This is a genomic window from Variovorax sp. OAS795 (assembly GCF_040546685.1).
Lineage (GTDB): Bacteria > Pseudomonadota > Gammaproteobacteria > Burkholderiales > Burkholderiaceae_C > Variovorax.
In genome coordinates, this window is sequence record NZ_JBEPOH010000002.1 from 500188 (window position 1) to 554859 (window position 54672).

57 protein-coding genes (2 of these 57 cut by a window edge) are annotated in these 54672 nt (G+C 68.4%); 23 read left to right on the plus strand and 34 right to left on the minus strand.

The window, feature by feature from the left end:
- Positions 1 to 115, plus strand: the 3' portion of a protein-coding gene (locus tag ABID97_RS27890) for an AMP-binding protein (protein ID WP_354402613.1). It extends 1550 nt beyond the left edge of the window; only the last 115 of its 1665 coding nucleotides appear in the window; the start codon falls outside the window, past its left edge; the stop codon is at positions 113 to 115.
- On the opposite strand, the gene ABID97_RS27895 is transcribed toward ABID97_RS27890, so the two are convergent.
- Positions 112 to 1065, minus strand: coding sequence for an AraC family transcriptional regulator (locus ABID97_RS27895; RefSeq protein WP_354402615.1), 954 nt, complete (start codon positions 1063 to 1065; stop codon positions 112 to 114). The genes ABID97_RS27890 and ABID97_RS27895 overlap by 4 nt on opposite strands.
- A gap of 133 nt (positions 1066 to 1198) precedes the next feature.
- On the opposite strand from ABID97_RS27895, the gene ABID97_RS27900 reads away from it, so the two are divergent.
- The 4 genes from ABID97_RS27900 to ABID97_RS27915 all read left to right on the plus strand — a co-directional run bounded on the left by ABID97_RS27900 (position 1199) and on the right by ABID97_RS27915 (position 3612).
- On the plus strand, positions 1199 to 1471 hold the full coding sequence (locus ABID97_RS27900) for a DUF4242 domain-containing protein (RefSeq protein WP_354402617.1): 273 nt from the start codon (positions 1199 to 1201) through the stop codon (positions 1469 to 1471).
- A gap of 123 nt (positions 1472 to 1594) precedes the next feature.
- On the plus strand, positions 1595 to 1936 hold the full coding sequence (locus tag ABID97_RS27905; RefSeq protein ID WP_354402619.1) for a hypothetical protein: 342 nt from the start codon (positions 1595 to 1597) through the stop codon (positions 1934 to 1936).
- A 50-nt stretch (positions 1937 to 1986) separates the two neighbouring features.
- Complete coding sequence (locus ABID97_RS27910; RefSeq protein WP_354402621.1) at positions 1987 to 3267, plus strand: DUF3422 family protein; 1281 nt, start codon at positions 1987 to 1989, stop codon at positions 3265 to 3267.
- Positions 3268 to 3381: 114 nt separating this feature from the next.
- A complete protein-coding gene (locus ABID97_RS27915; protein ID WP_354402623.1) occupies positions 3382 to 3612 on the plus strand; it encodes a hypothetical protein in 231 nt (76 codons plus the stop codon).
- A 16-nt stretch (positions 3613 to 3628) separates the two neighbouring features.
- Here ABID97_RS27915 and dmpG read toward each other — a convergent pair whose 3' ends face one another.
- The 7 genes from dmpG to ABID97_RS27950 all read right to left on the minus strand — a co-directional run bounded on the left by dmpG (position 3629) and on the right by ABID97_RS27950 (position 8966).
- Positions 3629 to 4669, minus strand: coding sequence for a 4-hydroxy-2-oxovalerate aldolase (gene dmpG, locus ABID97_RS27920; protein ID WP_354402625.1), 1041 nt, complete (start codon positions 4667 to 4669; stop codon positions 3629 to 3631).
- Positions 4666 to 5625, minus strand: coding sequence for an acetaldehyde dehydrogenase (acetylating) (locus ABID97_RS27925; protein WP_354402627.1), 960 nt, complete (start codon positions 5623 to 5625; stop codon positions 4666 to 4668). Before ABID97_RS27925 ends, dmpG begins: the two co-directional genes overlap by 4 nt.
- On the minus strand, positions 5622 to 5762 hold the full coding sequence (locus tag ABID97_RS27930; RefSeq protein WP_354402629.1) for a hypothetical protein: 141 nt from the start codon (positions 5760 to 5762) through the stop codon (positions 5622 to 5624). Before ABID97_RS27930 ends, ABID97_RS27925 begins: the two co-directional genes overlap by 4 nt.
- Positions 5763 to 5765: 3 nt before the next feature.
- Positions 5766 to 6533: a 2-keto-4-pentenoate hydratase gene (locus ABID97_RS27935; protein WP_354402631.1), complete on the minus strand. Its 768-nt coding sequence runs from the start codon at positions 6531 to 6533 to the stop codon at positions 5766 to 5768.
- Entirely contained in the window at positions 6530 to 7342 is an 813-nt protein-coding gene (gene mhpD / locus ABID97_RS27940; protein ID WP_354402633.1) for a 2-keto-4-pentenoate hydratase, read from the minus strand. Before mhpD ends, ABID97_RS27935 begins: the two co-directional genes overlap by 4 nt.
- Before the next feature lie 92 nt (positions 7343 to 7434).
- A complete protein-coding gene (locus ABID97_RS27945; protein ID WP_354402635.1) occupies positions 7435 to 7959 on the minus strand; it encodes a GlcG/HbpS family heme-binding protein in 525 nt (174 codons plus the stop codon).
- Positions 7960 to 7991: 32 nt separating this feature from the next.
- A complete protein-coding gene (locus tag ABID97_RS27950; RefSeq protein ID WP_354402637.1) occupies positions 7992 to 8966 on the minus strand; it encodes a tripartite tricarboxylate transporter substrate binding protein in 975 nt (324 codons plus the stop codon).
- Positions 8967 to 9055: 89 nt separating this feature from the next.
- On the opposite strand from ABID97_RS27950, the gene ABID97_RS27955 reads away from it, so the two are divergent.
- The gene (locus tag ABID97_RS27955; protein WP_354402639.1) at positions 9056 to 9958 is read left to right on the plus strand and encodes a LysR family transcriptional regulator; all 903 of its coding nucleotides are present in this window, start codon (positions 9056 to 9058) and stop codon (positions 9956 to 9958) included.
- Here ABID97_RS27955 and ABID97_RS27960 read toward each other — a convergent pair.
- Positions 9955 to 11211 carry a porin gene (locus ABID97_RS27960; protein WP_503012836.1) on the minus strand — a complete coding sequence of 419 codons (1257 nt, stop codon included), beginning with the start codon at positions 11209 to 11211 and terminating at the stop codon, positions 9955 to 9957. The genes ABID97_RS27955 and ABID97_RS27960 overlap by 4 nt on opposite strands.
- 252 nt (positions 11212 to 11463) lie before the next feature.
- On the opposite strand from ABID97_RS27960, the gene ABID97_RS27965 reads away from it, so the two are divergent.
- A complete protein-coding gene (locus ABID97_RS27965; RefSeq protein ID WP_354402643.1) occupies positions 11464 to 12534 on the plus strand; it encodes a LacI family DNA-binding transcriptional regulator in 1071 nt (356 codons plus the stop codon).
- Positions 12531 to 13496: a C-terminal binding protein gene (locus ABID97_RS27970; protein WP_354402645.1), complete on the plus strand. Its 966-nt coding sequence runs from the start codon at positions 12531 to 12533 to the stop codon at positions 13494 to 13496. The genes ABID97_RS27965 and ABID97_RS27970 overlap by 4 nt, the downstream gene beginning before the upstream one ends.
- Positions 13497 to 13521: 25 nt before the next feature.
- On the opposite strand, the gene ABID97_RS27975 is transcribed toward ABID97_RS27970, so the two are convergent.
- The 12 genes from ABID97_RS27975 to ABID97_RS28030 form a co-directional block, all read right to left on the minus strand.
- On the minus strand, positions 13522 to 14526 hold the full coding sequence (locus ABID97_RS27975; protein ID WP_354402646.1) for a phosphotransferase family protein: 1005 nt from the start codon (positions 14524 to 14526) through the stop codon (positions 13522 to 13524).
- Positions 14523 to 15650, minus strand: coding sequence for an alcohol dehydrogenase catalytic domain-containing protein (locus tag ABID97_RS27980; protein WP_354402647.1), 1128 nt, complete (start codon positions 15648 to 15650; stop codon positions 14523 to 14525). The genes ABID97_RS27975 and ABID97_RS27980 overlap by 4 nt, the downstream gene beginning before the upstream one ends.
- A 22-nt stretch (positions 15651 to 15672) precedes the next feature.
- Positions 15673 to 16896: an amino acid ABC transporter substrate-binding protein gene (locus tag ABID97_RS27985; RefSeq protein WP_354402649.1), complete on the minus strand. Its 1224-nt coding sequence runs from the start codon at positions 16894 to 16896 to the stop codon at positions 15673 to 15675.
- 65 nt (positions 16897 to 16961) lie between these two features.
- A complete protein-coding gene (locus tag ABID97_RS27990) occupies positions 16962 to 17492 on the minus strand; it encodes a carboxymuconolactone decarboxylase family protein (RefSeq protein WP_354402651.1) in 531 nt (176 codons plus the stop codon).
- A gap of 20 nt (positions 17493 to 17512) precedes the next feature.
- Positions 17513 to 18520, minus strand: a complete 1008-nt coding sequence (locus ABID97_RS27995) for a VOC family protein (protein WP_354402653.1) — start codon at positions 18518 to 18520, stop codon at positions 17513 to 17515.
- Between the two features lie 47 nt (positions 18521 to 18567).
- Positions 18568 to 19155, minus strand: a complete 588-nt coding sequence (locus ABID97_RS28000) for an NADPH-dependent FMN reductase (protein ID WP_354402655.1) — start codon at positions 19153 to 19155, stop codon at positions 18568 to 18570.
- A 40-nt stretch (positions 19156 to 19195) separates the two neighbouring features.
- Positions 19196 to 20275: a phosphopyruvate hydratase gene (eno, locus tag ABID97_RS28005; RefSeq protein ID WP_354402657.1), complete on the minus strand. Its 1080-nt coding sequence runs from the start codon at positions 20273 to 20275 to the stop codon at positions 19196 to 19198.
- Positions 20268 to 20489: a hypothetical protein gene (locus tag ABID97_RS28010; protein WP_354402659.1), complete on the minus strand. Its 222-nt coding sequence runs from the start codon at positions 20487 to 20489 to the stop codon at positions 20268 to 20270. Before ABID97_RS28010 ends, eno begins: the two co-directional genes overlap by 8 nt.
- Positions 20482 to 21093, minus strand: a complete 612-nt coding sequence (locus tag ABID97_RS28015) for a cupin domain-containing protein (protein WP_354402661.1) — start codon at positions 21091 to 21093, stop codon at positions 20482 to 20484. The genes ABID97_RS28010 and ABID97_RS28015 overlap by 8 nt, the downstream gene beginning before the upstream one ends.
- Complete coding sequence (locus ABID97_RS28020; RefSeq protein WP_354402663.1) at positions 21083 to 21790, minus strand: ABC transporter ATP-binding protein; 708 nt, start codon at positions 21788 to 21790, stop codon at positions 21083 to 21085. The genes ABID97_RS28015 and ABID97_RS28020 overlap by 11 nt, the downstream gene beginning before the upstream one ends.
- A complete protein-coding gene (locus ABID97_RS28025) occupies positions 21780 to 23549 on the minus strand; it encodes a branched-chain amino acid ABC transporter ATP-binding protein/permease (RefSeq protein ID WP_354402665.1) in 1770 nt (589 codons plus the stop codon). The genes ABID97_RS28020 and ABID97_RS28025 overlap by 11 nt, the downstream gene beginning before the upstream one ends.
- Positions 23540 to 24388: a branched-chain amino acid ABC transporter permease gene (locus tag ABID97_RS28030; RefSeq protein WP_354402667.1), complete on the minus strand. Its 849-nt coding sequence runs from the start codon at positions 24386 to 24388 to the stop codon at positions 23540 to 23542. Before ABID97_RS28030 ends, ABID97_RS28025 begins: the two co-directional genes overlap by 10 nt.
- Positions 24389 to 24607: 219 nt before the next feature.
- Between ABID97_RS28030 and ABID97_RS28035 the strand changes: the two genes are divergently transcribed.
- A complete protein-coding gene (locus ABID97_RS28035) occupies positions 24608 to 25402 on the plus strand; it encodes a fumarylacetoacetate hydrolase family protein (RefSeq protein WP_354402669.1) in 795 nt (264 codons plus the stop codon).
- Positions 25403 to 25484: 82 nt separating this feature from the next.
- Here ABID97_RS28035 and ABID97_RS28040 read toward each other — a convergent pair whose 3' ends face one another.
- Entirely contained in the window at positions 25485 to 26540 is a 1056-nt protein-coding gene (locus tag ABID97_RS28040) for an alpha/beta hydrolase family protein (RefSeq protein WP_354402671.1), read from the minus strand.
- A gap of 263 nt (positions 26541 to 26803) precedes the next feature.
- Here ABID97_RS28040 and ABID97_RS28045 point away from each other — a divergent pair, with 263 nt between their 5' ends.
- A complete protein-coding gene (locus tag ABID97_RS28045) occupies positions 26804 to 27079 on the plus strand; it encodes a hypothetical protein (protein WP_354402673.1) in 276 nt (91 codons plus the stop codon).
- Between the two features lie 31 nt (positions 27080 to 27110).
- On the opposite strand, the gene ABID97_RS28050 is transcribed toward ABID97_RS28045, so the two are convergent.
- The 4 genes from ABID97_RS28050 to ABID97_RS28065 are packed head-to-tail and all read right to left on the minus strand — an operon-like array spanning position 27111 to position 32303.
- Complete coding sequence (locus ABID97_RS28050) at positions 27111 to 27548, minus strand: CBS domain-containing protein (RefSeq protein ID WP_354402675.1); 438 nt, start codon at positions 27546 to 27548, stop codon at positions 27111 to 27113.
- A 47-nt stretch (positions 27549 to 27595) separates the two neighbouring features.
- Positions 27596 to 28651, minus strand: coding sequence for a 2-oxoacid:ferredoxin oxidoreductase subunit beta (locus tag ABID97_RS28055; protein ID WP_354402677.1), 1056 nt, complete (start codon positions 28649 to 28651; stop codon positions 27596 to 27598).
- Positions 28648 to 30504: a 2-oxoacid:acceptor oxidoreductase subunit alpha gene (locus ABID97_RS28060; RefSeq protein WP_354402679.1), complete on the minus strand. Its 1857-nt coding sequence runs from the start codon at positions 30502 to 30504 to the stop codon at positions 28648 to 28650. The genes ABID97_RS28055 and ABID97_RS28060 overlap by 4 nt, the downstream gene beginning before the upstream one ends.
- Complete coding sequence (locus ABID97_RS28065) at positions 30501 to 32303, minus strand: FAD-dependent oxidoreductase (RefSeq protein WP_354402681.1); 1803 nt, start codon at positions 32301 to 32303, stop codon at positions 30501 to 30503. The genes ABID97_RS28060 and ABID97_RS28065 overlap by 4 nt, the downstream gene beginning before the upstream one ends.
- A 212-nt stretch (positions 32304 to 32515) precedes the next feature.
- On the opposite strand from ABID97_RS28065, the gene ABID97_RS28070 reads away from it, so the two are divergent.
- On the plus strand, positions 32516 to 32785 hold the full coding sequence (locus ABID97_RS28070) for an SRPBCC family protein (RefSeq protein ID WP_354402683.1): 270 nt from the start codon (positions 32516 to 32518) through the stop codon (positions 32783 to 32785).
- Positions 32786 to 32881: 96 nt separating this feature from the next.
- Complete coding sequence (locus ABID97_RS28075) at positions 32882 to 33895, plus strand: tyrosine-type recombinase/integrase (protein WP_354402685.1); 1014 nt, start codon at positions 32882 to 32884, stop codon at positions 33893 to 33895.
- 12 nt (positions 33896 to 33907) lie between these two features.
- Here ABID97_RS28075 and ABID97_RS28080 read toward each other — a convergent pair whose 3' ends face one another.
- Entirely contained in the window at positions 33908 to 34282 is a 375-nt protein-coding gene (locus ABID97_RS28080) for a YbaN family protein (protein WP_354402687.1), read from the minus strand.
- Between the two features lie 311 nt (positions 34283 to 34593).
- Here ABID97_RS28080 and ABID97_RS28085 point away from each other — a divergent pair, with 311 nt between their 5' ends.
- The 6 genes from ABID97_RS28085 to ABID97_RS28110 all read left to right on the plus strand — a co-directional run bounded on the left by ABID97_RS28085 (position 34594) and on the right by ABID97_RS28110 (position 39838).
- Positions 34594 to 35244 (plus strand): hypothetical protein, encoded by a 651-nt coding sequence (locus ABID97_RS28085; RefSeq protein WP_354402689.1) that lies wholly within the window; start codon positions 34594 to 34596, stop codon positions 35242 to 35244.
- 35 nt (positions 35245 to 35279) lie between these two features.
- A complete protein-coding gene (locus ABID97_RS28090; protein WP_354402691.1) occupies positions 35280 to 36002 on the plus strand; it encodes a hypothetical protein in 723 nt (240 codons plus the stop codon).
- The gene (locus ABID97_RS28095) at positions 35999 to 36469 is read left to right on the plus strand and encodes a hypothetical protein (RefSeq protein WP_354402693.1); all 471 of its coding nucleotides are present in this window, start codon (positions 35999 to 36001) and stop codon (positions 36467 to 36469) included. The genes ABID97_RS28090 and ABID97_RS28095 overlap by 4 nt, the downstream gene beginning before the upstream one ends.
- A 65-nt stretch (positions 36470 to 36534) precedes the next feature.
- Positions 36535 to 37284, plus strand: a complete 750-nt coding sequence (locus tag ABID97_RS28100) for a hypothetical protein (protein ID WP_354402695.1) — start codon at positions 36535 to 36537, stop codon at positions 37282 to 37284.
- Positions 37281 to 39371 carry an SdrD B-like domain-containing protein gene (locus ABID97_RS28105; RefSeq protein ID WP_354402697.1) on the plus strand — a complete coding sequence of 697 codons (2091 nt, stop codon included), beginning with the start codon at positions 37281 to 37283 and terminating at the stop codon, positions 39369 to 39371. The genes ABID97_RS28100 and ABID97_RS28105 overlap by 4 nt, the downstream gene beginning before the upstream one ends.
- A 200-nt stretch (positions 39372 to 39571) precedes the next feature.
- Positions 39572 to 39838: a hypothetical protein gene (locus tag ABID97_RS28110; RefSeq protein ID WP_354402699.1), complete on the plus strand. Its 267-nt coding sequence runs from the start codon at positions 39572 to 39574 to the stop codon at positions 39836 to 39838.
- On the opposite strand, the gene ABID97_RS28115 is transcribed toward ABID97_RS28110, so the two are convergent.
- Complete coding sequence (locus ABID97_RS28115; protein ID WP_354402700.1) at positions 39803 to 41803, minus strand: sensor histidine kinase; 2001 nt, start codon at positions 41801 to 41803, stop codon at positions 39803 to 39805. The two genes, ABID97_RS28110 and ABID97_RS28115, sit on opposite strands and share 36 nt — an antisense overlap.
- 206 nt (positions 41804 to 42009) lie before the next feature.
- Here ABID97_RS28115 and ABID97_RS28120 point away from each other — a divergent pair, with 206 nt between their 5' ends.
- The 3 genes from ABID97_RS28120 to ABID97_RS28130 all read left to right on the plus strand — a co-directional run bounded on the left by ABID97_RS28120 (position 42010) and on the right by ABID97_RS28130 (position 45708).
- Complete coding sequence (locus ABID97_RS28120) at positions 42010 to 43131, plus strand: hypothetical protein (protein ID WP_354402702.1); 1122 nt, start codon at positions 42010 to 42012, stop codon at positions 43129 to 43131.
- 102 nt (positions 43132 to 43233) lie between these two features.
- A complete protein-coding gene (locus ABID97_RS28125) occupies positions 43234 to 43914 on the plus strand; it encodes a Crp/Fnr family transcriptional regulator (protein ID WP_354402704.1) in 681 nt (226 codons plus the stop codon).
- 408 nt (positions 43915 to 44322) lie between these two features.
- Positions 44323 to 45708: a DUF6351 family protein gene (locus ABID97_RS28130; RefSeq protein WP_354402706.1), complete on the plus strand. Its 1386-nt coding sequence runs from the start codon at positions 44323 to 44325 to the stop codon at positions 45706 to 45708.
- A gap of 22 nt (positions 45709 to 45730) precedes the next feature.
- Here the strand turns inward: ABID97_RS28130 and ABID97_RS28135 are convergent, their stop codons facing one another.
- Both ABID97_RS28135 and ABID97_RS28140 read right to left on the minus strand, forming a co-directional pair.
- Positions 45731 to 46753, minus strand: a complete 1023-nt coding sequence (locus tag ABID97_RS28135) for an alpha/beta fold hydrolase (RefSeq protein ID WP_354402708.1) — start codon at positions 46751 to 46753, stop codon at positions 45731 to 45733.
- Positions 46754 to 46943: 190 nt separating this feature from the next.
- Positions 46944 to 47363, minus strand: coding sequence for a hypothetical protein (locus tag ABID97_RS28140; protein ID WP_354402710.1), 420 nt, complete (start codon positions 47361 to 47363; stop codon positions 46944 to 46946).
- Between the two features lie 170 nt (positions 47364 to 47533).
- Here ABID97_RS28140 and ABID97_RS28145 point away from each other — a divergent pair, with 170 nt between their 5' ends.
- Positions 47534 to 48346 (plus strand): class I SAM-dependent methyltransferase, encoded by an 813-nt coding sequence (locus tag ABID97_RS28145; protein ID WP_354402712.1) that lies wholly within the window; start codon positions 47534 to 47536, stop codon positions 48344 to 48346.
- 18 nt (positions 48347 to 48364) lie between these two features.
- On the opposite strand, the gene ABID97_RS28150 is transcribed toward ABID97_RS28145, so the two are convergent.
- The 3 genes from ABID97_RS28150 to ABID97_RS28160 form a co-directional block, all read right to left on the minus strand.
- Positions 48365 to 49492 (minus strand): 3-deoxy-7-phosphoheptulonate synthase, encoded by a 1128-nt coding sequence (locus ABID97_RS28150; RefSeq protein WP_354402714.1) that lies wholly within the window; start codon positions 49490 to 49492, stop codon positions 48365 to 48367.
- A gap of 117 nt (positions 49493 to 49609) precedes the next feature.
- Positions 49610 to 50746, minus strand: coding sequence for a YihY/virulence factor BrkB family protein (locus ABID97_RS28155; RefSeq protein ID WP_354402716.1), 1137 nt, complete (start codon positions 50744 to 50746; stop codon positions 49610 to 49612).
- Positions 50747 to 50843: 97 nt separating this feature from the next.
- The gene (locus ABID97_RS28160) at positions 50844 to 52376 is read right to left on the minus strand and encodes a diguanylate cyclase (protein ID WP_354402718.1); all 1533 of its coding nucleotides are present in this window, start codon (positions 52374 to 52376) and stop codon (positions 50844 to 50846) included.
- Between the two features lie 201 nt (positions 52377 to 52577).
- Here ABID97_RS28160 and ABID97_RS28165 point away from each other — a divergent pair, with 201 nt between their 5' ends.
- Positions 52578 to 54353, plus strand: coding sequence for a tannase/feruloyl esterase family alpha/beta hydrolase (locus ABID97_RS28165; RefSeq protein WP_354402720.1), 1776 nt, complete (start codon positions 52578 to 52580; stop codon positions 54351 to 54353).
- A gap of 70 nt (positions 54354 to 54423) precedes the next feature.
- On the opposite strand, the gene ABID97_RS28170 is transcribed toward ABID97_RS28165, so the two are convergent.
- Positions 54424 to 54672, minus strand: the 3' portion of a protein-coding gene (locus ABID97_RS28170; protein WP_354402722.1) for a hypothetical protein. 21 nt of this gene lie beyond the right edge of the window; the window shows 249 of its 270 coding nt (coding positions 22–270); its start codon lies off the right edge, out of view — the gene reads right to left on this strand; it ends in the stop codon at positions 54424 to 54426.

The window sequence follows — 54672 nt, forward strand, 5'->3', positions numbered from 1 at the left end:
GCCGCGCCACATCACGTTCATCGATGCGTTGCCCAAGTCGGCGGTGGGAAAGATCCTGCGCAAGGAGTTGCGGCCGGTGGCCGGCGCGGCGCACGCGGCCACGGTCGCCGGCTAGGCCCCGTTCCTGCGCCAGGCGCCGGGCGACACCCCGCACTCGCGCTTGAAGGCCCGGTTGAAAGCGGCTTCCGACTCGTAGCCGACGCCTTCGGCAATGCGCGCGAGGCTGCCCTGCTCCTTGCGCAGCATCCCGCGGGCCAGGACCATGCGCCAGTGCGTCAGGTACTGCATGGGCGGCATGCCCACCAGCTCGGCAAAGCGTTCTGCCAGCACGCTGCGGGAGATGTGGGTTTCCTGCGCCAGCGCATCGACCGTCCAGTTGCGCGCGGGCTCGGCATGCATCAATGCGAGGCAGCGGCTCACGTGCGGGTCGCGCAACCCGGCCAGCCAGCCCGCGTTGCCGGCGGGCAGGGATTCGACGTAGCCGCGCAGCACTTCGGCGAACAGCACCTCGGCCACCTTGGCGGCAACCATTTCCGAACCCGGCGTGCGCGATGCCGCATCGCCCAGCACGAAGTTGACGGACTGCTCGATCCACGGGCCCGCCGGCCTGCTGCGCAGCGGCGTGGTGAAAAGGGACGGAATGTTCGCCATGAGCGGGTTGGGCGCATCGCCTTCATAGGCGAACCAGCTGCACACCAGAACGGTCCGATCGCCGTCGCCGCCATAGCGGATGCGTTCCAGCTCGGGCGCGCGAGGCCTCACCACATGTTCCACGTCCACCGCCGCGTGCTGCAGGCCGCTGCCCAGCACATGCGAATCGCCGTGCGGCACCGCGATCACGTCGCCCGCATGGACGCGGAGCGGCTCCCCGCCTTCGACCTGTGCCCAGCATTCGCCTTGCAGCACCAGGTGGCAGATGGCCAGCCGCTGTGCGCCGGGCCTGAGAAGCTGCGCCATGTCCCTGCCCTTGGGCACCTTGAAGCACCACGGCGCATGCATGTCTCCATTCAGGAACAGCGCGCCCTCCAGGCGAATGGTCCGCAGCACGTCCGACAAGACATCCATGGTCACCTCCCAGGCAAGCGAGGGCGGGGTTTGGGTCAACAAGTCCGGAGTGGCGGGCAATACGCGGGTGCTTCGCGCCGGCACCATGGGTCCTGGTCGCCTTTGACCGATTCTAGACAGACAGGAGTCCACCATGCCCAATTTCCTCATCGAACGGCACATCCCCGGCGCCGGCAAATTCACCCCGTCGGACCTGAAGGCCATCTCGCAGAAGTCCTGCGGCGTGCTGGGCAGCATGGGCCCCGACATCCAGTGGGTCCACAGCTACGTGACCGAGGACCGCATCTACTGCGTCTACCAGTCGGCGGACGAAGCCCTGGTGCGCCGGCACGCGGAACTCGGGGGCTTTCCGGCCGACCGGATCGACCGGGTGTACAGCGTGATCGATCCCGCCACTGCTGAGTAAAGGAGCGCGGCGGCGCGTAGGAGAGCGACTGTCAACTGAAAGCGCCAAACGCCATGGCCGCGCGCCGTCGATGCATGCCATGTTGGCCACACGCGTCCTTCCGCGTGGCCCATGGAGAACGAGTTGGCAGGTGTCCTGCATAAATCAGCGGCGTCCGGCGGCCAGCCCGGCGGGCTGGCCGAGCCTCGTGAAACTCCGCCGCCCTGCCAGGAAGCGCTCATCAGCCATGTCCGGCGCATCGCCGTCCACGTCGACGAGCCGCATCCGGGCCACTTCTTCTGGGTGCTCACGGAAGAATGCGATGACGCGAACCTCTGGAGGGAGCTCGAGTCGGCCCCCCTGTCCCACGACAGCTGGCGCGATGCACTGCATGCCGGCGTGAGGGCGCTCGAGGGCTACGCGCCGGATCCGCGCACCGGCCCCCGCCAGCCCGGCGAAGACGAAGACGCCGATCCCGTCGGGTAGCCGGCCTCCGCGGGTGCGGGCATGGACAATGCCCCCTCCGGAGCCCCGAAATGAAACTACCGACCGAAGTCGAAGGACGCCAGCAGCTGGCCGACGAAATCCATGCGCGCCCGTTCGAGCCACTCTCGACGCCGGGCGCCGCATTGGCCGTTGCCATGCTGCGCGAAGGACCGCAGGACGACGCACTTTGCATCGCGCACCTGGCGCGGCTGGGCGGCGATGCGTCCGGCGCGGGCGCAGCGACCCAGTGCCAGGTGCGCTGCGGCGCGCTGCGCGTGCGCTGGGAGCGCCACACCGAATTCCACACCTTCACCGTGTTCACCGATCTGGGCGAACTCGCGATGGACCGGGCTTTCGACACCGGCTGGCTCGATGCGCTGCCGTCCGGCTGGCTTGCCTCGCTGCCCGGCCGCATGATTTCCGCGACGCAGCTGGCCGTGCTGCCCTGCCCCGGCGATCCGCCCCATGCGCGGCGGGTGGCGCCGCTTTTCGGCAGCGATCCGCTGGTGGGCAACCGGGTGGCCGAAGGCGCAGCGACCGTGGTGTCGGACTTTCGCTCGAGCGCCGGCGTGACGCGCTTCCTCGTGTTCGACCACGCGATGAACCGGCGGCGCGCGGGCCGCACCGCCCAGCGGCTGATCGAGCTCGACACCTACCGCATGATGGCCCTGCTCAGCCTGCCCCTGGCGACGCGCCGGATGGGCCAGCTTGCGGCCGAAGAGACCCAGCTGGCATCGCTGATGGCCCGCTTCCACGATGCGTCGGATGGCGACGAAGTGCTGCTGCACGAACTCGTCACGCTGGCCGCCCAGGTCGAGCATGCGATGGCCGAGAACGGGGCGCGCTTTGCGGCCACGCGCGCCTACAGCGGCATCGTGAACCAGCGCCTCGCCGACCTGCGCGAGACGCCGGTGCAGGGCCTGCAGCCGCTGTCCGAGTTCATGGCGCGCCGGTTTCGGCCGGCCACCGACAGTTGCGCCGCCACCGCGGGACGGCAGACGCAGCTGTCGGAGCGCATCGCACGGGCCGCGCAGCTGCTGCAGACGCGCTCCGAGGTGGAGCGCGAACGCCAGAACCAGGCGCTGCTCAGCTCGCTCGACCGGCGCCAGGGCCTGCAGCTGCGCCTGCAGGAGACCGTCGAGGGCCTGTCGGTGATCGCCATGACCTACTACGGCGTGGGCCTGAGCAACTACCTGCTGAAGCCCCTGGCCAAGGCCATGGGCTGGCACGAAACCGCGGTGACGCTGGTCGCCGTGCCGGTGATCGCCCTGCTCGTGCTGCTCAACGTGCGCCGGTTGCGCCGGCATCTGCACCAGTCGGCGGACAGCTAGCGTCTACGTCCCAGTGGATCTTGTCCGACGTGCGGATGCGCGGGCCGCGCGCCCACGCCGCCGGCAAGGCGCCCAAAGGTAGAGGCCTCCGCCCAGCACCCCAAGGAGCACACGATGAAGAAATCGCCCACCCCCGATCCCGCGTCGGGCGGCCAGCGCGTGAAGGCGCCCGATGCAGTGAACGGCGAGGAGCCCGCGATCGCGAACCGCGACGTCCAGAGCCTCGAGCGCGACATGAAGAAAGCCGCCGACCGCGATGCCGCGGCGCCCGAAGCGGACAGCCAGGACACGATGAAGCGCCGCGCGGCCCGCGGCACGCCGCGCGAGAACGACGCCGGCGCCTGAACCGCCGGGCCGCCCGCTAGCCTTGTGCGGCCTGGCCCGGCCCGGACCGGCGAAGGAGGTCGAGCGCCACGTCCACGATCATGTCTTCCTGGCCGCCCACCATCTTGCGCGCGCCGAGCTCGACCAGGATGTCGACGGTTTTCAGACCGTACTTCCCGGCGGCCGCTTCCGCATGGCGCAGGAAGCTCGAATAGACCCCCGCATAGCCCAGGGCCAGCGTCTCGCGGTCCACCCGGACCGGGCGGTCCTGCAGCGGGCGCACCAGGTCGTCGGCCGCGTCCATCAGCTTGTACAGATCGGTGCCGTGGCGCCAGCCCTGGCGTTCGGCCGCCGCGATGAACACTTCGAGCGGCGCGTTGCCGGCACCGGCGCCCATGCCGGCCAGGCTCGCATCGATGCGGTCGCAGCCCTCTTCCACCGCAACGATGGAGTTGGCAACGCCCAGGCTCAGGTTGTGGTGCGCATGGATGCCGGTCTGCGTTCCGGCGTGCAGCACGTCCTTGAAGGCGCGGAAGCGGTCCCGCACGTCGTCCATGCCGAGCGCGCCGCCAGAGTCGACCACGTAGACGCAGCTTGCCCCGTAGCTTTCCATCAGGAGCGCCTGCTCGGCCAGCTTTCTCGGCGTGGTCATGTGGCTCATCATGAGGAAGCCCACCGGGTCCATGCCGAGTTCGCGCGCGTATTCCAGGTGCTGGCGCGACACATCCGCCTCGGTGCAGTGGGTTGCAACGCGCACGATGCGCGCGCCAGCGTCGTAGGCGTTGCGCAGGTCGTGCGTGGTGCCGATGCCGGGCAACAGCAAGGTCGCGACCTTGGCGGTCTTCACCGTTTCGACGACGGCCGCGATCCATTCGACATCGGTGTGCGCCCCGAAGCCGTAGTTGAAGCTGGAGCCTTCGAGCCCGTCGCCGTGCGCGACCTCGATGCTGTCGACGCCCGCGGCATCGAGCGCTGCGGAAATCGCCTTGACGTCGGCAATGCTGTATTGGTGCCGAACGGCATGGCTGCCGTCGCGCAAGGTGACGTCGCTGATGTAGAGCTTCTTGCCGCCGGTCATGCGAATTCCTTCAGCCCGCGGGCGATGCCGCTCGCGATGCGTCGCTCGGCCATGAGGTCGGCGCACGCGAGCGCGGCCGAGGTCATGATGTCGAGGTTGCCGGCATAGGTCGGCAGGTAGTGAGCGGCGCCTTCGACCTCCAGGTACACCGAGGTCTTGAGCCCGTGGCGCAGGCCGAGCCGGGGCACCTTGAGCGGCCGGCCGGCGGGAACCAGGTCGAACTGCACGCGCTGCTTGAGGCGGTAGCCCGGCACGTAGGACTGCACGCTTGCCACCATCTTTGCGATGCTGTCTTCCACGGCCGCTTCGTCCGCGGCTTCGGACAGCACGAACACCGTGTCGCGCATGATGAGCGGCGGCTCCGCCGGGTTCAGCACGATGATCGCCTTGCCGCGCTCCGCGCCGCCGAGCTTCTCGATCGCGGCCCGGGTGGTCTCGGTGAACTCGTCGATGTTGGCGCGCGTGCCGGGGCCGGCGCTTCGGCTCGAGATCGATGCCACGATCTCGGCATAGTGCACCTTGGCGACGCGCGAGACGGCGGCCACCATGGGGATGGTCGCCTGCCCGCCGCAGGTCACCATGTTCATGTTGCTCGCGTTCTCGGCTTCGAGGTTGATTGCGGGGATCACATAGGGCCCGATGGCCGCGGGCGTCAGGTCGATGACCTGGACGCCATGGGCCTGCAGCACGTCGTTGTGGTGCGCATGGGCGCCGGCCGAGGTGGCATCGAACACGATGTCGATCTCCGGGAACACGCCGAGCCGCAACAGCCCTTCGATGCCTTCGGCCGTGGTCGCGATGCCCAGGCGCGCGGCGCGCGCCAGGCCATCGGATGTCGGATCGACGCCGACCATCGCACCCATCTCCAGGTGCTTGCTGCTGCGCATGACCTTGATCATCAGGTCGGTGCCGATGTTGCCCGGACCGATGATCGCGACCTTCAATTTCTTTGTCACGTGGGTTGTTCCTTCAGTTGGCGAGCAGCTTGCCGTTGCGTCGGCGAGTTGTGTGTTGGGAATTCCGGAGGCGGCTTCCGCGGGGATGTCTTGTCGGGGCTGCGTCCCTCGATGATCTTGATCAGGGCGATGGGCATGGTTCACTCCTCGACGTGGAAGCCGGCGGTTCCAAGCCGCTGCATCTCGATCGAGATGTACTGGCCCGGCTTGATCCACTCGGCGGGCGTGGCGCCGCCCGCCATCACCACCCAGCCAGCCTGCAGCGGCTCGCCGGCGGCGGCCGAGAGGCGCGCCGCGGCCACCAGCGAGCGCAGCGGATGGCCCAGGATGGCGGCGGTGGAGCCGACCTGCACCACGCGCCCTTCGATGCTCATCACGAGGCCCAGGTTGCCGAAGTCCTTCTTCGGATCGCTCCAGGCACCGATGACGAAGCCGCTCGACGAGGCGTTGTCCGCGATCACGTCGGGCAGGCTGAACTTGAAGTCGTGAAAGCGCGAGTCGATGATCTCCAGCGCCGGCGCCACCGCCTCGACCGCGGCGAGCGCCTCGGCCGCCGTGACGTCGCTGGCCAGCGGCTTCTTCAGCACGAAGGCCAGCTCGGGCTCGACGCGCGGATGCACGAAGCGCGAGAACTTCACCGCCGCGCCCTCCTCCACCTGCATGCCGCTCGACAGGCGTCCCCAGATCACGTCGTCGATGCCCATCTGGAGCATCTTGGCGCGGCTCGTGAAGCCCATCTTCACGCCGACGCGGCGCTCGCCGTGGGCCACGCGGCGCTGGATGGAGGCGGACTGGATCGCATAGGCATCGGCCAGCGAGAGCGCGCCGTCCGGGTCGATCTGCGGCACGGCCCTGGCATGGCGCGCCGCATCGTCCAGCCGATGCGCGAGTTCAAGCAGTTGGCTCATTGCAGTTCCTTCGGATGGGCATCGGCTTCGAACACGGCCTTGACGCTGCCGAGGCCATTGATGTGGGTTTCGAACACGTCGCCGGGCGCGGCCGCCACCATCGGGCCGAGCGCGCCCGACAGCACCAGGTCGCCCGCGCGCAGCGGCTGGCCGAGCGCGGCCATGGTGCGGGCCAGCCAGGCCACCGCATTGATGGGGTGGCCCAGGCAGGCCGCACCGGCGCCAGACGACACCGGCTCGCCGCGCCGGTTCATCACCATGCCGCAGAGCCTCAGGTCGATCTCCCTGAGAAGCCGCGGCGATCCGCCCAGCACGAAGGCGCCCGACGAAGCGTTGTCCGCCACCGTGTCGACGAACTGGATGTCCCAGCCCGCGATGCGGCTGCCCACCACCTCGATGGCCGGCAGCACATGGTCCACTGCCTGGATCACATCCGCATGCCCGGGGTTGCCCATGGCAAGGTCGCGGCCCAGCACGAAGGCGATCTCCGCCTCGACCTTGGGCTGGTGAAGCCGCCGCATCGGAATCGGCTCCGCATCGCCGAAGCTCATGTCGTCGAACAGCACGCCGAAATCGGGCTGGTCCACGCCCAGCTGCGCCTGCACCGCGCGTGCCGTGAGGCCGATCTTGCAGCCGACCACGCGGCGGCCCTGGGCCAGCTTGCGCTCGGTGTTGATCCGCTGGATGGCGTAGGCATCGGCCGCATCCAGGCCGGGATAGGTGGCTCTCAACGGTGGAATGAAGTGGCCGCCGGCGGCACGCCACAGGGCGTCGGCCGCTTCGGCCAGCAACGCGGATTGGGAAGGCATGGGTTCTCCGTTGCCCGCGCTCGGCGGGCAGATTGCAAGCTCGTTGGGAAAAGAAGATCGGCGCGCGGCAGGTTCGGCTGCCCGCGCACGGCTCAGAGGGCGCGGTCCTTCAGGCCGACCTTGCTGTAGATCTCGTTCACGTGCTTCTTCACGCTCTCGGGTGTCGTGTCGTCGACCGGCATGTGGGCCCAGCCGACTTTCGCGCGGGCATGCTGCCCGATCTCCTCGTCCTGGTCGCCCGTCGCGCCGCTGATGCCGTAGGCACCGACCATCTCGTTGCCCTTGAACACCGGCGCGCAGCCACCCGAGGCGACCACCTGGCCGTTGGTGAAGACCGATGCGTTGACCAGCATCTGCGGGTTGCGTTCCTTGAACCACTGCTGGATGACGAGGCCGTCGCTGAAGCGCGGGCTCATGGAGCGGAACGCGGCCACGGTGAACGCCTTGGCGCGGGCCGTGTCTGGCGTGATGAAGCCCGCGTCGTCCATGCGCTCGAGCGCGATCAGGTGGCCCTCGGGCCCGACGATGGCTACGGAGATGGGCACTCCCATTTCCGCGGCTTTTTCGGTGACCGCGGCGATGAATTCACGGCACTCGGAAGCGCGCAGCTTGGACATGTGGATGTTCCTTTGAAGAAAGATTTCTGTACTCACTCTGGCTTGATGCCCGTCTGCTGGATGAACTTCGACCACCGCGTGCCCTCGCCCTGCAGGAAGCGGGACAGTTCATCGCCGCTGGTCTTCAGGACGTCGATGGCCTGGGCCTTGTAGATCGCCTGGATCTCGCTCGAGTCGAGCGCCGCATGGGCGGCGGTGCGCAGCGCGGCGATCACGCTGGCGGGCGTGCGCGCCGGTGCCATCAGCCCCATCCACACGGAGGTGTCGAAGCCCTTGAGCCCGAGTTCGTCGAGCGTGTGCAGCTCCGGCGCAATCGAGGTCCGGCGCGGGCTGGTGACGGCCAGGGCCACCAGCTTGTTCGCGCGCACCTGCGGCAGCACCGTGGAGGCCGGCGAGAACATGAGCTGCACCTGGCCGCCGAGCAGGTCGGTCACCGCGGGCGTGCTGCCCTTGTACGGGACATGGACCATCGTGATGCCGGCCATGCGTGCGAACAGTTCGCCCGACAGGTGCGGCGAGGTGCCGACGCCCGACGAGGCAAAGGACAGCGCGCCCGGCCTGGCCTTGGCGAGCGCAATGAGCTCGGCCACGCTCGACACCTTGAGCGACGGGTGGACCACCAGCACGTTGGGCACGTTCCCGATCAGCGTGATCGGCGTGAGGTCCTTCAGCGGGTCGACCGCATTGGCGACCGGGAACGCGGCGTTGACCACGTTGGCGATCGTGATCGCGAACACCGTATAGCCATCGGGCGGCGCGGCGGCCACGGCCCTGGCCGCGATGTTGCTGCCGGCGCCGGGCCGGTTGTCCACGACGAAGGGCTGGCCCATGCGCCTGCCCATCTGGTCCGCGACGGCGCGCACCGCCACGTCCGTTGCCGTGCCCGGCGGAAAGCCCACCAGCACCTTGACCGGTGCGCTCGGGTAGGCGGGCTCTGCAACGCTCCATGACGGCAAGGCGGCAGCGAGCGCCGGCACGGAGGCAATGAGGAGTTGGCGGCGTTTCATGTCTCTGGTCTTTCTGTGTTGCAGCGATTAGAAGGCGCATGCGGCTGTGATTCAATCGAGACTTTCCAATCGGATGATTGGCTCCGCTCATGAATGTGACTCTCCGCCAGCTCCGGGCTTTCGTGCTGGTCGCGCGGCTTGGCAACTTCACCCGCGCCGCGCAGGCGATGCATCTCACGCAGTCGGCCTTGAGCCTGCTGGTGCGCGAACTCGAAAGCGCCATCGACAGCCGCCTGTTCGACCGCACCACGCGCACCGTGGCCCTGACCGCGGCGGGCAGCGATTTCTTTCCGCGCGCCGAACGCATCCTGGCCGAGCTCGAGTCGGCGATCGCGGGGGTGGACAAATTGGTGGCGCGCGAACGCGGGCGCGTCGTGGTGGCGGCACCGCTGGTGCTGTCCAGCACCTACCTGCCGCCCATGCTGGCCGCCTTCGGCGCGCAGTACCCCGGCATCGAGGTCGTGCTGCAGGACACGCTGCCCAACCAGGTGCTGCCGCTGGTGCGCAGCGGCGCGGCCGACGTGGGTATCGGCACCTTCGCATCCGACGAGGTCGACATCCAGCGCACGCTGCTGTTCTCCGAAGCCATGGCCGCCGCGTTCCCGGCCGGGCACGCATTCAGCCGCTTGAAGAAACTGACCTGGGCCGACATCGCCGAGGAGCCGGTGCTCGCCCTGCGCCGCGGCAGCGTCTTTCGCGACCTCACGGAAGCAGGCTTTGCAGCTGCCGGCCTGATGCTCAAGCCCGCGCGGGAGGCCAACTATGCCGGCTCGCTCATCGGCATGGTGGACGCCGGGCTCGGCATTGCGATTCTCCCCGGCTATGCGGTGAAGCTGGCCGACCCCGCGCGCATCGGCTGGCGCCGCGTCGAGACGCCCCGCATCGACCGCGAGGTCTCCCTCGTGCAGCGCGCCGGCGTCTCGCTCTCGCACGCGGCGCAAGGCTTCGTGGACTTTGTCCTCGCGGCGCCCTCGGCGGGCCAGGCGGCTTAGAACGCGTGGCGGATACCGAAGTCGTAGCCGGTCGAGGTCTTCGGCGTGAACACGCCTGCGCTGATGAATGACGGCCCGCCGACCGTCAGCGCCGCACCGTTCTTGTTGCTGACGCGGGCGAAGGTCGCATACAGCGCCGTGCGCCTCGAAAGGTTGTGCACGTAGCCGAGGCTGAGCTTGCCGGCTTTGGGGTCGGCGGCCGCCGGCGCGAAGGGTGTGGCCACCGGATTCAGGTCGTACTTCACGCGCGCATACGAGGCACGGATCAGGCCCGGCCCGACCGGGATGGTCGCGCCGACCAGGTAGCCGCTCAGGTCCGTGTCGGGCAAGGGAAGCGCCGGCGTCGCGGCGTAGTCGCGCGTTTTTCGGGTGCGGGACAGTTCGCCGAAGAGCTTCACGACGCCGAAGTCGTACGTTCCGCCCAGGTTGACGGTCTTCACGCTGTCGGTGGTGCCGGCGAAGTAGTCGTCGCCCACGGTGCTGTTGCCCACCGCGAACGCAATGTCCAGTGGACCATTGAGATAGCCGATGCGGCCTCCCACGTAGCGGCCGGTACGCGAGGACGCTGCGGCGCCGGCGTTCAGCTGGCCGGTGAGCGGGTTTACGCCCGGCGGCGTGGCGGTGCCCGGGTCGTAGCTGTTGTTCTCGTGCAGCGCGTACATCAACTGGCCATAGAGCCCGCCCAGCGTGGGAGGCAGGAAGTAGCCGATGGAATTGCTGGCGCGCAGGTAGTTGGCATTGCCGCCGAAGCCGTTGGGGCCGCCGGTCGTATTGAAGAGACTGGCCGAAGAGATCAGGTTGGCGCCGACGCCGACCGCGGCAAAGGGGTCGTACACCGTGTCGTTCCAGAAGCTGGGCGTGAAGTCGCGCCCCAGGCGGATCTCGCCGAATCCGCCCATGAGGCTCACGGTGGAACGGCGGCTGAAGTTGGCGAGGCCGGTTGCGCCGTCGTCGTTCGTGATCGGGCTTTCGAGCCAGAAGCCGGCCGCGAGTCCGCCGCCCAGGTCTTCCGTTCCCCGGAAGCCCAGGCGGCTGTTGTTGTAGGCCGAGTTCGCGAGCGTGCTTCGGCTCACGGTGCGCGAGCCCTGGTTGACGTAGAACGGCGATGCCGGCGTTGCGAAGTTCCGGTCTTCCGACTTGCTGGCGTACTGGCTGACCGAGGCATCGACGACACCGAAGATGGTGACCGACGACTGCGCGCATGCCACCGCGGCCGAGCCGAGGGCGAGCATGCCGAGCAATGTGCGTTTCAGTCTGCCGCGATGGCGTGTGTGGGGATGGGGCTTCACGTTGTCTCCAGTTTTTTGGGTGCGATCCAGGCAAGGGGCCGGAAGGTGGATCAGTCCGATCCGGCGCGAAAATTCATCATCTCTCGTTTATGCTATCGTTAGCATAAATTCTAGAGAGCATTTCGCCTGCCAGTCAATCGCTTTTCGGGTTGAGGCCTTGTTCTTTACGTGCTATCGTTAATGCACTCCCCCACACCGCTGCCCGACAGCCCGCACATGGTCACGATCAAAGACATTGCCCGCCGACTCGAGGTCTCCGCTTCCACCGTGGGGCGCGCCCTGTCGGACGACCCGCGCATCAGCGCCGCCATGAAGCAGAAGGTGGCCGAGGTCGCGAACGAGCTCGGCTATGTCGCCAACCGCGCGGCGCGCATGATGCGCGGCGCGTCCAGCAACCTCGTGGGCCTGGTCGTCCCGGACATTCGCAACAGCTTCTACTCGACCATCGCGCATGCGCTGTCCAAATGCCTGGAGAGCGCGGACCTGCAGCTCACGCTGTCCGAGACCGACGACGACCGCCTGGTCGAGCTGCGCCATATCCGCGAGCTCACCAGCGTCAACGTGGCCGGCATCATCATCGTGCCCACGGCACGGCCGCATCCGGAGTCGGTGCGGCTGCTCAAGATGACGCCGCGCATCCAGCTGCTGCGCCGGCATGCGGCGCTGGGCGAGCACTGGTTCGGCATCGACGACGCGCAGGCGCTGTTCCAGGCCACCCGCCACCTGGTCGAACTCGGCCACCAGCGCATCGCCTACATCGGCGGCACCACCGACCTGCCCACCGGCGCGGCGCGGCTGCAGGGCTTCCAGAACGCCCTTGCCGGCAGCAAGGCGGCCACGCATGCGCGCGAGGAACTCGGCGCCCCGGCGTCGACCGATTTCGGCCGCGATGCGATCCGCCGCCTGCTCGCGCTGCGCACCCCGCCCACGGCGGTGGTGCTGGGCTCGGTCCAGAACACGCAGGGCGTGCTCGAGGAACTGCTGGCCAGCGGCGTGCGCGTGCCCGAGCAGTTGTCCGTCGTCGGCTTCGGCGACGAGCTGGGCTTTCGCTGGTGGGGCCCCGGCCTCACGACCGTGAGCCTGCCGGTCTCCGAACTGGCCACCGCCTGCGGGCTCTGGTTCATCCATCAGCTCAAGCAAAAGCCCGCAAGCGCGGCGCCCTACAGCGCCGTCTCGCCGCCCACGCTCGTGGTGCGCGGCAGCACGCGCGCGCTCGAATCGGCCAGCACCAAACGCGGCCAGGCCCGCCTGCTCGCCGACCAGGCTTCCACCTCCTCCACACCATGAACCACACTGTCCTGCTCACCGACTACGCCTGGCCCGACGACAGCATCGAGCGAAACATCATCGAAGCCGCCGGCATGCGCCTCGTCAGCGGCCCGGCCGTCCCGCTGCCCGCGGACGGCATCGAAGCGCTGGCGCGCGAGCACCAGCCATCGGCCATCCTGACCTGCTGGGCGCCCGTGTCGGCGGCCGCCATCGCGGCCGTGCCCGAACTCCAGATCGTCGCCCGGCTGGGCGTAGGCCTCGACAACATCGCGGTCGATGCCGCGAGCGCGCGCGGCATCTGGGTCACCAACGTGCCGGACTATTGCGTGGAGGAAGTGTCCGATCACGCGGTGGGCTTCGCGCTCGCATGGACGCGCGGCCTGGTGCGCTTCGACCGCGAAGTGCGCGCCGGCCGCTGGGACCCCGCCACGGCCAGGCTGCGCCGCCTTGCCGAGCTCACCTGCGGCATCGTGGGCTTCGGCCGCATCGGCCGCGCGACCGCGCGCAAGCTCGGCGCCTTCGGGTGCCGGGTGCTGGCACACGATCCCCATTTTTCCGGCGAGGCCGAAGGCGTCCAGGGCGTGGCGCTCGACGCACTGTTCTCGCAGAGCGAGATCGTGATCGTGCATGCGCCGCTCGCGCAAGCAACGCGGCGCCTCGTCAACCGCGAGCGGCTCGCACTGATGCCGCATGGCGGCCTGCTCGTCAACGTGAGCCGCGGCGGCGTGGTCGATACGGATGCCGTGATCGAGGCCCTCGGCAGCGGACGTTTGTCCGGCGCGGCACTCGACGTTCTCGAATCGGAGCCCGATGTTCCGGCTGCGCTCCGAAGCCACCCCGGCGCCATGCTCACGCCCCATGTCGCGTTCTCGTCGGATGCGTCGCTGGTCGAGCTGCGCCGGCGTGCGGCCGAGGAAGTGGTACGGGTGCTGCAGGGCGCTGCGCCGCAGCAGCCGCGCAACGCCGGACCGCAAGGCTGAGCTTGCAGCCCGGCGCCGGCCGGGTTCAGCGAGCCGCTGCCTGGCCCCACTCGCGTGCGACGTGCGCAAGCCGGCTTGCGGGGCGCAGCACCAGCGGCGCGGCAAACGCGCGCACCGCATCGCGCTGGGCTTCATCGACCACGTACTCGACCGGCGACTTGCCGTCGATGCGCGCCAGCATCAGCGCCGGCAGCAGGCGGGCCGCGCGTTCCTCCAGCGCCGCGCGCGGCTCCCAGTTCGCCTGCTCGAAGTAGGCCTCGGCCAACATGGCGAACGATGCGAGCAAGGCCTCGCATTGGTCCGCACGCGCGAGGCATTTCAGCAGCAGGTGGTTCAGGCAGAAAGCCAGGTCGAAGGCCGGGTCGCCGTACCAGGCGCATTCGGCATCGATCAGCACCGGCCCGCGCGGACCCACGAGGATGTTCTTGGGGCTGACGTCGCCGTGCACCAGCGCGATGTGCAAGCCGGCCGTGCGCTCCACCAGGTCCATCAGCGCGGCGCCCAGCGTCGGATGGCGCTCGGCGGTCGCGGTGAAATACGGCTCGAGGCGGAGCGCGCGGAAGTTGTCCGTGGTGTCGAATGCGGCGGCGAGCTCGGGCCTTCCCGCGCTGGCCGCATGCAGCTCGCCGAGGACGCGGCCGACCGCTTGCGCCGTGCGCGCCGAGACCTCGCCGGCCATGAGCTGCTCCTTCCACACCGGATGCGCCTCGGGTGCGAGAAACGACATGGCGAAGAGCCCGGCCTCGGAATCGTGGGCGATCGGATGCGGCGCGTGGTCCGGCGCATGGCGGGCCGCGAACTGCAGCCATGCCCATTCGAAGGCATTGCGCGACACCGGGGCTTGCCAGTCCGCCGAGACCTTGAGCTTGGCAAGCGCGCGCTTGATGCACATCGACCGGCCCGGGAGATCGACGCGCCAGATATCGGACGAAACGCCCCCCGCCAGCGGATGCCAGTGCGCCGGCTCCTCTGCACTGGCGAGTCCCTGCGACACCAGGAATGCGCCGAGCATGGCTTTGGTACCGTTCACGCCGCGTCCACGGCCTGCGGAAGCACGACGTAGTTGCTGAAGCCGCCGTCGCGGTCCTTCAGCCCGGAGATCGCCTCGTTCACGCGAGAGAGCGGAAAGGCGCGATGCTCCAGGTACGACAGGTCCAGCGTGCCGGTGCGAACCATCTCCGCCATCTCCTGGCCCTGCGCGGTCGTGAACCAGTTCGATCCGATCAGCTGGATCTGCTCGTCCATCAGCCACTTCACGTCGATCGGCAGGTCTTCGGCCACGCCGCCCACGTTGACCACCTTGCCGCCGCGGCGCACGCCCCGCATCGAGTCGAGCATGGTGGCCGCGGGCGCCTTCGCGCCCAGTGCGCTGATGGCGAAGTCGGCGCCCTCGCCGCCAGTGAGCGACTTGGCCCATTCGCCGGTGGAGCCCTCGCCGAGCCGCATCACCTGGATGCGGTCGGGGGCCAGCGCCTTGATCCGGGCGAGCAGCCGTTCGTCGCGCCCGGTGCCCAGGATCTGCGACAGGCCCATGGCCAGCCCGAGCATCGTGGCTGCGACGCCCAGCGTGCCCGTGATGCCGTCGATGAGCGCGACCTGGCCCGGGCCGGCACCCGCGTTCTTCAAGGCGCCGTAGGAGGTGCCGAGATAGCCGAAGCGCCCGGCCTGCTCGAAGCTCAGGTTGTCCGGCAGGTTGACGATCGCGTACTCCGGCGCCGTCATGTACTGGCTGAAGCCGCCGTACGGATAGAGGTCGAAGATGCGCTGGCCATCGCGGCTGGTGCTGAAGTAGCCGTTGAGCGTGAAGTAGCGGCAATGGCTGCGCTGGCCCGCGCGGCATGCCCTGCAGGAGCCGCAGGAACGCAGCGGGCTCACGTACACGCGGTCGCCGGGCCTGGCATTGATCACGGCCTCGCCGACCTCCTCGACCACGCCCACCGCGTCCAGCCCGAAGATGGCGGGGAAGCGCGGCAAGGGCTGGTGCGGAAACCAGGTCGGCCAGTTGTTGATGACGTTGGCCATGTTGGGCACGATGCCGCACGCCATCACCTTCACCAGCAGGTCGCTGGGGCGCGGCTTGGGAACCGGGATCGTGTCGAGCGACATCGGCGTGCCGAGCGCGTGCAGCCGGGCTGCGGTCATTGTTCTGTTCATGAAAACCTCTTCTTGAAAAAACTCAAGGGGCGACGAATGCCGCACCCGACGGACGGAACCTGGGCGGCCACACCGTGACCCACTTGCCGTTCTGTGCCTGCTTGACCTTGGTGTCGGCCGCGCCGCTGTTGAACTTGCCGTCGAAGCGGCGCGTGCCCAGCACGGTCTCGACCGGGTTGGCGCGCAGCCATGCGGCCATGGCCTTGTCGTCGAGGCGGCCGACGCCCTTGGCCGCGGCTTCAAGGATCTGCCAGGCCGCGAACTCCGCCGCAGCCTGGGAATCGACGTGCGGCCAGGACAGGCCGGCGGCTTTCGCGCGGTCGTTGTAGGCGGCAATGAACTGGGCGGCGCCTGCGTCCTGCGTGAAAGGTGCGTGGTCCTCGAACCACGTGAGCGTGGTCAGGCCGCTCGCCTGTGGGTTCGACACGGTCGGCCCCGGCGCCGGAAACAGGTAGAACTGGCGCGCGGGCTGGTAGTCGATGCGCTTCATCGCATCGAGCAGCTGCGCCGCCTCGAGGCCGACCGCACCCGACCACAGCAGGTCGGGCGCGGCATCCTTGATGCGCGCGGCAATGCCGCCGAAGTCGCGCGTGCCGAACTCGTACTCGAGCGACAGCACGGTCTTCAGGCCCCGCTTGGCCGCGATCTCCTGCCCGCCCTTGGCCAGGTCGAGCGCCGATGGAAACTTGCTGGTGACGAAGGCGATGGTCTTCGGCGGCGTCGCGGTGCTCGCATAGGCGTCGAGCAGCACCTCGGTGGCGCCCAGGCGCGGCTCGGGTCCCAGCGGGAGCGCCGGAAACTGCATCTCGTAGGGCGCCAGGCTCGGGTCGCCGAGGCTGCTCTGGATGAAGAGCTTGTTGAAGCGCTGCGCCACGCCCATCGCCGCGATGATCGCGCTGGTGCCATAGGGGCCCATCAGCAGGTCGACCTTTTCGCGCGTGATGAGGCGTTCGTACAGGGTGCGCGCATTGCCCGGCTGCGACTGGTCGTCCAGCAGCATGAGCTCGACCTTGCGGCCCAGCAACCCGCCGCGCTTGTTCAGCGCATCGACGAACACCTCGGCCGCAACTTTGTGGATGCCGCCGACGGGTGCAAGAGGTCCGGTGAGGGGCAGCGTGCCGCCCACCCGGATCGGCTCTGCGCCGCCTCCACCTTGTGCATGCGCGGGCAAGCCATAGGCCAGCATGAGGGTGCCGGCCGCGGCAAGAAGGACACGGCGCTGTGATTGAAATCTGGTGATGCTCATCGTTGTCTCCTGGAATGTCGGAAGACCGGCTCGGACCGCGCCGGCCGGGCGTGCGGCGGCTGTGGTCAGCGGTATCCGTCCTCGAGCTCGATGGCGAGCGCACCCATGATGCGAACGCCGGAGTTGTACCAACCGATCGTGAGCACCAGTTCGACCAGCTGGCGCTCGGACAGGAAAGCCGCGGCCTTGCGCCACGTGGGTTCGCTCACGTCGACCTTCAGCGTCGACTCGCGCGCCAGTGCCATGACGGCGCGCTCCTCGTCGTCGAAGAGCGCAGAGCTTTCGAAGTCGGGCACGGCCTTGAGCTGCTCCGCGCTGATGCCCGCCTTGAGGCCATGCGACTGGTGATGTGCGATCTCGTAGGCCGACGCGGTGCAGTGGCCCACGGTGAGGATCGCCAGCTCGCGCAGCCTGGGGCTCAGCTGCGAGCCGCGCAGCGTGTTGGCATAGGAGATGAACCCGTCCAGCACCTGCGGCGCGTGCGCCAGCGCACGGAAGATGTTGGCGGTGGGCACCTTGCGTTCGCGTTCCAGCCTGTCGAACAGGGCGGGATCGGCGTCGGTGTCCGATCGTTGGAGATATCTGACTCGTGCCATGGCAGTGACCTTTCTGGTGTTTACTTCTGCATGGAGAGCGCCAGCGCGTAGCTCTCCAGCGTTTGGGGATTGGGTTTCTCGGCCGGCTCGATGAGCGCCGCGTCGGCGAAGGCGGTGGCCTCGAAATACCAGCGCGCGGGGGCGGGAATCCCCCATCGGATGTTGGTGCTCAGCGAGGCGGCTTCCCAGCGCACGGGTTCGATCTCGATGTCGATGGTCTGGTAGTGGCTGTTGAAGAGTTCCACGCGATGCCCGTCGGGGTCGCGCAGGTAGACGAACAGCATCCCGCCGGGCCCGTGGCGGCCGGGGCCGCGTTCCACCGATTCGGCATAGCCGAAGTTGCCCGCCAGGTCGCAGGCCGTGAAGATGTTGTGCGACTCGGAGACGGTGTAGGCGAAGTGGTGCAGGCGGGGCCCCGCGCCCTGCACGATCGCCAGATCGAGGCAGGTGCCCTTTCGGTACATGAAGGCGCCCAGCAGCTTGTCGCCATGCGCGATGTACTCGGAGTTGCGAAAACCCAGCCGGCTGTAGAACGCGCACAAGGCGTAGGTGTCCGGGGCCAGCAGCTGGTAGTGGTCCAGCCGCTGGGCATGCGCGCCGGTGAAGCTCTCGACCTTCAGGTACATGCGGGGCAGCGTCTCCATCTGCGCGCAGAGTTCGATCCTGGTGCCGATCGGGTCTTCCACGTGGAGCGTGCGGCCCTGGTGCGGAACATCGACCCATTCGGCAGCCAGCCCTTCGGCCTTGAAGAAGGCATGGGCGCTGTCGAGGTCTTCCTCGAAGAAGACGCGAAAGCCGATCCGCTTGCAGGTCTGTTCGCCGCCCCGCGACTGGATCAGCACCAGGCTGTGATGGCAGGCCTCGGCCAGGCCGCGCAGGTAGCAGACGCCTTCGCCCTCGTCCGAGATGACGAGCCCGACGATGTTGACGTAGAAGTCGCGGCTCCTTGCGAGATCGGCGACATGGAGGACGACGTGGCTGGCACGTGTGATGTTGAACGGCGGACGCAGATTGACGGCGGGCAGCATAAGAACCTCGCGAAGGGTTGGGTGGGGAGGAAAGGACCTGCTGCCGCTCAGCCCAGGGCTGGCTGCACCGCAGAAGGTCGGGCCGCACGCAGCAGGCCGATCTCGGCGATCAGGTCGTCGATGGCTTCGAGCGCGAAGGCCAGGCTGGTGGCGTCTGCCAGCCGCCCGTCTTCGATCTTGGTGTGGACGCCCGCGACGACGACCTGCGGCCTGGCGATCACGCGCGACAAGGTGCCGCCCAGCGTGTCGCGCAGCTGGGCCTGGGCGCGCACGCCGCCGGTGAACGCCGGCGAACTGGTCATCACCAGCACCGGCTTGCCCTTGAGCGGAGACGCGAACGCCGGCCGCGAGGCCCAGTCGAGCGCGTTCTTCAGCACGCCCGGCATGCCGAAGTTGTATTCGGGGGAGCACAGCACGAGGCCGTCGCACACATCGATCGTGGCCTTGAACGCCCGGACGGCATCGGGGAGATCGGGTCCGTCGAGGTCCTGGTTGTACGAGGGAATGCCGTCGAGCGGCAGCAGCGCCATCTCGACGCCCTCCGGCAGCAACGCCTGGAGTGTGCGCAGGATGGCCGTGTTGCTGGATGCCTTGCGCAGGCTTCCGGAAATGCCTGCCAGCTTGATCGTGTTCATGGCGATGTTCTTCCTGATGGGGTGGGGTGATGCGCGGCGTTCATTGCGCGCGATGTCGGAACGGCATTGCGGACCAGCCGCTGAACACCGCGTCGCGGCCCAGCGACTCCTCGATGCGCAGCACTTCGTTCCACTTCGCCATGCGCTCGGAGCGCGAGAAGGAACCGACCTTGAGCTGGCCCGCGTTCCAGCCGACGGACAGGTGCGCGATGGTCACGTCCTCGGTTTCGCCGGAGCGCGCCGAAACGATGGTTCCAAAACCCGCCCGCCTGCCAGCCTCGAGCGCCGCATGCGTCTCGCTGACGGTGCCGGCCTGGTTGGGCTTGATCAGCACCGCGTTCGTGCAGCCGTCGGCTGCGGCGGCCGCCACGCGCGCCGCGTTGGTCACGAGAAAGTCGTCGCCGATGACCTGGCAGCGGCTGCCATAGGCGGCGGTGAACTGCCGGAACCCGGCCACATCGTCTTCGGCGAGCGGGTCTTCGATGGAGAGGATCGGGTAGGCATCGAGCCAGTTGCCGAGCATCGCGATCATCTCGCCGGTGTCGAGGCTGCGGTCATCCAGCGCGAGCGTGTAGCGGCCGTCACGGCCGAATTCGGAGGCCGCGATGTCGAGCGAAATGCCGACCTGCTCGCCCGCGCGCAGGCCCGCATCGGCGATGGCCTGCATCAGCGTGTCGAGCGCCTGTTCGTTCGAACCGAAGGCCGGCCAGTAGCCGCCCTCGTCGGCGACCCCTTGCAGCTTGCCGTGCTTCTTCATCAGCGCGCCGGCCGCAAGGTAGATCTCGGCGGTCCATTCGAGCGCCTCGCCGAAGCTGCCGGCCGCGGGGCACATCACCATGAAGTCCTGCACATCGACGCGCCGCGCCGCATGCGCACCGCCGCCGAAGATCTGCACTTCGGGCAGCGGCATGCGCACCGGGCCATCTCCAGCGAGATGGCGCCACAGCGGCAGTCCGGCGGCTGCAGCCGCGGCGTGGAGCACCGCCATCGAGGTCGCCACGATCGCGTTGCCGCCGAGGCGGCTGCGGTTCGCCGTGCCGTCGAGCGCCACCATGCGCGCGTCGATGCCGGCCTGGTCGCGCGCATCGAGCCCTTCGATCGACGCCGCGATCTCACGCATCGCAGCAAGCGCCTTCCCTACGTCCAGCCCGCCCGAAGCGCGGACCGCCGTCGCGCAGCTCGAGCGCCTCGCCGCTGCCGGTGGAGGCACCGGCGGGTGCGATGGCGCGCGCCACGGTGCCGCAGGCCAGCGTGACCTCGGCTTCCACCGTCGGGCGTCCGCGTGAATCCCACACGCGCCGCCCGTGCAGGCGCGTGATCCTTGTGTCATTCATGAATGTTCCCTGTGTCGGATGGGCTGTCGTTGCGTGCCGCGGCCGAAGCGCCGATCAGCACGAAGGCGAGCGTCGCCGGACGCTCGCTCCTGTTGCGCCATGCATGGCGGGTGCCGTGCTGCACCACCACGTCATGGCGCCAAAGATGCGTGGAACGTCCCTCGTCGAGCTCGATCCAGATCTCGCCGTCGAGCACGACGGCGTAGTCCATGGTCGGCGTCGCATGCATGCCGTCAGGCTCGAAGCACTCCGCCAGGCCGGGGCTCACGGCCAGGTTCTCGGCGGCCGCCGCAGCCGGGTCGAACGCGCGCGCCGCGAACACGCTGTCGGGCGGGAACGTGACGACCAGGAAACGCGTGGCACCCGCGGCGGGAACGATGCTGGCCACCGCGGCGGTCGGATCGGCGCCATCGAAGGGCAGACCCGGCACCGGCGCGCTGGCCCACACCAGGCGCGACACCATGCCCGGCACATGCTGGAAGACATGGGAGCGCGGCACGTCGCAGTCGAGCGCGATCTCGGACGCACCCGTCTTGTCGTGGCCCGTGACGACGCGGCGGATGGCCAGGGGCGCGACTTCGCCCGATGAGGGATCAGACGCCAAGATAGGCCTCCCGGATGCGAGGATTGCCGAGCAGCGTGTCCGCTTTTCCCGAGGCCACGATGCGGCCCTGCTCGATGACATAGGCGTGGTGCGCCATCTCCAGCGCCTTGTGGATGTTCTGCTCGACCAGCAGCACGGCCACGCCGCGTTCGTTGATCGTGCGGATGATCCGGAACATGTCGTCGACCACGGCCGGCGAGAGGCCGAGCGAGGGCTCGTCCATCAGGAGCAGCCGGGGCCGCGCCATCAGCGCGCGGCCGATCGCCACCATCTGCTGCTGGCCGCCCGACATCGAGCCTGCGATCTGGTGGCGGCGCTCGCCGAGGATCGGAAAGAGCGAGAACACCCTTTCGAGCGAGCCTTCGCCCGAGGCCCGAGCGTCGGCGCGCCAGCCGCCGAGCTGGAGGTTCTCGAGAACGGTCATGTGCGTGAACAGGCGCCGCCCTTCGGGGACGATGGCGATGCCGTGCCCGCACACGCGGTGGCTCGGGACCTTCGCGATGTCCGTGCCGTCGATGCGGATCTGGCCCTCGCGTGCACGCAGGATGCCCGCGATGGTGTTGATCAGCGTGCTCTTGCCCGCGCCGTTGGGCCCGACCACGGCCACGATCTGCCCCGCGGCAACATCGAGCGATGCCTCCCAGAGTGCAGGCGCGTCGCCGTGGGAGACATGGAGGTTTCGTACTTCAAGCAGCATGGGCGGTCCCCAGGTAGGCGCCCACGACGCGGGGGTCCTGCATCGTTTCGCGCGGGAGCCCGAGGGCGAGCAAGGTGCCCTGGTCGAGCACCGCGATGCGGTCGGCCAGGGCCACCACGGCGCGCATCAGGTGCTCGACGAAGACGATGGTGGTGCCGTCCGCCCTGATCTTGCGGATCATCGCGATGGCGTGGTCGACCTCGGTCGGGGTGAGGCCGCACAGCACCTCGTCCAGCAACAACAGGCGCGGCTGCGCCGCCAGGGCACGCGCGAGCTCGACGAACTTGCGCTCGTGCAGGTTGAGTGCGGGCGGCAGCACGTCGGCCTTCGCTTCGAGACCGGTGAACGCGAGCCAGCGGCGCGCGAGGTCGTCGGGACTCTCGCTGCCAGCGTCCTGCGTGCCGCCGAAGAAGGCGCACAGCCGCACGTTCTCGAGCACCGTGAGGTGATTGAACAGGCGCGGGATCTGGTAGGTGCGCGCGATGCCACGGCGCGCGACCTCGTGCGGCGCCAGGCCGCCGATCGATGCGCCGTGCAGCTCGATGCTGCCGGAACTCAGCGGAAAGTGGCCGCTGATCATGTTGATCAGGGTCGACTTGCCGGAGCCGTTGGGCCCGACGAGCGCGAGGATCTCGCCCTCCTCGACCTGCAGGTCGACGCCCTGCAGCGCGCGGATGCCGCCGAAGGACTTCGCTACTGCGCGGCATGTCAGCAAGGGCCGTGCGGTGGTGGCTTGCGGCTTCATCACGACGACGTTGCCCGGCTCGCTCGCCGACACAAGTGCGGGTGCGGATACGGGCGCAGCGTTCCTGCGTGGGGCGAAGCGGCCGAACAGGCTGGGCGCGATGCCCTCGGGCAGGACCAGGATCACGACCACGAGTGCGAGCGCCACACCCGCGCGGCCGAGCTCGGCGTGCCCGCCGCCGACGAAGAGACTCAGTGCCACGGTGATCAGCGCCGCGCCGATGGCCGGCCCCGCCCAGTGGCGCGCGCCGCCCAGGATGCTCATGAGCACGACGTACAGCGGCACGGTGATCGAGAAGGTTTCGCCTACCGTGACATACCCGACGTAGGCGGCCTGGATGGCGCCCGCGGCACCGGCAATGGCCGACGAGATGGCGAAGGCCGCGAGCTTGTAGTGCAGCGTCGGCACGCCCTTGACCTCGGCCACGTCCTCGTCGTCATGGATGGCCAGCAGGCCGGCGCCCAGGCGCGAGCGGAGAATGCGGCGCGAGACTGCGAGCGCGGTCAGTGCCAGCACGAGCCCCAGCAGGTAGATGGCCCCCGGCACCGTGGTGCCGAGCTGGGGAATCGAGACATTGCTGAGGTAGACCCCGCCCCCGCCATCGATCGGCGTGTTGGAGATCACGGCCGCCAGCACGTAAGTGACCGAGAGCGTGAGCAGCGCGAAGAATTCGGCGCGCAGCGTGTTGATGCGAAACACCACCCAGCCGATGCCCAGTGCGAGCGTTGCCGCGATGCCCGCCGCCGCCGGAATGGTCAGCAGGAAGGGCACGCCCCATTTGCCGGCCAGCGTGGCCGTCGTGTACGCGCCGGTACCGAAGAACGCCGCGTGGCCGAAACTCCAGTAGCCCGAGTAGCCGCTCAGGATGCCCCAGCTGCTGGCCAGCGCAATCCAGAAGAAGACGACGTAGAGGTACGAGAGGTAGAAGTCGGCAACGCCTGTGAAGGGCAGCGCGACCAGGCCGGCCACGGCCGCCGCCGCCGCTGCGCGTGCGTGTCGTGGGCTCAGAGCCATCTGGGCCTCCACAGCAAGAGGAGGATCAGGATCGAGAAGGCCACGAGCGGTGCCCAGGCGGGGTTGACCGCTGCCATGGTCACCGACTCCGAAACGCCGATCAGGCAACCGGCCGCCAGCGCGCCGAGCGGGCGCGCGAGCCCGCCGATGATCACCACCGCGAAGACCACGCCGATCCAGGCTTCGATCTGCGAAGGCGCGAGCGTCGAGGTCAGCGCGATGAACACGCCCGCGACGCCGGCCGACGCCGCGCACAGGCCGGCCAGCAGGTACGAGAGGCGCTTGGCGTTGATGCCGAAGGCCGCTGCGATCGGGCCGTCGTGCGCGGCTGCGCGCAGCGCCTTGCCCAAGAGCGTGCGGTTCAGGCCGGTCCAGGCGGCGGTCGCAAGCAGCGCCGCGCAAGCGAAGGCGGCAAGCTCCAGCACCGGCACGAACAGCGGCCCGATGCGCAGCGACGACTGCGCATAGCCGGACTCGAACTTGCGGTAGTCCGCGGACCAGAGCCACTGGATCAGCGACTCGATGAGGATGGTGATGCCGAAGGTGACCAGCATCGACGCGAACTCGCTGACCTGGAAGCGTACGAACAGCGCGTGCAACGCAATGCCGGCAACGAAGAAGGCCGGCACCACGACCAGCGCCGACAGCCACGGCGCAATGCCGAACTGCGTTCCGAGCTGGTAGGTGAGGTAGGCGCCGAGAAAGGCCAGCGCGAAGTGGCTCAGGTTGACGAGGCGCAGCAAACCCCAGCTCACGCTGAGGCCGAGCGCGAGCAGCCCGTAGATGCCACCGAGCAGCAAGCCCCCGATGGCCGATTGGGCGAGCAAGGTCGCGCTCATGGCGAGCTCCTTGTGCCAGGCCGCGCAAGCGGTGCGGATTCGTTCATGAAGTTTGTCTCCTTGTTTGTGCTAACGTTTGCGCATATTCTGGCAAACGCGCATCCTGCTTGTCAACGGCTTTCAGAATAAACAGCTTGTGGAGCCTTCGTTGACAACCGGCATCTGGAAAGCTAACGTTAGCATCAGGCATTGGCCACAACGGAAAAAATCGGAACCACCATGCACATCGCCAGATACGCGTTGGACGAATGCGTCCACTACGGAATCATCGAGAACGAGGGCTCGATCGCTCGGCTGGAAAGCTCGCCGCTCGAAGGCCTGAAGCGCAGCGGCGCCATCGACTCGCTCGCGGCCGTGCGGCTGCTCGCGCCCATCGCGCAGCCGCGCGTGTTCGGCCTCGGCTACAACTACGTCGCGCATTCCCACGAGGTGGGCAAGGCGGTGCCGCAGCGGCCCGTGCTGTTCATGAAGCCGAGCACCAGCGTGATCGGTCCGGACGCGTCGATCGTCTATCCCGACGACGGACAGAACATCCACTTCGAAGGCGAGCTCACCGTGGTGATCGGCCGGAAGGCGCGCCACGTGTCCGCGGCCGATGCGCTGGACCATGTGCTCGGCTACACCTGCGGCAACGACGTGAGCGACCGCGTGCTCCAGCGCAGCGAGAGCGAATTCGGCTGCCTGCTCGCGGGCAAGGGCTACGACACCTTCGCGCCGATGGGGCCGGTGATCGCCACCGGGCTGGACCCGTCGCGGATCGGCATCGTCACGCGCGTCAACGGCGCGGTGCGCCAGAACGGCACGACCGCGGACCTGCTCTTTTCGGTGCCGGAGATCATTGCCTACCTGAGCCGGTACATGACCCTGCTGCCCGGCGACATGATCATGACCGGCACCCCCGCGGGCGTGGGTCCGATCCAGGTGGGCGACACCATCGAGGTCGAGATCGAGGGCATCGGCATCCTGCGCAACGGCGTGGTCGCGGAAGATCGCGGCAGCGCGCCGCGCGGGTAGCGGGCGGCCGGGGTCGAAGCCGGCCTTGAGGGTGTACGGCTTCGTCATCGCGGTGCCCTTCACTCAGGCGAAGGACGATGACTCAACGCACCGTGTCCGCGATCCAGCCGAGGATGAAGTCGGCGACCTGCAGGTTGTTCCTGTCCTGCATCATCATGTGCGAGTTGCCCTTGAGGCCCACGTCGGGAAGCCGCACCAACGTTGCCCTGCCGCCTTCGAGACGGTTGATCCGCTCGACCACGGCCTTGCGCGCCTCGTAGCGCGGCTGGCCTGTGAAGACGGGTGCGTCGAGGTGGTCGCCGAACAGCTCCAGCACGGGAACACCGCGGTAGGCCGCAACCTGCGCGTCGGTGGGAAGAACCGACTGCGCGCCCTCGATGTTGACGACCGCCTTGACCAGGGCCGGACGCAGCCCGACCAATGCATCGGCAAAGGGCCCTGCGAGCGAGTGCACCACGACGATGGCGGGCCCGATGTCGTCCAGCAGCGCTGCCAGCGCCGGCGGCGCGGTGCCCATGCCGCCGCCCTCCAGCAGCGCCTCGGCGAAGGGCACGCCCTGCGCGGCGAATTTCGGGAAGGCCTCGACCGGGAACTGGGAGTCGGGATACGCCGTGCCGTGCGACGGCCCGAAGCGAAAGAGCGGCCAGGCGAGCTCGGCCGTCACCATCAGCACGCTGGGCGGCAGCGCAGAGACGTTCCCCTCTGCCTTCGCTTCGTTGATGGCTGTCGCATTGAAGCCGGAGCGCCCGCGCCCGGGCGTGTCGACGACATAGACGGCATGGCCCTTGCGCGCGAAGTAAGTCGCCCAGCCTTCGCGGCCGTCTGGCGTCGTCTCGTAGCTCATGCCGCTCAATCCGCCGCCGTGCACCAGCACGATGGGGAGCGCGCTGGTCCGGACGGCGGGGATGCGGTAGTGCACGTACATCTGGTTCACCATCACGGTTCCCGGCCGGGCCGGGCCGGCCGGCGACACGCCGGGGTACCTGGACGCGGCGGGCTTTGCATGGACGAAGAACATGCCTTCGTCCGAGAGGGCCAGCGGCCCGCCGAGCGAGGCCGCCGCGGCCGTCCCGACGCTGGTGCAGCCGACCACCAGCGCACAGGCGATGGCCGCGATCTTTCCATCGATATGAAGCATGAAGAGTCTCCGTCGTGTTCGTGGTGGTGCACGAATTAGAGGTCTTCGGATGCGGTGCGTCCAACGAGGAAAGCAACTGAACTCATTGGGTCTGCTCATCGGCGAGCCTGCGCCAGGGCACCGCCATTTCGTGACGTATTGCTCGAAAGCCGCGTTTAAAACGTGAACAACTGTCACATCGGAGCAGGCGCTGATAAATTTTCCTTCCGCCCTTGTGCGGGTCCGGCCATTGGGTACAGCGCGCGCCGGCCACGGAGAATCGAATGCCGCTCATGTTCCTGGCGAGGCTTCTTCGCACCCCCCTGCCCGTCCAGGTGGTCCAGCCGGAGGAAATCCGGCATGTGTCGGTGCTGATGGCCACGGGCTTGGTCGAGGCGAAGATCGCCCCCCTCCAGCGCACCGGCTTCTACGCCGAGCCGGTCACCGCAACCGTGGAGCGCATCACCGAGGAGGGCCTGGCCGAGCTCGCGAAGATGGGCGACCTGCCGAAATTCGCCAGGACATCGATGAAATTCGCGCGGGGTCTGCGCTTGATGTGAGTCGGCCTTTCGCGGCCTTGCCGGACTCTCCCTAGCCCAGCGCGTCGTTCACCTGTTCGCGGAATTCGGTCAGGCTGACCGCCGTGCCGAGCTCTCGCGGCAACGCGTCGCGCACCGAAAAGACGCCGAGGATCTTGGTCCCCGCCACCAGCGGCAGATGGCGAAAGCCCCGTTCCAGCATGAGCACCACGGCGTCGGACACCAGCGTTTCGGGCGGCACGCAGATGGGGTTGGGCGTCATGACTTCGCGCACCGTGGTGCGGTCGGGATCGAGCCCCCGGGCCAGCACGCGGGTCATCAGGTCACGCTCGGTGAGAATGCCCAGCAAGGCGTCGGGCAGCTCCATCACGAGCACGCTGCCGCAGCTCGCGCGCGTCATGACGCACGCGGCGTCGCGCGCGCTGGCCTGCGGGCCCAGGCTGATCACGTGGCTGCGCGAGATCGATTGGAAAACGGTGCGCTCGGACATGGTGCGCCCTCCATGGGAAGGATGTGAATGGTGCCGCTGCCCGCGGCTCAGCGCAAGGAGGCGTTGAGCCGCTCCAGCGCCTGGGCGCCGGGACACAGCTCGGCCGTCCCGAGCGCATTGAGTGGCCGGTCGCAGGTGTTGAGCGCGGTGTGCAGGTCGGTGGCCAGCGGATCGACGTAGAGCAGGCCGGTCACCACCTCGCCCATCTCGTGGTGGCGCTGCATGTAGGCCATGGCGGCATGGCGATCGCCGGGGTCGTAGCCGGGGTGCAGGCTGCGCAGGCGCAGCAGCGTGCCGTCGTGCTGGCGCACGTCCATCACGTCGCCCGGTTCGATGTCGACGGCGATCTCTTCCCGCGCGCTGATGAAGTCGATGCGGCTCACCGCCTCGTTGTGCTCGCGCACGTAGTCGTAGCTCTTGGTGCTGCCGGGGTGGTTGTTGAACGCGACACAGGGGCTGATCACGTCGATGAAGGCGACGCCGCCGTGGCTGATCGCTCCCTTGACCAGCGGCACCAGCTGCGCCTTGTTGCCTGAGAAACCGCGCCCCACGTAGCTGGCGCCCAGCTGCAGCGCCATGGCCACGAGGTCCACCGGACTGTCGGTATTGACGACGCCCTTCTTGCTCTTGGAGCCCTGGTCGGCGGTGGCCGAGAACTGGCCCTTGGTGAGCCCGTAGACGCCGTTGTTCTCCACGATGTAGGCCATGTTCACGCCGCGCCGCATGGCATGGGCGAACTGGCCGAGCCCGATCGACGCCGAATCGCCGTCGCCCGAAACGCCCAGGTACAGCAGGTCGCGGTTGGCCAGGTTGGCGCCGGTCAGCACGCTGGGCATGCGGCCGTGCACGGTGTTGAAACCGTGCGATGCGCCGAGGAAATAATCCGGCGTCTTGGAGCTGCAGCCGATGCCCGAGAGCTTGGCGACGCGGTGCGGTTCGATGTCCAGTTCCCAGCAGGCCTCGATGATCGCGGCGGAGATCGAGTCGTGGCCGCAGCCGGCGCACAGCGTCGAGATCTTGCCTTCGTAGTCGCGCCGCGTGTAGCCGACCTTGTTGGTGGCCAGCGTGGGATGGCGCAGCCGCGGCTTGGCGAGGTAGGTCATGCAGGCTCCCCGGTATGGGTGGTGGCAGCGCCGGATGCCTGCGCCTGCAGGTGCGATCCGATGGCCCCGGCGATGAAGCGCGCAGTGATGGGCGTGCCGTCGAAGTGCAGCACCTTCACCAGGCGCGCGGGATCGATGTCCAGTTCGTTCACCAGCAGGCTGCGCATCTGGGCATCGCGGTTCTGCTCGACCACGAACACCTTGGCGTGCCGCGCCAGGAACCGGGCCACGCTGTCCGGAAACGGAAAGGCGCGCAGCCGCAGCGCATCGAGGTGGATGCCGCGCGCCTCCAGCGCTTGCAGCGCCTCGTGCATGGCGGGGCTGGTCGAACCGAAGTAGATCACGCCCAGGGCCGTTTCCTCGGCGGCCGGGCGGAGCACCGGTTGCGGCACCAGCCTGGCCGCGGTCGCGAACTTCTTCAGCAGCCGCTCCATGTTGTAGATGTAGTCCGGCCCGCGCTCCGAATAGCGGGCGTAGGCGTCGCGCGTGGTGCCGCGCGTGAAGTAGCTGCCCTTGCTCGGATGCGTGCCCGGCAGCGTGCGCCACGGAATGCCGTCGCCGTCCACGTCCTTGTAGCGGCCGAAGTCGCGTCCGGCCTCGAGCTCTTCGGCGCTCATCACCTTGCCGCGGTCGTAGGCCTTGGCATCGTCCCAGTCGAAGGGCGCACACAGGCGCTGGTTCATGCCGATGTCCAGGTCGGTCATCACGAACACCGGCGTCTGGAGGCGGTCGGCCAGGTCCAGCGCCGCCGCCGCATGCTCGAAGCACTCGTGCGGATCCTCGGGGAACAGCAGCACGTGCTTGGTGTCGCCGTGCGAGGCGTAGGCGCAGGCCAGGATGTCGGCCTGCTGCGTGCGTGTCGGCATGCCGGTGGAAGGGCCGCCGCGCTGCACGTTGATGAGGGTGACGGGAATCTCGGCGAAGTAGGCGAGGCCGATGAATTCGGCCATGAGCGAAATGCCCGGCCCCGACGTGGCGGTGAACGCCCGCGCGCCGTTCCAGCCGGCACCGACCACCACGCCGATGGAAGCCAGTTCGTCTTCCGCCTGCACGATGGCGAAGCGGTGCTGTCCGGTGGCCGGGTCGACGCGGAATTTGGCGCAGTACTTCTGGAAGGCCTCGGCCACCGACGATGAAGGCGTGATCGGGTACCACGCCGCCACCGTGGCGCCGCCATACACGCAGCCCAGCGCCGCAGCGCTGTTGCCGTCCACGAAGATCCGGTCGCCCACGCGGTCGGCGCGGCGAACCTGGAGCCCCAGCGACTCGCGCAGGTTCTCCCGCGCGAAGTCGCAGCCCAGGTGCAGCGCCTGCACGTTGGAGGCAAGAAGCTTTTCCTTGCCCTTGTACTGCTCGCCGAACAGCGCCTCGATGACCTGGGGCTCGATGCCGAGCAGGATGGCCAGGGCGCCCACGTAGACGATGTTCTTGAACAGCTGGCGCTGGCGCGGATCCTGGTAGACCGCGTTGCAGATCTCGGTCAGCGGCATGCCGATGACGCGGATGTCGCTGCGGAATTTCGACGGCGGCAGCGGCCGCGTGCTGTCGTAGAAAAGGTAGCCGCCAGGTTCCAGCTCGGCCAGGTCGGCGTCCCAGGTCTGCGGGTTCATGGCCACCATCATGTCGGTGCCGCCGCGCCGTCCCAGGTGGCCCGCTTCGGTCACGCGCACCTCGTACCAGGTCGGCAGGCCCTGGATGTTGCTGGGAAAGATGTTGCGCGGGCTCACCGGCACGCCCATGCGCAGGATGGCCTTGGCGAACAGCTCGTTGGCCGAGGCCGAGCCCGAGCCGTTGACATTGGCGAACTTGATGACGAAATCGTTCACCGCCTCGATCTGCGGGACGGCACTCATGACGCCACCCCCTGCCCCGCCGGCGTCATCTTCAGCAGGAACTTCTGCATGTCCCAGGCTCCGGTGGGACAACGCTCGGCGCACAGCCCGCAGTGCAGGCAGACGTCCTCGTCCTTGACCATCACGCGGCCGGTCTTGAGTCCGCCGGACACGTACAGGTCTTGCGCAAGATTGAGTGCGGGGGCCTTCAGCCTCGTGCGCAGCTCGGCCTCCTCGCCGTTGGCGGTGAAGCTGATGCAGTCCATCGGGCAGATGTCCACGCAGGCGTCGCATTCGATGCAGGCGGTCTCGTTGAAGACGGTCTGCACGTCGCAGTTCAGGCAGCGCTCGGCCTCCTTGAAGGCGGTGGCGGCGTCGAAGCCCAGCTCCACTTCCACCCGGATGCTGGCCAGCGCCGTCTCGGCCTTGGCCCAGGGCACCTTGTAGCGCAGGTCGTTGGAGGTGTCGTTGTCGTAGCTCCACTCGTGGATGCCCATCTTCTGCGACACCAGGTTGGTCATGGGCGCGGGCCGCACGTACACCGGCTCGGCGCGCAGCAGCTTGTCGATCGACACCGCGGCCTCGTGGCCGTGGGCCACGGCGGTGATGATGTTCTTGGGACCGAAGGCCGCATCGCCACCGAAGAACACGCGGGGCACGCTCGACTGGAAGGTGTTCTCGTCGAGCACCGGCAGGCCCGACTTGCTGTCGAAGGCGATGCCGCAGTCGCGCTCGATCCACGGGAAGGCGTTCTCCTGGCCCACAGCCACCAGCACCTCGTCGCATTCGAAGAAGGCGTCCGGTTCGCCGGTAGGCACCAGCGTGCGGCGCCCGTGTTCGTCGTAGGCGGCCCGCACGCGCTCGAAGCGCATGCCGACCAGCCTGCCCTCTTCGCTGACGAAGGCCCTGGGCACATGGAAGTTGATGATCGGAATGCCTTCGTGCTGGGCGTCTTCCTTCTCCCAGGGCGAAGCCTTCATTTCATCGAAACCGCTGCGCACGATGACCTTCACGTCGGTGCCGCCCAGGCGGCGGGCCGATCGGCAGCAGTCCATGGCGGTGTTGCCGCCGCCCAGCACGATCACGCGCCGGCCGATGCGCGTCACGTGCCCGAACGAAACGGAATTGAGCCAGTCGATGCCGATGTGGATGGCAGCTGCCGCCTCTTGGCGGCCGGGCAGCTCCAGGTCGCGCCCGCGCGGCGCGCCGCAGCCGACGAAGATCGAGTCCCACCCCTCGGCCATGAGCGCCGCCATCGAGCCGATGCGGGTTCCGCCGCGGAAGTCGATGCCCAGGTCGAGGATGTAGCCGGTCTCCTCGTCGATCACCGATTCCGGCAGGCGAAAGCGCGGAATCTGCGTGCGGATGAAGCCGCCGGCCTTGGCGTCGGCGTCGAACACCGTCACCTCGTAGCCCAGCGGGGCGAGGTCGCGCGCGACGGTGAGCGAGGCCGGGCCCGCGCCGATGCACGCAATGCGCTTGCCGTTGCTGGGTGCGAGCGTCGGCATGCGCGCGCGCACGTCGTCCTTCATGTCGGCTGCCACGCGCTTGAGCCGGCAGATCGCCACCGGCTCCGGATCCTGCGCGTTGCTCTGTTCCACGCGCCCGCGCCTGCAGGCAGGCTCGCAGGGCCGGTCGCAGGTGCGCCCCAGGATGCCCGGGAACACGTTGGAAGCCCAGTTGATCATGTAGGCGTCGCTGTAGCGGCGCTGCGCGATCATGCGGATGTATTCGGGAACGGGGGTGTGCGCCGGGCAGGCGTACTGGCAATCGACGACCTTGTGGAAATAGGCCGGGTTCGCAATGTCGGTTCGCTGCAAGGCGTGCCTCCTGACAGTCGCCCGGAACCCCGAGAGGGGCCGGCGGGCGGCGTGCCGCGAGTATGCGCCGCACGTGCGGCCGCAGAGCCTTGGTGAAATCCCGCAGCGGTGGCCGAGGGCATCGACGCCGCCACGCTGAACCTGGGGCGGCGTTCTCGGACTAGGCGTTCCAAGGCCTGGGCGCGCACCTGGACTGGATGGGCCTGGCTGGGATGACGGTCTTCCGCAAGGTCGACCGCGTGTATCCCGCGAACTGGAAGCTGACGGTCGACGCCTTCCTGGAGGGGTATCACATCCGCATGCTGCACCGCGACACCATCTATCCGTTCTTTGCCGACGCATACACGGTCAACCTGATGCCGGGCCGCACCAGGACTTGCTGGTGGCGCGGCGAGCCGCGTTCGAGAGTTCGAGGTGCCGAAGGAACGCGAGGCGCTGTGCAGGCTCGCCACACAACAAATACACTAACGGCAAAAGCTTAGGAAAACCAGCACCAACGCAGCGCTGACCTCGAGCACATGCAAGCTAAGAATGCACTTCACCAAAAAAACAAGTCGCCCGCCGTTAGCGTATTTTTCATGTCGTCCCTCCCCCTCTTTCCCGACCCCCCAGGCGAATCGCACCAGGATGCCTTCGACGCCTGGCTCGCTGCGCAGCAGGGCAACGGCGCCCTGCGGCAGCCCTCTTCGATTGCGGTCTATCGCGACATGTGGGGCAGCTTCACGGCCTGGTGCCTCGGCCAGTCGCCCGCGGTGACGCTCGCGTCGCTGGACAAGAGCGACCTGTCGGCGTTCCAGCAGGCGCGCTTCGGCATGAAAAGCGACGACCTGTCGCTGTCGCCGCGCTATGCGCTGCGCCTGCTTCGGCTGATCGACAGGGTGATGCGCCACCATGCCGAGACCCGCGGTGTTGCGCCCAACACCGCGGCCGCCGAGTGGATTGCGACACAGCCCGAGGTGCGCTATGCGGATTCCACGCGCGCGGACCCGCTGCCGGAATTTCTCTCGGTGTCGGAGGCGAGGCATCTCATTACCTTCCTGTCCAATGCACGGCCGCGTCCCGGTGCCCGGCATGGCCAGGCAGCGCTGAGCTGGCAGGCACTGCGCAACCGCGTGGCGGTCGCCCTGCAGCTGGGCGCGGGGCTCGCGCCCGGTGACGTGCGCGTGCTGCGGCTCGACGCGCCGACTTCGCACATCGCCGGCCGCCGGCAACGCCCATGGAAGCTCGCAGTTCCGGGCAACGGCAACTCCCCGGCGCGCGAGGCGCCGCTCGCACCCTGGGCTGGAGAGCTGCTCCAGCATTGGCTCGCAGTGCGGGCCGAGGCGGCGATCGCGGGCGATTTTTTGTTTCCGGCCACGCGCACCGGCAAACCCTGGAGCAAGGAGGCGCAGTACGTGGCCGCCAAGCAGGTGCTCGAAGAGGCCGGCATCGAGGCTGCGGGCGGCGGCTCGTTCCTGCTGCGCCACACCTTCGCGCTGCGCCAGTTGCGCCGGGGCGCCAAGCTCGACCAGGTGGCGCACTGGCTCGGCATCGAACCCGAGGCCATGGGCAAATACCAGCGCGTGCTCACGGGCCCCGCGGAAGTCGTCTGAGGAATCAGCCGGTCACTGTTCGGGCCGGCGCCACAGCCAGACCGCCACGGCCGCCATGAAGACCGGAGCGCCGATCTTGACCGCCACCGGCGCGGCCGTGACGAGCAGCACCACCGTGCTCAACAGCATCATCGCGCTCGCGGTCCACTTCGCGCGGCGCGGCACCGCGCCCGCTTCGCGCCACCGCCGGACGTAACCGCCATAGCGGGGATGTTCGAGCAGCCAGCGCTCCAGCGCAGGCCAGCCGTGCCCTGCTGCCCAGGCAGCCGCCAGGAGAAAAGGCACCGTCGGCAGGAGCGGAAGAAAGGCGCCGAGCAACCCGAGCCCGACGAGCACCAGCGCCAGCACACGCCAGAGCAGCTTCGCGACGGGGCCGGGAAGCCTCATCGGAAGCCGTGCTCGCGGAAGCGGCCCCGGGGAGAACTGCGAAAGGGGCATCGGTGGATGGTAAGCCCCGTTCCGCCGGGGTCCGCGCACGCCGCAGAAGGTCGTCGAAGACCTGACGAAGCGCCCGGAAAGTAGCCATGTTGCAAGAGCACGACAGCCACAGACACCCGCGATCTGTGACTTATTACCGAAGTTCACCTTTACGCAGATTACATTTAAAAATGAGAACTTAAGAACTCACACAAATGTCATCCTTTAGTTACACTCCGGGCTCCCGAACGTCAAAAACTAGGCCCAAAGCATTCATTGTCATGAAAAAATTTCTTCTGATCGCCGCCGCAGCCGCCGCCCTGGCCCCCTTCGCCAGCCAGGCCGAGTCCAATTTCGTGACGGGCTCCGGCTCGACCACGCCCCCCGCCAACGCCAAGCTCGACTTCAAGATCGTCGTTCCGAAGGTGCTGTTCCTGCAGGTCGGCACCGGCACCAGCATGGCGAGCAACACCACCGTGGATAAGCTCACGTTCACCGTGCCCGCCAACGGCATCGGCGGCGGCACCGCGGTGGCAGCCACCGGCGGCGACATCTCCGCCAGCGCGGTGACGGTTCGCGTGCTCGGCAACAGCGGCGACGTCAGCCTGTCCAACGCGACCACGGGTCAGCTCAGCAACGGCGTCAGTGGCGACCCGACCGTGCCATGGACCGACATCACCGTGACGGCCGCCGCGCTCACGACCGCCACGCCCGGCTACTCCACCACGGCCATTGCCCACCCGGCATTCAATAACGGCACGACGGGCGGCTCGTCGGCCGTGGCCATCACGCTGCCCGCATCGGGCGGTCTCGTTCGCCGCGAAGGCAGCTGGACCTTCGCGTACGCCAACACGACGGTGATGCCGGCTGGCACCTACGGCGACACGGTTGCGAACAACGGCCGCGTCACCTACACCGCCACCGCCCCCTGAGCGCCCGCACGTCCATCCGACAAGCGGCTCCCCCCATGCGATTGCGTGAAGGCAAGGCCAGTCCCGCCTTCGCGCAGCGCCAGGAACGCGGCATGAAATCCTCGCCCATCCCGTTGTCCCATGCCAAAGGCGTCCTGATCGGATTCGCCCTGGTGTGCGGCGCCTGCCTGCCAAAGGCGCACGGCTTCACCGTAGGCATCTCGCCCGGACAGCGCGCGCTTTACCTGCAGGTGGGCGTGGGCTCCATGTCGGGCGGCAATTTCAGCAACGGCGGCACGCCCGGCGACAACCCCACGGTCAACAGCGCATCTGTCACGGTTCCGGTGGCGCAACTGGGCACCGGTACACCGCAGCCCATGACGACCGACAGTCCCGTCACCGCGAGTCCGTGGGCGGGTGCTGCCTTCTGCACCTCGCCCTCGACCACGGGGCAGGTGTACGTGGGCGGCTTCTTCCGCCGGCCAGGACAGGGTGCAGGGGGCAACCAGGCCATCCTGTCAGTCACCGTGCCGGCCGTCCTCACAAGCACCAGCGGCGACACGATCCCGTTCAGCCGGATCGCGTGGACCTCTTCCGGCAATGGCGACGCGACCGCGACCATCCCGAGCGGCACTTTCGTCGGCGGCTCGCAGGATCTGCTGACGATCGGCCGCAACACGTGGTTCGAGAGCTGCCTCGCGTTCCGCTACCTCAACACGGAGATCGTTCCGGCAGGCACCTTTACCGGCACGGCGACCTTCACCCTGACCGCACCATGAGCGCCCGACACACGCATGCCATGCTGGCCGGCCTGTTGGCCCTGGGCGCGGTGCTGCCCGCCGCTGCCGCCACTTTCCGCATCGACGACACGGGCACCTTCGCGAGCCAGCCGGTCACGCCGATGCGCTGGCGCCAGCTGGCCCCCGGCCGTGCCGGCGACCACACCGTGGAGGGCCGCGTTCCGGTGCAGCTTCGGCTCAACCTGTCGTCGTGGGTCGGCCGGCCTGCCCGCATCTACCTGTCGCTGGCGCCCACCGATGGCGAACAGCTGGTCGCCACGTGGCGCACCCAGGGCCGCCTGCTTCCGGGCACGGTCCGCGGTGGCGGCCGTACGCTGGTGTTCGACGGTCTGGTGCGCGACGCTTTCCTGCAGGAAACCATCGTGATCGATCTCACGGCCGACGGCCGCCAGCTCGAGCACGCGCAATCCCTGCAATTCTTCTTCGAGATCGAGGTATCGCCCTGATGCGCCGAGCCGCACTTTCCTGCCGTGGCCGCCGTGCGGCTATTTTCCTGCTTGCAGTCCTGGCCATGGCCACGACCGCCCAGGCGCAGTTTTCGCTGGCCGTCTCGCCGCCGCGGTTCGAACTGTCGACCCCCCCCGGCGAGCGCGTGCGCGACGTGATCGAACTCACGCACCGCGACACCCCATCGGGCGCCTACAAACTCAAGACCGCCGACTGGACCTTCCGGCCCGACGGATCGGTCGATTTCAGCGACGAGCTGTTGCCCGGCAGCTGCCGGCCCTGGGTGGCCATCGAGCGGCGCGAACTCACCATCACCTCCGGACGCCCCTACCGCTTCCGCTTCGAAGTGACGCCGCCGGCGGGCACGCCTCCCACCGAATGCCGCTTTGCGGTGCTGATCGAAGGCCAGCAGCCTGCCACCGCCCCCGGGGTGCCGATGGCGCTGGGCGCACGCATCGGCGTCATCGTCTATGTGGCCGTGGGGAACGTGGCGCCGGTGCTGGAAATCGTGGGCGCCTCGGTGCGCACGGTCGACGGCCGGCCCGCCCCCGTGCTGAAGATCCGCAACACCGGCAATGCGCATGGCCGCCTGGCCGGTTTTCTCTCGGGCACCGACGCGGGCGGCACCTCGCTCGAGCTGCAGGCCGCCACCACCCCCATCATGCCGGGCGAGACCCGCGACATCGCGCTCGCGGCCAACAAGCCGGGCGAGGCCGAAAACGCCGTCGCGGTGCGTTTCCCGGTCACGGTCACCGGCAAGCTGGAGTGGGGCAAGAGCGGCTCGCTGCCGATCAATCAGCGATTCGCTCCATGAAGCGATGGCTCCGTAGCAGCGCCCTCGGATTGTGCGGCGCGGGACAGGTGCTGGCCGGCACCCCGGCATGGGCGCAGGCCCAGGCGGCGCACTACGTCGATCGGGTGCTCGACGACAGCCCGCAAGCGGCACCGGCCGACGAAGCCCGGGAACAGGGCAGCGGCTGGCCGCGCGGCTGGACCGTCGAAGGGCAGTCCACCCAGCAAAGCGGTGATTCGCGCGCACGAAGCCATTCGCTGCTCTTCTCGGGCTACCTGGACACGCCGGACTACGGCACCCTGTCCGCCAACCTGAACCTGAACCGCGATTCGGTGCCGGTCAGCGGCATCGCGCTGTACGGCACCACCGGCACGCCCCTGACGCAGGTACCCTACAGCTACCGCAACGGCAGCACCTGGCGCATCGACCAGCGGGCCATGCCTTTCAACGGCGGATGGTTCGGCAACAACAGCATCGGCAACATCAACATGGCGAGCACGCCGCTCGCCCGCGGCGTCGGCCGGGTCTACCTGCCCAGCCTGCCGATCGAAGGCGCCTCGCTCAGCATCGAACAGCCGGGACGAACCACGCTGAATGCATCGGCGGGCCGGCTGGGCTATTTCGACGGCATCTCGTTCCAGGGCTTCTCGTCGGGGCGGGGAACCGCGGCGGGAGCCGGTGCCCAGACCCAGCTGAGCGGCAGCAACGGCGCCTACGCCCTGGGCCGCACCGATGCGGCGGTCCAGCTGGTGGAAACGCGCAATTTCAACGCCAATGGCGTGCCAGGCTACGCCCAGGACACCCGCTCCGTATGGAGCGCCGTTTCATGGCAGGGCGTGGCGCCGTGGGCCGAATCGGTGGGCAACGGCTATGGGGGCGTCGGAGAACGCGTGGGCGGCCTGCGGATCCAGGCCAACCTGGCGCACAGCAGCGGCCAGCCTTCCGATGCCTTGTCGCGCGCGCCGCGCGACTCGGGCACCGGCGGCTGGGTCGATGCAAGCTGGCGCACGCAGCTGATGCAGCAGAGCGCGTCGGTCTTCTACTTCCAGCCCTCCTTGCGCTGGGGCGGCGACTCGCTGCCGAGCGACCTGCGCGGCGCCTCGTGGCGCGGCGAGGTTTCCACCCGCCAATGGCAATTGGGCGGCAACATCGAGGTGAGCGACAGCGTGAGCGGGCTCCAGCGCCGCTCGCTCTACGGCAATCTTTTCGGCCGTTATCGGCTGGACTCGCGCGACTCGATCTCGGCCAACGTGGCGGCGCGCACCGGCAACTATGCGGCACAGTCGGCACAGTTCACCTGGGAGCACAAGTCCGACTGGGGCTACACCCAGTGGCGCACAGACGTTGCGCACGGCACCGACCTGCGCGTGCTGCGCACCGGCGTGGACCACGCCTGGAGCGTGAGCGAGGACCAGACGCTCTCGACCTCCCTGGCCTACGAGCAGTCGCGCCAGTCCGGCGTCGAATCGCGCGCGGTGCACTGGGGCGTGCTCGGCACCACGCCGCTCGCCGCCGGCGCGCGGCTCGACCTGAGCCTGCGCGGCAGCAACGGCATCGTCGGCACCGATTCGCGCTTCCTGAGCGCCAATGCACGCCTGAGCTGGCCGATCGGACAGGGCTGGTCGTTCATCGCGCAGTACGCGGCGGCCCGCGGCCAGGAGTCGCTCAATCCGGCCGTGGTGTCGGCCCTGGCCACGGCCCTGCAACAGGCGGTGCGCGTGCTTCCCTCGAACCGCTCGTTCATGGTGGCGCTGCGCTACGAGAGCCGCGCCGGCGTGGCCAGCGCGCCCATCGGCGGCCACCCCGGCGCAGGCGCCGGCAGTCTCGAGGGCTATGTTTTCTTCGACCAGAACAACAACGGGCTCCGGGAAGCCAGCGAAGGCGGCGTACCCGGCGTGACGGTGGTGCTCGACCGCGGCTACGTGGCCCGCACCGATGCGCAGGGCCGCTACAGCTTTCCGTCCGTGGCGGCCGGCAGCCACCAGATCGAGCTGATCCAGGACAACCTGCCGCTTCCTTGGAGCAGCGCGGGTTCCGCCGCGCGGCGCGTGAACGTCTACGTGCGAGACGCCGCCCTGACCGACTTCCCGATCCAGAAAGAACGCTGATCCGACGAAAGGCAGTTGCACGCGCACCTGCTCCGGTATTTACTTGCTCCCGACGGACTTCATATCATTGAAGCCGTCTGCCGATATACGAAGGTCGGGCATCTCCGAGATGCCTTCAGTCCAATGTCTTTCGGGGAGGGAGCCTTATGTCCGGGAACAGGATATCGACCGGGGCGTGCCTGAAGGGCGCCCTGTGTGCCTTGCTGCTTCTGCCGCCTCTGTGCGCGGCGGAAACCATGCTCGGGGGCGGCCGCGCCACGGGCCAACTGGGCTTCAGGGTGGACGTGCCCGCGGTCATGCGCGTGCTGCAGGTCACACCGCTGGCGGACGGCCACGAATACCGCATCTGGACCAACACCCGATCGGTCTCCTTCAACGGCCGCGAATTTCGTTTCTCCAGGGTGGGCGAACACACGCTGAAGGTGCCGTCGTCACCCCAAGGGACGTTTCTCGTTCACGGCCTCTGAGGCCACCGGGCCGGGCACGGCGCCCTGGTAGAGCGGCAGCCAGAGCTTGAAGCGCGTTCCGGCGCTGCCCGATTCCCAGCTCACCACGCCGCCGATGGCCGAGGCGCGGCGCTGCTGGTTGCGCAGCCCGCGGCCGCTTCGGCGCAGCGCTTCATCGACCGCGAAGCCCGCGCCGTTGTCTTCGATCACCACGCACACGCCCTGTCCCTCCACGGCCGTGCTGAAGCAGATGACGGTCGCGCGCGTGTGGCGCAGCACGTTGGCCACGCCCTCCTGCATGATGCGCAGGATGTGCAGCGCACTGCTCGGGTCGAGCCAGGGCAGCGCGGGCACCGACTGCACCTCCCAGCGCAGCGCCAGCCCGGCGCTCTCGATGCGAGGCGCCAGCCGGAAGCGAAGGGTTGCCAGCAGCAGCAGCAGGTCGGCGTCCACGCTCTCCATCGAGTCGATCGCCAACTTGAGGTCGTCCATGCATCCCTTGAGCACACCGGTGATCTCGGCATCGCTCAAGGTGCCCTGCTCCACCGAGCGGATGGCGCTGATCAGCGATGAACCCAGGCCGTCGTGCATGTCCTGCATCAGCCGCCGGCGCTCCGCACCGAGCATGTGCTCGTTCTCGATCACCCGCATCCGCTGGTAGCTTTGCTCCAGTTCGGCTTCACGCGCCTGCAGGCGCTCGGCCAGCCCCATGTTCAGCCGCCCCACTTCGGCGAACGCGCCCGTGTAGTGCTTGAACATGATGTACGAGAAGACGAAGAACAGGCTGATGATGGCGTAGGGCGAGGTGTAGACGCTCTCCGGACTGACCAGGTTGTTCTGCAGCAGGCCGTCGTAGGAGGTGAACACCAGGGCGAACACCGCCCAGCCCGCCACCAGCCTCCCTTCGGGCAACCTGGCGCGCAGCGCCTTGCGCAGGTTCACTGCAAAGATCAGCACCGCCATCGGCAGCACCATCAGGTTGAGCAGCGGCGTGACCAGGTACAGGCTTGCGAACGACGTCTGAGGCAGCGTCGAGATGCTGCCGGCTGCCGCCAAGGCCACCGACAAGCGCGTCAGCCAGCGCGAGGGCTGCTGGTGCAAGTGCTGGAGGAACAGGTGGATGAGAATGATCAGCCAGAGCAGGGAGGCCACCGTGATCCACTCGAACCAGTCGTCCGGGACCGGCAGGTTGTCGCCGCTCACGAAATAGTGAAGCGTGCGCAGGAAAGCCGTGGCCGAGATCGCAAAGAACAACAGGTAGAGCGATTCGCGCCGCCGGCCAAGCCACACGGCGAACGCGAAGGCCCCCACCGCCAGGAACGCGGCGCTGCCCATGAAGGGCAACTGGACCTGCAGCAACTGGCGGACCTGGTAGCGCCAGTTGAGTGGCCAATGGTCGCCCACCCAGACCGTCGAGAAGCCGCTCCCGCTGCTGCGCAGCCGGTCGACGCGAATCAGCACCGATGCGGGCGACAGCGTATGGGCGGTCGCGTTCAACGGCAACAGCAGCGGGCGGTTGTAGCCGTTGTGCACCGGACTGCCATGCGAGTGGTAGAGCAGCGCGCCGTCGCCGTACACCGCGATCTGGCCCAGGGTTTTCCAGCGGGGAAGGTACAGGAAGCGTGGTCGTGTCGATGGCGCGAGCGCCGCCAGGTCGATGCGGTACCAGTCGGTGACGGTTTGCACCCCCGCGGACGATGTGGGCACGAGTTCGCGCCCCGATGTATGAGGAAGGCCGACCGTCTTCCAGCCGTCGCTCGGCAGCTTCGCATCCTCTGCACGCCGCGGGGGGGCAGAATAGCCCGACCCCGCAACCGACAGCAGCTCGGCGTGGATGATGTGCAGCGTGCTGTCGCCCTGCTGCACCTCGTCCGCGGCGGGTGGCTCATGGGCATGCGCAACCTGCAAGGCGACCAGCGGCAACGCGAGCCACAGCGCCGCGATCCAGCGGCCAGCGAGCCGTCGACCTTTGCCGCCACGCGTCATGAAATGCTTCTGCCGCCGGGGCTCGCATCCCCCGCCACCATCGCGACGCGACGCGTTGGGTCGCCAGGGACAAGGGGAGACGCTTTCATCAGGACACAATTATGTCTCCGCGCCTGCGCGAGCAGGGTCGGCGCCTGCCCTGCGCCTCCTGCGGGAACGGCGCGCAGGCCGATTCGATCGGGCGCGATGTCTGGTACAAAGTCCCGATGACGACCCCCGTCGCCGCCTCCATCCTCGACCTCCTGCTCGGACTGGAGCTCGGAGCGCTCGGCCAGGCCGCCCGCGACCGCTGGTCGCTCGAGGGCGTCAGCTTCAAGCGCCGGCCGGACGGCGTGCTCGAGGCCGGCGCCCGGCATTTCGAGGCCACCGCGCTGCACCTTGCGTCCGGGGAGCTCGCGCTGGAGATCGGCCGCGTCGCCGTGCATGAGTGCGTGATGCAGGTACGCACCGCGTCCGGTGTGCCGCGCCTGGCTGCCATCGAAGCGGCCGAGGCCGAGCTCTCGGGCGTGACGCTGCAGGGCCCGCTGACCGTGCCGCCGCAGATCCGGGCCGCCTGGGGCGCCTTGCAGAGCGATGGCGGCGCGGCGCCCGCCCCTGCGGCGGCCGACGCCTGGTGTCTCGAAGCACTCGCTACGGCAGAGGGCACGGTCCGCGGACAGATCACCGACGCACACCTGCTGTTCGACGCCGATGTCACGGTGCCGATACGGCACGGCGAGATCGACTTCAACGATGCGACCGTCGAACACGTGGGCCCGGACTCGCGGATGGGCGTGAGCCGGCTGGGCCTCTATGTCGATGCGCCGAACGGACGCAGCTATCTCTACCAGTTCGCGTCCGCACCGCTCGCGGGTGTCGAGTTCGAGCGCCGCGGCGCCTTGCTGAGTCCCTGGGTCTCGGAGCGCGGCAAGCTGCACCTGAAGGCTTTCGCCGAAACCATGCTGCGCCAGCTCGGTGGCGGCCAGCGCCAGGGATTGACCGAGCAGGCGCGCCTGCTGCTGGGCCGCACGGCGCTCTCGGGCGAGGTCCGCCTCGGCGACGGACGCTTTGCCATGCCGGGCCTGCAAGCGCACGTGGACGGGCGGGCCGAAGGCCGCAACGCGGTTGCCCTGCGCTCCGAGGCGCTGGGCCAGGGCCTCGGCATCGAGATACCGTCACTCTCGGCGCGCGACGCGGCGGCGGACTTCCGGGGCGCGCGGCTGGCGTGCGACAGGGTCACGGCCCGGGTCAAGCTCCAGCTGCTCGCCGACGGGCCGCGCATGCGCTTCGTGCTGGAAATGGAAAACTGCAAGCTCGCAAGGCCACGGCTGGAAGCTGCTGCGCATTGAAGAGAGGGTTTGTCCCGAGGATGCAAAGCGGCAAATGTCGTCCGCGGTACAAACTCTGCGCGCCCGCATCCCTACGATGACCGGGCCCACAGGAAACCAGCCATGTTGCCCGCCAAGGAACTCAATGCCTTCTTCGAGCGGTGCATCTGGCCGCGGGCCCTGACGCAGGCAGAGCGGACGAAGGCCTTCGAAGCGCTGTACGTCCGTCACCATGAAGCGCACTCCTGCGTGTGCCAGCGCGACGAGATCGCCGACAGCTGGATCGGCGTGCTGGAAGGTTTTCTTCGTGTCCAGGACACCACCGCGGACGGCCGCCTGATCATGTTCACCGGCGTGGCATCGAGCGGCTGGATCGGCGAAGGATCTCTCCTGAAGCCCGAGCAGCGCAAGTACGAAGTCATGGCGACGCGCCCGACCACCACCGTCCATCTGCCGCGGGCCACGTTCTCCTGGCTGCTCGAGCGAAGCATCCCGTTCAACCATTTCGTGCTGTCCCACCTGAACGAGCGGCTCGGCCAGTTCATCGCGATGGTGAAGTTCGATCGGGTGCTCGAACCCACGGCGCGCGTCGCTCGCGGCATCTCCAGCCTCTTTCATCCGGTGCTCTACCCCAACACCGACTCGACGCTGCGCATCAACCAGGAAGAGATCGGCATGCTCGTCGGCATCTCGCGCCAGCGCGTCAATACCGCCCTGACCGAACTCGAAAGCGCGGGCCTCATCCAGCGAGGCTACGGCTACATCACGGTGATGGACAGGCCGGCACTCGCGAAGTACCCCTAGCGGGGCTGCGTGCGCCCGAGCACGCCGAAGGGTTTTTCCTTAGAAGTTAGCGGCCCGAATGTCGGTTGCGAACCAATTGCCGGAAGTCTCGCCTTCCAGAATCTCCTGGGCATCGCTCCATCTCGTTGCGGTGCGCAGGCTGAACACTGACAAAGGAATAGAGACATGCACTTCTTATCCCCAAGGGCATCATTCGCCCGCGTAAAGCTTCATGCCGCTGCCGCCAGCGTGGCGATGCTGGCCGCTTGCGGCGGCGGGTCCGGCAACCATGGCGCGCTGCCTGTGCTGCTTCCCTTACCGCCCGCCGCACAACCCGAAAATCCCCCCGCCCCGCCCGTCGTCACGGCCCAGAAGGCGTGCGGCGAACTGTCCGGTAAAACCGTGGCCGGCGCTGCACTCTCCGCCGCCATGTCGGCCGCGACCGCAGACGTTCCCGTGTACTGCAAGGTGACCGGCACCATTTCCCCTTCGCTGAACTTCCAGATCTCCCTGCCCGAGGCATGGAACGGCAAGCTCTACTACCAGGGCGGCGGCGGCTACAACGGCGCCATCACGCCGCCCTCGGCAGAAGCCCTCCGCCAGGGCTACGCCGTGGCCGCCAGCGACTCCGGCCACCAGGACAATGCCTTGAGCGCGAACTTCGCGTTGACCGACACCTTCGCCGCCCAGCTGTTCGGCAGCCTCTCGGTGCCCACCGTGATGTCGACCGCGACCGAGACGCTGGCGGCCGCCTACGGGGCGCCGCCGGCGAAGTCGTACTTCGAGGGCTGTTCCAACGGCGGACGAGAAGCCTTGATGGCGGTGCAGCGCTCGCCCAATCTCTTCGATGGCGTCATCGCACGTGCGCCCGCGTACAACTGGGTGGGCTTCATGGGCGCCTTCAATCGGAACTCGAAGGCGCTCGCCGCGCCTGGCGGCGCATTCAGCGCGGCAAAGACCGCCCTGCTGGGCAAGCATGTGCGAGACGCCTGCGACGGCCTGGACGGCGTCGTGGACGGCGTCGTGTCCAACCAGGCCGCATGCACGCCGGCGCTCGTGAACGTGGCCGCGCTGCGCTGCGCAGGCGGCACCGATGGCGGCGACAGCTGCCTGTCGGATGCACAGCTCGGCGTGGTGGCCTCGTGGACCACCGAAGCCACCTTCACAGGCAGCACCACCTTCCGCAACGCAGGCTGGAACCTGACCGGCAACGAGGACGATCCCGGTGCCTGGAGGACCTGGCTCACGGGCGACGGCGACGTCACGATGGCGCTGCAGTTCCTGTTCCAGGATACGACCGTGAAGAACTATCTCGCCCGCGACCGGACTGCGAGCTCGCTGGCCTACACGCCCTGGGACCAGAACCAGAACGCGCTCTACGCCATGGCCGCGCTCAACGATGCCACCAACACCGACATCCGGCCGTTCCTCAACAGCGGCGGCAAGCTGATCCTCTGGCATGGCGGCAACGACGCCGCGCTCAGTGCCAGGTCGACCGTGGAGTACTACGGCAACATGCGAAGCGCAGTGGGCGCCGCGGCGGCCGATGCGTCCACGCGCTTCTACATTGCGCCGGGCGTGAACCATTGCGCCGGAGGACCGGGTGCCGACACGGCAGACCTGCTGACGGCGCTCGACCAGTGGGTGACCAAGAGCAAGGCACCTGCCACGCTGGTTGCACAGAAGCGCGACGGCGACGGCACGGTGGCGCTGAGCCGGCCCCTGTGCCAGTACCCGCAATATCCGCGATACACGGGGCCGGCCAACGACGCGGCCGCTGCGAAGCTGGCCGCCAACTACGCCTGCAGCTCCTGAGCGGCGGCGCGGGTGGGCGGGCTCACCCGCGCGCCACGTCGACCACGGCCTTCGCGAAAGCCTGGGGCGCTTCCTGCGGCAGGTTGTGGCCGATGCCGCCGGCGACCAGCCGGTGCTCGTAGCGGCCCGAGAACTTCTTCGCATAGGCGCTGGGGTCGGGGTGCGGCGCGCCGTTGGCATCGCCTTCGAGCGTGATGGTCGGCACGCCGATCACCGGCGCCTTGGCGAGCCGGTCTTCCAGCGCCTGGTACTTCGCCTCGCCATCGGCCAGGCCGAGGCGCCAGCGGTAGTTGTGGACCGTGATGGCCACGTGGTCGGGGTTCTCGAAGGCCACGGCGCTGCGCTCGAACGTGGCCGCGTCGAAGTTCCACTTCGGCGATGCGAGCTGCCAGATGAGTCTGGCGAAATCGTGCCGGTTCTTCTCGTAGCCCGCACGGCCGCGCTCGGTCGCGAAGTAGTACTGGTACCACCACTGCAGCTCGGCCTCGGGCGCAAGCGGATTCTTGCCGGCCTGCTGGCTGCCGATGAGGTAGCCGCTGACCGACACCAGTGCCTTCACGCGCTCGGGCCAGAGCGCGGCCATGATGCAGGCCGTGCGCGCACCCCAGTCGCAGCCCGCAACGGTCGCGGTTGGGATCTTCAGCGCATCCATCAGCGCGACGATGTCGACGGCCACCGCCGACTGCTGCCCGTTGCGCGGCGTGTCGGCCGACAGGAAGCGGGTGGTGCCATAGCCGCGCAGGTACGGCACGACCACGCGGAAGCCCGCAGCGGCAAGCCGCGGTGCGACGTCGGCGAACATGTGGATGTCATAGGGCCAGCCGTGGAGAAGAATCACCGCCGCGCCATCCGCGGGCCCGGCCTCGTAGTAGCCGATGCGCAGGCTGCCGGCCTCGATGCTTTTGAGCGGCTCGAGGCGTGCGGCGCTGCCGGTGCCAGTGGTTTGCGCGAACGCGGGCGTCATCGCGCCCAGCTGGGCGGCGGCCAGGCCGAGCGCCGCCTTGGCGAGGAAAGAGCGGCGGGGCAGCTGGAGGGAAGCGGTCATCGGGAGTCCTTTCGGGTCTGTGGCGGGCATCGGGTGGTGGGCTTGCCGGCCGGATCGCATGCGCTGTCCGGCCCGGTGAAGCGATTGTTCGGCGCGAAGGCCGCCCGCCGCCCGGCTTGCGTATGCCTGTGTATCCAGCGCGGCTTCGCGGACAATAAATTTCAAACCGCGGCCGCCCGCCGGCCCGCCCCTACAGACCCAGGCGCGTCAAGGCCAAGGCCACGGTGGCCAGTTGGACCACGTTGAGCATCATCCCGGCGACATGAAGCCGGCGGAACCGGTACACCGAATTGCCGGTCTCCGGGATGGAGTGGCGCAGCAGGTCCATGCGCGGGATGATGATCCAGCGGCGCAGCGCGAACGCCAGTGACGCGATGCAGGCCATGCCCAGCGCGAAGGCCGGCCTGCCGGACCAGGCATAGCTCAGTGCTGCCGCGCTGGCGGTCAGCGTCACGGCCACGTAGTACACGTTGAACAGGCCGCGGATGAAGCGCGAGTCCAGCGGGGTGTCGTGCTTGAGCACCAGCAATGGCAGCGAGCCCATCATGAAGAAACCCATCCACACGAGCAGGACGACCGTGGCGATGAGCGCAATGACCATGGGGAGCATCCGGAATCCTCCGTCGCGGCCGTCCGGGCCGCCAGCCGAAGTATGGGAGCGAGCGGCAGCAGCGGGAAGACCTACGCCGCGATGTTGACGGGATGCGCGCGCAGGGCCACGATGACGCATTCCCGCAGCGGAGCCCGCAGGCTTCGCGCAGGGCCTGCAAGGAGATCGCCATGGCCGAGAACGACAAGCTTTTCGCGGGTTCGATTCCCCGGATGTACGACACGCTGATGGTGCCGCTGATCTTCGAGGCCTATGCGGCGGACATGGCGGAGCGGGTCGCGGCCTTCGCGCCCGCTGCGGTGCTTGAAACCGCAGCCGGCAGCGGCGCGGTCACGCGCGCGCTGGCACCCCGGCTCGGCGCCGTCGCACGCTACGTGGTCACCGACCTGAACCAGCCCATGCTCGACCATGCCGCCGCACGGCAGGGTCCCGACGGCCGGATCGAATGGCGGCAGGCCGATGCGCTCGCGCTGCCGTTCGACGATGCCTCGTTCGACGTGGTCTGCTGCCAGTTCGGCGCGATGTTCTTCCCCGACCGGTCCGCCGGCTACGCCGAGGCGCGCCGCGTGCTGCGGCCGGGCGGGCACTTTGTCTTCAACGTGTGGGACCGGATCGAGGAAAACGCGTTTGCGGACGACGTCACCCGTGCCGTGGCCACCGTCTTTGCGCACGACCCGCCGCGATTCCTCGCGCGCACGCCGCACGGCTACCACGACACCGCGCTGATCCGCGAAGACCTTCGGCGCGCGGGCTTTGCCGACATCCGGATCGAGACGCTCGAGAAGCTGAGCCGCGGACCCTCGGCCCGCGACGTCGCGATGGCCTATTGCCAGGGAACGCCGCTGCGCAACGAGATCGAGGCGCGCGACGCGCGCTTGCTCGGGGAGGCGACGGACCGCGCGGCGCAGGCGATCGCGAGCCGGCATGGCCAGGGCCCGGTGGCCGGCAAGATCCAGGCGCACGTGATCGTGGCCGCGGGATAGCGCGGCCCCGGTCCGGCCTCAGTTGGCCTTCGACAGGCGCCGCCGCGCCTTGACCGCCGAAGCCAGGCTCTCGAGCACCGGCACCGTCTGCGCAAAGCCGATGCAGGCATCGGTGATCGACACGCCGTGCCGCGGCGTGACGCCCGGCTTCAGGTCCTGGCGGCCTTCCTCGAGATGGCTCTCGATCATGAGGCCGGTGATGCGCCGCTCGCCGCCCGCGATCTGTGCCGCCACGTCTTCGGCGACCACGATCTGGCGCTGGTGCTGCTTGCTGCTGTTGCCGTGCGAGACGTCGACCATGACCTGCGGCCGCAGCCCGTTCGCCAGCAATGCCTCGCAGGCGGCCGAGACATCCGCGGCCGAATAGTTGGGCGCCTTGCCGCCGCGCAGGATGACGTGGCAGTCGTCATTGCCGCGCGTCTCGAAGATGGCCGCCATGCCCATCTTGGTCATGCCCATGAAGGCGTGCGGTGCGCGCGCCGCAAGGATCGCGTCGGCCGCCACCTTGACGCTCCCGTCGGTGCCGTTCTTGAAGCCGACCGGGCAGCTCAGGCCCGAGGCAAGCTGCCGATGGCTCTGGCTCTCTGTGGTGCGCGCGCCGATGGCGCCCCAGGCAATCAGGTCGGCAATGAACTGCGGGCTCAGGAGGTCCAGGAACTCGGTGCCCGTCGGCAGGCCCAGCGTGGTCAGCTCGAGCAGCAGGCGCCTTGCCTTCTCCAGCCCTTCGTTGATCGCGAAGCTGCCGTCCAGGTGCGGGTCGTTGATGTAGCCCTTCCAGCCCACGGTGGTGCGCGGCTTCTCGAAATAGGCCCGCATCACGATCAGCAGGTCGTCCTGCAGCGAGTCGGAGACGGCCTTCAGCCGCTGCGCGTATTCGATCGCCTGGTCGTGGTCGTGGATGGAGCATGGGCCGACCACGACCACCAGCCGGTCGTCGCGGCCGTGCAGCACGTCGGCAATGGCGGCACGGCTGCCCTCGACCAGCGCGAGCGTGTTGTCGCGCACCGGCACGCGTTCCTGCAGCAAGGCAGGCGTCATGAGCGGACGAACGGCGCCGATGCGCACGTCGTCGATGCGCGTGGTGTCGAGCGTGCTGTCGCGGGAGCCGATTTCGGCGTCGTGAAGGGGGTCGTCGAGACGGGGCATGGTCGTGGTCTTGATTTTCGGAAAAGGGGCTGCCTCGATTGTCCTCTCGAAGGCAGCGGCGCCTTTTCAGAAAAGAATGACCCGTTCCGTTCGCCCCGGCACGCGCCGGGAGGGCACTCAGCGAACAGCCTTGTTGCCGCGCACCCGAGCCGCGTCGCGGCGCGCCTGGCGGTGCTTGCGCGCCACCACGCGCGTCGCCACGCTGATCACGAAAAGGCCCACGGCCTGCTGCAGGAGCTTGGCGGTGGCCTTGCGCGTGCGGTCCTCGAGCTTGCGCCGAGTCTCCTCGACCTTCTCGAGCGTCTCGGTGTCGTCCTCGAGCTCGTGCGCCCGCACCGCGCTGCTGTCGGTGCCCTGCTCCGACTGGCGGGCGGCAAGTTCGGTGGCCGCCGTGGCCTTGCCCGCGGCCACGGAGCCGTGGGCGTTCGCATAGACCTTCGTGAATTCCGCGCCAAGCAAAAATATCTGCGCCGCGTAGTACACCCACGCCAGCAGCACCACCAGCGATCCGGCCGCGGCGAAGGATTCGGTCACGCTGCTCTTGCCGAGATACAGGCCGATCAGCACCTTGCCCACTTCGAACAGCACGGCGGTCACCGCCGCGCCGATCCACACGTCGGGCCATGCGATGGGCGCACTCGGCATGAGCTTGTAGATCATGGCGAACAGCACCGTGAGAATGCACAGCGTGAGCACTGCATTGACGATCTGGAGCACCAGCTCCCACCCCGGAAAAAAGCCGACGCTCCAGTTGCCCAGCGCCGCGAGCATGGCGCTGACGACGAGCGACACCATCAGCAGGAACGCAAGCCCCAGGATCAGCCCGAACGACAGCACCCGGGCGCGCAGGATGCCCCACACGCCGCTGGGCTTCGCACGCTCGGGCACGTGCCAGATGCGGTCCAGTGCGCTCTGCAGTTCGGCAAAGACGGTGGTCGCACCGACGACGAGCACCACGGCGCTGATGCCTCCGGCAATCAGCCCGCGCGACGGTTCGTTCGCGCTCTTGATCAGCGCCTGGACCGCCTCGGCGCCTTCCTGCCCGATCAAGCCCGTCAGCTGCGCGGCGATCTGGCCTTGCACCGCCTCCGCGCCGAACAGCGCGCCCGCCAACGCGATCACGATCACCAGCAGCGGCGCCAGCGAGAACATCGTGTAGTACGAGATCGCAGCTCCCATGCTCGGCGCATAGTCGTCCACCCAGGCCATTGCGGCCTCCTTGCACAGGCGTAGCAGGTGCTTGAGCTTGTTCATGGGAGATGGAAAGTCGCTCTTTCACAAAGGCGGCTTTGTAGGCAGACGCCGCTTCAGCGTGCAAGGCCCGCGGTGAGCGCGAGCCGCGGCAGTGCAGCTAGGCGGGCACGGTCCGCATCGCCGCGCACACGCGGTTGCGCCCGCCGGCCTTCGCCGCATACAGCGCCTGGTCCGCGGCACGGATCAGTTCCTTGGGCTGCGCCGCGCCGGGCAAGGGCTGGAGTGCATCCACGCCCGCGCTCAACGTCACGAATCCGTCTTCGGTGCCGGCATGGACGATCTTGAGTTCGCGTACCGCGCTGCGGATGCGCTCCGCCAACACGACCGCCCCCGCCACGTCGGTGTTCGGCAGCAGCACCGCCAATTCTTCCCCGCCGTAGCGCGCCGCCAGGTCTCCCGGCCGCCGGCCCGCGACCCGGGCGATGGTGCGGCCGATGGTCTGCAGGCATTCGTCGCCGGCCGAGTGGCCGTAGATGTCGTTGTACTGCTTGAAGCAGTCCACATCCATCATGATCAGCGCGAGCGTGCTGGCATTGCGCATCGCGCGGCCGAACTCGTTGTCCAGCGTCACGTCGAACTGCCTGCGGTTCGCGAGCCCGGTCAGGCCGTCTTCCATGGCCAGCGTGTTGAGCGTCTTGTTCAGCGTCTCCAGCGCGTCGCGCGCGTGCCTCAGCTCGTCCTCCGTCTTGATCTGGAGTTCGAACTGCTTGACCAGCCGCCATCCGACGAATCCGACGACCAGCGCGAGCACCATGACGCCGGCCGTATGCCAGAGCGTTTCCTGCCACCAGCCGGCCAGCGTCTCGTCCTTCGACAAGGCCGCGCTGACGAACAGCGGGTAGTCCTCGAGCCGGCGGAAACTGTTCAGCCGCATGGTGCCGTCCTGCGCCGACTTGATGAACGCGGCGCCGGCTCCCCCCTGCGCGGCATAGGCGCGAAACAGCCCCGTATCGCGCATGTCCCGCCCGACCATCTCGGCCACGAACGGCCGGCGCGTCATCATCGTTCCGCTGTCGAGCACCAGCGCCACCGCGCCGCCCTCGCCGATGTCCAGGCTGCCGTAGAACTTCATGAAGAAGTCGATGTCGATGGTCGCGAGCGCCACGCCGGCAAAGCTGCCGTCCGCATGGTTGATGCGCCGCGACACCGGCACCAGCAGCTCGCCGCTGGTGCGGCTCTTCACCGGAATGCCGATGTGCGGGCCACGGTCTTCGTTCGTGCGATGGAAGATGAAGTACTCGCGGCTCGCGTTGTTCAGGTTCTGCGGCGGCGTGCGGCGGGAGTTCGCGACCCAGTTGCCGTCCTGGTCGTAGATGTGCAGGCCGTCGAGCTGCGGAAACTCGTCGACCTGCGCGCCCAGCACCTTGCGAAGCCGCTCGACCGCCGCCGGTCCGGTGCCGTCGTGTTCGACCCGTTCGACGATGCCGACCAGCGCCGAATCCGCCGCCTTGAGCGTGTCGTTGGCCTGCTGCGCCATCGCGCGCGCAAGGTTCGAGGCCGCCACGTTCATCTGCCGCAACTGGACCGTGCGCGACTGCCAGCTGTTCCAGCCGTCGATCGCCAGCAGGCCAAGGCAGACGATGGCCACGAAGGCCATCGTCCTGAAGGTGATGGAGGGTCGGCGAAACACGTTGGGGTTCCAGGGTCGGATCAAGGGTCGGTCGCACTTTGACACATCCGGGCCCCGATGGCGCCGAATCGACGCAAAACAGCGGGGCACCCCGCACCCCGGCGGCAGGGTTTGCCCTATTTTTTAGTTATTCAATAAAACTATATTGATTATCTTGAATAACTTCATCATCGCCGGATAGCACCCGGCAAGGAGACACCGATGCGCCAGATCATGTTCTCTTCGCGCCGCCCAGCTTGGGCCGCGCTGGCCGCAGCTTCCGTGCTCGCCGCCTGCGGGGGCGGCGGCGGCGGGGGCGGCGGCGGTGGCAACACCGGTTTTGCCTTCGTTCCGCCCGCCCCGGGCGTCGGGAGCGGCGCGTTGCCGGAGGCGCGCCCCGGCACACTGCAGTCCTGCAGCGATCTCGCGAGCAAGGCAACCTTCGCCAACACCGTCTACACCAGCGTGACGACGGTGCCGGCGGGCACGCTCGCCGTGGTGGGCGTGGGCACGCCGGCGCCCGCGCACTGCCTGGTGCAGGGCCAGATGAACCAACGCACCAGCAGTGTCGATGGCAAGACCTACGCCATCGGCTTCGAGATGCGCCTGCCGGTCGACTGGAACGGCCGGTTCTTCTACCAGGCCAACGGCGGGCTCGACGGCAGCGTGGCGCGCGCGACGGGCGGCATCGGCGGTGGTGCGCCCACGAGCACCGCACTGCACAGGGGCTTCGCGGTCATCAGCTCCGACGCCGGGCACTCGGGCGCGCAGATCCCGACCTTCGGCATCGACCCGCAGGCGCGGCTGGACTACGGCTACAACGCCGTCGCGCAACTGACGCCCATGGCCAAGAACCTGATTGCCGCGGCCTACGGGCGCGCACCCGACCGCTCGTACTTCGGCGGCTGCTCGAACGGCGGCCGCCATGCGATGGTGGCCGCGGCCCGGTCCGCAGGCCAGTACGACGGCATCCTGGCCGGCAACCCGGGCTTCAACCTGCCGAAAGCCGCGGTGGCCCAGCTCTATGGCGTGCAGCAATATGCCAAGGTGACCACCGCCACCACGCCGGCCGGCAAGCCGGACCTGCAGACCGCATTCACGCCCGCGGAGATGACCACGGTGGCCAACGCCGTGCTCGCGCGCTGCGACGCCATCGACGGCGCGACCGACGGCATCGTGGCCGACGTGCAAAGCTGCAAGCAGGCCTTCGACCTGGCGAGCGCCGTGCCCACCTGCGGCGCCACGCGCAACGGCAGCTGCCTCACGGCCGCGCAGAAGACCGTGCTCGACAACGTCTTCACGGGCGCGCGCAACAGCGCCGGCACCGCGCTGTACAGCGGCTTTCCGTACGACGCGGGCATCAGGGGCGCCGACTGGCGCCAGTGGAAGTTCGCCAATTCGCAGAACCTGGACACCGCCGCCGTGGGCTTCGTCTTCAGCACGCCGCCGCTGGGCACGAGCCGTCCGCCCGGCATCGACTTTGCGCTCGGCTTCAGCATGGACGCCGATGCGCCGGGCATCTTCGCGACGACGGCGCTCTACACCGAGTCGGCGATGTCGTTCATGACGCCGCCCAATCCCACCAACCTGTCGGCGCTGCGCCAGCGCGGCGGCAAGCTCATCGTGTACCACGGCACCAGCGATGCGGTGTTCTCGTCGGACGACACCACGCGCTGGTACGAGCAGCTGCGCGCGGCCAACGGCGGCGATGCCTCCGGTTTCGCGCGCTTCTTCCCGGTGCCCGGCATGAACCATTGCGGCGGCGGCCCGGCCACCGACCAGTTCGACATGCTCGCACCGCTGGTCGCGTGGGTGGAACAGGGCAAGGCGCCCGCCTCGGTCATTGCCAACGCACGCGGGCCCGGCGCCAACGTGGTCAATGCCGAAGTGCCGGCCGACTGGTCACCCGCTCGCACACGGCCGCTCTGCCCCTACCCACAGACCGCGGTCTACATGGGCGGCAGCCTCGAGTCGGCCGCGAGCTTTTCCTGCCGATAGGCGACACGGCGCTGCGCAGCGCGTCGCGTCGCCGGTGCCGTGCCACCCTTCGGATGGATGCCGGCCAGCCTCACTCATCGAACTCCTGGCCTGTACGAGGCGCACCAGGAGCCTGCTCGTCGAGGGATTGCCGGTACCTGATGCAACCACGCATGAACTGCGGCCACGCGGGAACGGCGATGGCCGGTTCCAATCGCTCCGGCAGCAGCAGCCAAAGGTCCGGGTGGTGCCAGCACAGCTCGTGGCTGCTGGAATCCCTGTGCTGCCGGATCGCGGCGCGCAGCTTCCGCACTTCCGCGACGAGTTCCGCACGGGACAT

What these genes read in the sequence shown, in the direction of transcription:
- ABID97_RS27895 (WP_354402615.1), bottom strand. Translation starts at nt 1,065, where the DNA reads ATGGATGTCTTGTCGGACGTGCTGCGGACCATTCGCCTGGAGGGCGCG.
- ABID97_RS27900 (WP_354402617.1), top strand. Translation starts at nt 1,199, where the DNA reads ATGCCCAATTTCCTCATCGAACGGCACATCCCCGGCGCCGGCAAATTC.
- ABID97_RS27910 (WP_354402621.1), top strand. Translation starts at nt 1,987, where the DNA reads ATGAAACTACCGACCGAAGTCGAAGGACGCCAGCAGCTGGCCGACGAA.
- ABID97_RS27915 (WP_354402623.1), top strand. Translation starts at nt 3,382, where the DNA reads ATGAAGAAATCGCCCACCCCCGATCCCGCGTCGGGCGGCCAGCGCGTG.
- dmpG (WP_354402625.1), bottom strand. Translation starts at nt 4,669, where the DNA reads ATGACCGGCGGCAAGAAGCTCTACATCAGCGACGTCACCTTGCGCGAC.
- ABID97_RS27930 (WP_354402629.1), bottom strand. Translation starts at nt 5,762, where the DNA reads ATGCCCATCGCCCTGATCAAGATCATCGAGGGACGCAGCCCCGACAAG.
- ABID97_RS27935 (WP_354402631.1), bottom strand. Translation starts at nt 6,533, where the DNA reads ATGAGCCAACTGCTTGAACTCGCGCATCGGCTGGACGATGCGGCGCGC.
- mhpD (WP_354402633.1), bottom strand. Translation starts at nt 7,342, where the DNA reads ATGCCTTCCCAATCCGCGTTGCTGGCCGAAGCGGCCGACGCCCTGTGG.
- ABID97_RS27945 (WP_354402635.1), bottom strand. Translation starts at nt 7,959, where the DNA reads ATGTCCAAGCTGCGCGCTTCCGAGTGCCGTGAATTCATCGCCGCGGTC.
- ABID97_RS27950 (WP_354402637.1), bottom strand. Translation starts at nt 8,966, where the DNA reads ATGAAACGCCGCCAACTCCTCATTGCCTCCGTGCCGGCGCTCGCTGCC.
- ABID97_RS27955 (WP_354402639.1), top strand. Translation starts at nt 9,056, where the DNA reads ATGAATGTGACTCTCCGCCAGCTCCGGGCTTTCGTGCTGGTCGCGCGG.
- ABID97_RS27965 (WP_354402643.1), top strand. Translation starts at nt 11,464, where the DNA reads ATGGTCACGATCAAAGACATTGCCCGCCGACTCGAGGTCTCCGCTTCC.
- ABID97_RS27970 (WP_354402645.1), top strand. Translation starts at nt 12,531, where the DNA reads ATGAACCACACTGTCCTGCTCACCGACTACGCCTGGCCCGACGACAGC.
- ABID97_RS27980 (WP_354402647.1), bottom strand. Translation starts at nt 15,650, where the DNA reads ATGAACAGAACAATGACCGCAGCCCGGCTGCACGCGCTCGGCACGCCG.
- ABID97_RS27985 (WP_354402649.1), bottom strand. Translation starts at nt 16,896, where the DNA reads ATGAGCATCACCAGATTTCAATCACAGCGCCGTGTCCTTCTTGCCGCG.
- ABID97_RS27990 (WP_354402651.1), bottom strand. Translation starts at nt 17,492, where the DNA reads ATGGCACGAGTCAGATATCTCCAACGATCGGACACCGACGCCGATCCC.
- ABID97_RS27995 (WP_354402653.1), bottom strand. Translation starts at nt 18,520, where the DNA reads ATGCTGCCCGCCGTCAATCTGCGTCCGCCGTTCAACATCACACGTGCC.
- ABID97_RS28000 (WP_354402655.1), bottom strand. Translation starts at nt 19,155, where the DNA reads ATGAACACGATCAAGCTGGCAGGCATTTCCGGAAGCCTGCGCAAGGCA.
- eno (WP_354402657.1), bottom strand. Translation starts at nt 20,275, where the DNA reads ATGCGTGAGATCGCGGCGTCGATCGAAGGGCTCGATGCGCGCGACCAG.
- ABID97_RS28010 (WP_354402659.1), bottom strand. Translation starts at nt 20,489, where the DNA reads ATGAATGACACAAGGATCACGCGCCTGCACGGGCGGCGCGTGTGGGAT.
- ABID97_RS28020 (WP_354402663.1), bottom strand. Translation starts at nt 21,790, where the DNA reads ATGCTGCTTGAAGTACGAAACCTCCATGTCTCCCACGGCGACGCGCCT.
- ABID97_RS28025 (WP_354402665.1), bottom strand. Translation starts at nt 23,549, where the DNA reads ATGGCTCTGAGCCCACGACACGCACGCGCAGCGGCGGCGGCGGCCGTG.
- ABID97_RS28030 (WP_354402667.1), bottom strand. Translation starts at nt 24,388, where the DNA reads ATGAGCGCGACCTTGCTCGCCCAATCGGCCATCGGGGGCTTGCTGCTC.
- ABID97_RS28035 (WP_354402669.1), top strand. Translation starts at nt 24,608, where the DNA reads ATGCACATCGCCAGATACGCGTTGGACGAATGCGTCCACTACGGAATC.
- ABID97_RS28040 (WP_354402671.1), bottom strand. Translation starts at nt 26,540, where the DNA reads ATGCTTCATATCGATGGAAAGATCGCGGCCATCGCCTGTGCGCTGGTG.
- ABID97_RS28045 (WP_354402673.1), top strand. Translation starts at nt 26,804, where the DNA reads ATGCCGCTCATGTTCCTGGCGAGGCTTCTTCGCACCCCCCTGCCCGTC.
- ABID97_RS28050 (WP_354402675.1), bottom strand. Translation starts at nt 27,548, where the DNA reads ATGTCCGAGCGCACCGTTTTCCAATCGATCTCGCGCAGCCACGTGATC.
- ABID97_RS28055 (WP_354402677.1), bottom strand. Translation starts at nt 28,651, where the DNA reads ATGACCTACCTCGCCAAGCCGCGGCTGCGCCATCCCACGCTGGCCACC.
- ABID97_RS28060 (WP_354402679.1), bottom strand. Translation starts at nt 30,504, where the DNA reads ATGAGTGCCGTCCCGCAGATCGAGGCGGTGAACGATTTCGTCATCAAG.
- ABID97_RS28070 (WP_354402683.1), top strand. Translation starts at nt 32,516, where the DNA reads ATGACGGTCTTCCGCAAGGTCGACCGCGTGTATCCCGCGAACTGGAAG.
- ABID97_RS28075 (WP_354402685.1), top strand. Translation starts at nt 32,882, where the DNA reads ATGTCGTCCCTCCCCCTCTTTCCCGACCCCCCAGGCGAATCGCACCAG.
- ABID97_RS28080 (WP_354402687.1), bottom strand. Translation starts at nt 34,282, where the DNA reads ATGAGGCTTCCCGGCCCCGTCGCGAAGCTGCTCTGGCGTGTGCTGGCG.
- ABID97_RS28085 (WP_354402689.1), top strand. Translation starts at nt 34,594, where the DNA reads ATGAAAAAATTTCTTCTGATCGCCGCCGCAGCCGCCGCCCTGGCCCCC.
- ABID97_RS28090 (WP_354402691.1), top strand. Translation starts at nt 35,280, where the DNA reads ATGCGATTGCGTGAAGGCAAGGCCAGTCCCGCCTTCGCGCAGCGCCAG.
- ABID97_RS28095 (WP_354402693.1), top strand. Translation starts at nt 35,999, where the DNA reads ATGAGCGCCCGACACACGCATGCCATGCTGGCCGGCCTGTTGGCCCTG.
- ABID97_RS28100 (WP_354402695.1), top strand. Translation starts at nt 36,535, where the DNA reads ATGGCCACGACCGCCCAGGCGCAGTTTTCGCTGGCCGTCTCGCCGCCG.
- ABID97_RS28105 (WP_354402697.1), top strand. Translation starts at nt 37,281, where the DNA reads ATGAAGCGATGGCTCCGTAGCAGCGCCCTCGGATTGTGCGGCGCGGGA.
- ABID97_RS28115 (WP_354402700.1), bottom strand. Translation starts at nt 41,803, where the DNA reads ATGACGCGTGGCGGCAAAGGTCGACGGCTCGCTGGCCGCTGGATCGCG.
- ABID97_RS28120 (WP_354402702.1), top strand. Translation starts at nt 42,010, where the DNA reads ATGACGACCCCCGTCGCCGCCTCCATCCTCGACCTCCTGCTCGGACTG.
- ABID97_RS28125 (WP_354402704.1), top strand. Translation starts at nt 43,234, where the DNA reads ATGTTGCCCGCCAAGGAACTCAATGCCTTCTTCGAGCGGTGCATCTGG.
- ABID97_RS28130 (WP_354402706.1), top strand. Translation starts at nt 44,323, where the DNA reads ATGTCGGCCGCGACCGCAGACGTTCCCGTGTACTGCAAGGTGACCGGC.
- ABID97_RS28135 (WP_354402708.1), bottom strand. Translation starts at nt 46,753, where the DNA reads ATGACCGCTTCCCTCCAGCTGCCCCGCCGCTCTTTCCTCGCCAAGGCG.
- ABID97_RS28140 (WP_354402710.1), bottom strand. Translation starts at nt 47,363, where the DNA reads ATGCTCCCCATGGTCATTGCGCTCATCGCCACGGTCGTCCTGCTCGTG.
- ABID97_RS28145 (WP_354402712.1), top strand. Translation starts at nt 47,534, where the DNA reads ATGGCCGAGAACGACAAGCTTTTCGCGGGTTCGATTCCCCGGATGTAC.
- ABID97_RS28150 (WP_354402714.1), bottom strand. Translation starts at nt 49,492, where the DNA reads ATGCCCCGTCTCGACGACCCCCTTCACGACGCCGAAATCGGCTCCCGC.
- ABID97_RS28155 (WP_354402716.1), bottom strand. Translation starts at nt 50,746, where the DNA reads ATGAACAAGCTCAAGCACCTGCTACGCCTGTGCAAGGAGGCCGCAATG.
- ABID97_RS28165 (WP_354402720.1), top strand. Translation starts at nt 52,578, where the DNA reads ATGCGCCAGATCATGTTCTCTTCGCGCCGCCCAGCTTGGGCCGCGCTG.